Source organism: Gimesia chilikensis (assembly GCF_007744075.1).
GTDB lineage: Bacteria > Planctomycetota > Planctomycetia > Planctomycetales > Planctomycetaceae > Gimesia > Gimesia chilikensis_A.
Window position 1 is genome coordinate 7,154,235 of sequence record NZ_CP036266.1, and the last position, 57,671, is coordinate 7,211,905.

The following is a 57,671-nucleotide window of genomic DNA, read 5'->3' on the forward strand; positions in this document are numbered from 1 at the left end:
GCGTTCAGCTGGAATCCGCCATGACGTCCCATAGCTGACATCAGCTGGTCAAAGATACTATCGACGGCGAAGACTTCTTTTTCGCCGATACAGAGCAGGTTGTTATCGTAAGCCGCCCCGATAATGATCGATTTGGCGGCGTTGTCGAGATCAGCGGTTTCATCGACGACCACGGGAGGATTCCCCGGTCCGGCGACGATGGCCCGTTTCTTAGCGGCCAGAGCGGCACGGGCGACACCCGGTCCCCCGGTCACAACGAGCAGCGGAATGCCGCGGTGATTAAAGATTTCGTCGGCGGTTTCCAAGGTCGGGTTGCCGACGATGGTCACCAGGTTCTGCAGGCCGGTCGCCTGGTAGATGGCCTGGTTGAAGCGACGCACTCCTTCGCAGGCGATTTTTGCACCGCTGGGGTGCGGGTTGACGACCAGCGTGTTGCCGGCAGCGACCATGTTGATGAAGTTACAGGCCAGAGTCGGCAGCGAGTGCGTTACGGGAGTGATGGCACCGATGACGCCGAAGGGGGCGTATTCGGTGAGGCTGATCCCGTTGTCCCCGGAGACGGCTTCGGTCTTGAGGAATTCCATGCCGGGAATGCTTTTGATCAGATGCAGTTTTTCGATTTTGTGATCGAGGCGACCGATTTTGGTCTCTTCGAGTTCCATGCGGCCCAGTTCTTCCGCCTGGGTATCACAGATCTGCCGCACGATTTCGAGTGCCTTGGCCCGGTCTTCCAGAGTGGCCTTGAGCAACTGCTGCTGACCTGCGGTGGCAGCGGCAACCGCCTGGTCGACGCTGTTGAACACGCCCCAGTCGCCATCGCCGCCCGCGGGTGCGGAACCATAGCCGCCCCGGTTATTGAGCTGCGATAACACTTCCTGAACGACACTGCGAATGGCTTCTTCTGTCGCCTGCATAATCTATCTCTCCCCGAGTCGCCGGCTGTGAAAGCGAGTGTTTCCTGTGGCGGACTCAGTCTGTTTTATTTCAGTTTTGGTTTTCCAGGTTATAGTTTTCCATCTGGTTGCGAATCCATGCTTCCAGTTTTGATTTGGTTGGTACTGAAGCAATCATGACCAGCAGCAATATGCCGACAGCCACAAGTGAAAGTACCTGGCTCTCTGTCATATAGGCCACCAGATTGAGCATCGCCGCTCCTTCCAGTAAGCCCAGTCCCACAATCAGACGAGACATGAAAATCTGATCGTAGGTTGCCAGAACCTCGTCTTCGTCCTGAATATTCTCTGTCTTAATTCTCTCCATGGCCTGGTTGAACATGTTGCGTCCTACCAGATCCGGCACAAAGGTGCGTAATACCAGCATGACCGCTGTAGCACCCAGTCCCACATATGTCAGGAGCGGCAGACCGTCGCCGGGTGCTTCGTCCTTTCCCAGGATTCCGACCACGACCACTCCGAAGGTTACCACACCCATGATCAGGGCAAACCAGATGATGAACATCGTCCGGTGTCTCTGCTCTGGCGTTGCCTGTGGTAACTGTCTGGTCATGATTTGATTCCGGTTCAGAACGAACTTCAGTCCTTCGAGTTAAAAATCTCCCGGTTGCCAATGTGAACCTGATCGACGATGCCGATGATGGCTGCATCGATGGGCAGTTTTTTGGTTTCCGGAGTGAAGCGGGCTGATGACCCCTGCACACACAGCACGACCTCACCCTGCCCGGCCCCCACGGTATCGACGACGATAAACGACCGTCCTGTGGGAGTCAGATCACTCTGGTCTTTTTCATTGACGCGCAACGGTTCGACAATCAACAGTTTCTGACCGACCATCGCTTCGACTTTCTGAGACGAAACGACGCTTCCGGTGATACGTCCTACAAACATCGAACCAACTCCTGTTTAATCCCGTGAAAGGATATTTCTATTCTCGGGGCGTTACGCACGCCCTTCGATGGTTTCTACTGTCTGCCGTGCTACGACAATCTCCTCATTGGTAGGCACGACCCAGATCTGCACGTTACTGTCGTCCGCCTGGATCTGTGATTCCTCGGACGCATTCTGATTGCGTTCCGGATCCAGTCGAATTCCCGCCCATTCCAGGTTGCTGCAGACTTTTTCTCGCAGGCTGACACTGTTCTCACCGATTCCACCCGTGAAAACAATCGCATCCACGCCGCCCAGAACCGTCATGTAACCTCCCAGGTAATGCCGGATCGCTGAGTGGAACACGCCCAGGGCCAGTTGAGCCCGCTCGTGTCCGTTGGCGGCCGCTTCTTCCAGATCGCGACAGTCGCCACTCAATCCGCTCATTCCCAAAAGACCACCCTTACTCGACAGGTCTTCCAGAAGTTCTTCCAGAGATTTTCCGGTGGCCTTCTGCAGAACCGGCAGAGCAAACGGATCAAAATCACCCACACGGTTATTGTGGGGCAATCCTGTCTGAGGGCTCATACCCAGACTGTTGGCTTTAGAGACACCTCCGTGCATGGCACAGAGAGAGCTGCTGCCTCCCAGGTGGCAGGAAATCACCTTCAGATCGTCTTTACCGGTGAGTTCGGCCATACGTGAGCCGATATACCGGTGACTGGCACCATGGAACCCCCAGCGTTTGACTTCGTACTCTTCGTCCCATTGAAACGGGATGGCGTAAGTACGATTTTCCGGCGGGATGGTTTCATGGAAGGCGGTTTCGAGTGCGGCAACCAGCGGGATCTCAGGGAATGCCTGACGCAGTTGTCGCATGGCCCGGGCATATGGAGGATTGTGAGCCGGCGCGATGTCGGACAGGGCCTCCATTTTGGTCAGCAGGGTTTCTTCTACCAGACGTACGCCACTCATATTTCCGGCAAAGACCGCTTTGAAACCAATACCGGCAACTTCGTCGGCTGACTCGAGACAACCCCATTCGGAGTTGGTCAACTGAGACAGACACAGGTTGACGGCGGCTGCATGGTCGGGCACATTCTGTTCGTGCTCTTCCCGATGCTCACCAATTTCAACGAAACAGTGCGACTGTTCGCCGCCGATCCGATCGATGCCCCCGCGTGCGAGCTGCACTTCTGCAGGCATATCAAACAGGCGATATTTGAAACTGGTAGAACCTAAATTGGCAACTAGTACTTTCATTGCAGGAATCCATTCTGTGACTTGAGGACTGGTGTTTCGACTTCCCTTTTCCCTCTGTTCAACAGCGAACTTCGGGAAGAACCAACAGTACGTCTCTTACATAAAGTGTGACATCAGGCTTTCGGAGGGGCGTGCGATGACGTGTGCACCAACCAGTTCTCCGATTTGAGAAGCGGCAGCAGCACCAGCGTCAACAGCAGCACGAACCGATCCGATATCACCCTGGATCACGGTGGTAATGTAGGCACCACCAATCTGAATCTGGTCAACCAGAGTCACGTTGGCAGCTTTCAGCATGGCGTCGGAAGCTTCGATTTGAGCGACCAGACCTTTTGTTTCAATCAGACCAATTGCTTCAGAACTCATTATGTTTATCTCTTTCAATGTAATGGGTTGAGCTGAATCCTGTGTTGCTTCATACCAGTTGAACGTCAACTGGTTATGTTCATCCTCAAAGCGTTCAGATTCAGGGACTTCAGCTGTCAAAGTTCAGAACCCGTTATTTATTTCTTAGCAGCGGCAGTCTTGCTGGGCAGTACGCTAGCCAGTTCTTCGTGCGGACGAGGAATGACCTGTACGCTGACAACTTCGCCAACTTTGCTGGCAGCAGCAGCACCGGCGTCGACAGCAGCTTTGACAGCAGCGACATCACCGACAACAAAACCGGTTACCAGACCGCTACCTACTTTTTCCCAGCCAATCATCTGTACGTTGGCTGCTTTGAGCATTGCATCGGCGGCTTCAATCAGGCTGATCAGCCCTTTTGTTTCCACCATTCCCAGGGCTTCCATTGCTTTCGCCATGAGTCAGTTCTCCTTGTTAGAGACAGTAAAAAAACAGTTCGTGATTTCTACGGACCCGGCACCCGGATCCGCAACAGGAATTAAGCGATGCATCCGCGTGACGCACCGGTGGCTGATCTGTTGAGGATCAGCTGTGTTTGCATTTACAGGATTCCGGGACGAAGAGTTTGACCGAAGTCGCATGATCGAGGTCGACGGCGTTGCCTTCGTCGGTATCGATGTGGACTTCCAGTTTGACGTCCGGGTTTTCGCGTACGACCACATCTTCGAGGACCGTGGTGCAACCGGGGGAATCGACCCGCAGGTGCAGGCTGTCGCCGTTGGCACAACCGTAGTAAGCACAGTCAGCGGGTGACATGTGAACGTGACGGGCAGCCCGGATCACGCCGAAATCGAGTTCGACGACTCCCTGGGGTCCCATCAGCACACAACCGGGTGTGCCTTTGATGTCGCCACTGATGCGGACGGGCAGATCCAGTCCGAGAGAGATGGAATCGGTATAGGCCAGTTCGACCTGAGTATCGCCACGGCAGGGTCCCAGAACGCGAACGTTGGGAATCATCCGGCGGCGGGGGCCGACAATCGCCACGGTCTGGGTGGCGGCGAAGTAGCCATCCTGGTAGAGGTCTTTCTGGACTTCGAGTTCAGCGCCTTTGCCGAACAGGACTTCCAGGTGTTCCTGAGAGAGATGCACGTGTCGTGCTGAGATATTCACAACCAGGGGGTTCGGGGCCGTCTGCAGTCCCGGAGCTGATGTGCCCGGGAGTTGTTGAGATAAAGCCTGACGAACCAGTTGTTCTACCTGCGAGCGAGAGATGGAATTTTTCAGTTGTGTCATAATATCTGATCTCAATTTATTGTATGGTCTCGATGATCGATTCAGAATTGTCAGGTTTCGACAATCGTGAGTTTGATGCCGGCATCGCGAAGTACCTGCTGCCACTCTTCTGTGATTCCGTCGTCCACGACGATGTGATCGACGTCCGCCAGCGGGCAGAGGTAGGCCAGAGCCGAATGCCCGAATTTGGTACTGTCAGTCACCACAATCACTTCTTCTGCAGCGGCAAACATCTGCTGCTCCGTTTCCACCAGTAACATGTTGCTGTTGTACAGCCCGTCTTCCGTGATTCCGCCGACACTGATAATGAGGCGACGCACATGGACGCTTTTCAGCGATTCCACAGCAGTCTTCCCCAACGCGACGCCGGTTTTGGGAAACAGGAAGCCTCCGATCAACATCAGATCGACCTTGGGCTGGTTGACCAGCAGATTGGCGATCGGCAGTGAATTGGTGACGACCTGTAGTTCTTTGCCCGCCAGTTGACGAGCGACTTCGAGAGTAGTTGTGCCTCCATCCATCAGCACAGCCTCTCCGGGAGCAATCAGATCAGCCACAGCTTGAGCAACCAGCCTTTTTTGCCTGGACGACATAAAAGACCGATCTTCAAAAGTGGCTAATGACTCTCCCACGTAAGCAGCGCCACCACGAGTGCGACGAATCTGACCGATTCCGTCAAGATACTCCAAATCCCTCCGAACCGTAGATTCCGAGGCACCGACAGAATCCATCAAATCCACAAGGGAGACAAACCCCTTGTTTTCGACAATCTTTAGGATGCTTTCCCGTCTTTCGTCAAGTAACATTGACATGCAAACTCCTCCTGAGACGATCTATTTCCCTAAAGAATATGCCTCTCGTAGCGCTTTCTTTCAATCAATATCTTCAAAATACACTCAATATATTTCACTTTCAATCAAAAACTGTCAGTTGTTTTGATATTTCCCAGAGACTTCATCTTTCCTAAAGCAAATATTCATCTGAGAGCGGAATTCGCTAAAGTCCCGCCTGCTTACCTGGTTTGACGGAAGTCTATGTCCCAAACTTACATCAGAACCGGGACTTGAGTCGCTTTTTGGAGACATTTCAGGGCCTGAATTCTCTGTTTCTTCACCCTGGATACCGGTCACTGCCAGTGGGACGGGTTCTGTCAGTTCTAGCGGTTCCCCGGTTTCAACGATTCTGATCTGCACATTTGCTGTCTGTTTCAGTGATTGGTGATCACTCAGCCCCCTGCTCACGTCGATCACCTCCCATGGAAGTCTGCGCGAGGATCGCGTGGAAACAGGATTCAGGGAGGACCGGAGTGAAAGTCAAATCTTCGATAGCCGTTTCACTGCTCACGTGCACGCTCTGCGGTTGTGCTGCAGGTCCCGCGTCCTACCTGGCCCGGAAGTCAGAAACTCCCGCAGCTGAAAAACAGGAAGTGTCGTACACACTTTCCCTGGAAGAAGAGACCGCGCCTACCCCAGAGACGCAGCAGGCTGCTGAGACAAAACTGGTGGCCCATGAAGAACCGGTGGAACTGCCGCTCTCTGAGATCGCTGCCCCCCTGCCCTCCGAACCCGATCACACGACAGCGTTGCCCGCGAATTCCTGTTCTCTCGCGGAACTCGAAGCACTGGCCCAGGCACACAACCCGACCCTGATTCAAGCCCAGGCTCAGGTGGATGCTGCCCGGGGTGCCGCTTATCAGGCCGGCCTCAAGCCGAATCCGGTGATGGGTTATAAAGCGGACCAGATTGGCATTGAAGGTACGGCGGGTGAACTGCAGGGTGCGTTTGTCTCACAGGAGATCGTCACCGGCGGCAAGCTGAAGCTGAGTCGCGCCAAGTGGACGCAGCAGATGTGTATCGCAGAAACGAACCTGCAGGCACAATGCACGCGGGTGCTTAACGATGTGCAGATTCATTACTATCGGACTCTCGCAGCCCAGCAGTTACTGGCGGTTCAGAAGCAGCTGCTGGCGAATGCGGAAGATAACCTGCAGACCCACAAAGAGATGTTCAACCTGGGACAGACCAATCAGTCGGGACTGTTGCAGGCGGAAGTGGATCTGCAAAAGGTGCGACTCACTCTGCAGACCGCTGAGAACGATCTGGAGCAGGAATGGCGTGAACTGGTAGCAATGGTGGGCGTGCCCGAACTCGCATGCACAACCTTGATAGGTTCGCTGGAACCGCAGAGCGAACTGCTGGACTGGAATACGGTGCTCAATCAACTGCTGGAAAGCAGCCCGGAGATTGTAGCTGCCTGGGAACGGGTGCAGCATGATGAGATCACCGTAGAACGGGAAAAGGTGCAGCCGATTCCGAATGTCCTGTTGAATGTGGACTTTGGTCACAACTATGAAACGGACAACTCGGTGGCGGGCGTGTCGGTCGGGCTGCCGATTCCGATCTTTGACCGGAACCAGGGGACGGTGGACCAGGCGTTGGCCGACCTGAATCAGTCGCGGGCCAATGTGAAACGGTTAGAACTCTCGCTGATGAGCCGACTTTCGCACACTTATCGCGATTACCGGACCTCCCGCCAGCATGTGGAAGCTTACCGGGATCGCATGCTGCCTAAGGCGAAACAGGCTTACGAAATTACGCACGACAGTTATTACAAACGCCGGGCTCCGTGGCTGGATGTGCTGATGGCGCAAAAGATGTATTTGAACCTGCAGCAGGATTACATCCAGAGTCAGCTGCAGAACCAGGAAACCGAAGTGGCGATTCGCGGAATGTTGCTGACGGGCGGACTGAATATTCCGCCGGCCCCCATGGGTGGCGGACACATCGACGCGGTGCCCAAGCCCCGCTAAAGCGAACGGAATCATCAGTTAAAGTGAATCAAAACCAGGCGAGCCGGCCTGATGAAAGAGGAATGATGACAACTCCCCACGATCGCAGAAATTTTCTGGCACAAGGTGCGGCAGCGACCGCAGGTCTGTTCGCAACCCGTTCGGTACTGAGCCAGCAGAACGACTCATTCTCGACGACCGAACAGCAGAATGCAGATCAGAATAACGATGGGTACCCCCGCCTGCATCCGGGGCTGGGTGGTCCGATCGGCAGTGCGACTGACCGAGGCAAGCTGGTGCCGGGACTGGGGAAGACCGGCGCACCTCCCGTGGGAATTACCGCACCGGACCTGAAGACCACCAGCGGTAAAGTCATCGACGGGGTTCGCGAGTTTCATCTGCACGCGATGCCCGTCCGTCGCGAAGTCCTGCCGGGGATCTGGATGGATGCCTACGGTTACAACGGGGAGTTCCCCGGACCCGCTCTGGAAATGTACCAGGGAGAGCGGGTACGGATTGTATTCAAAAACGATCTCCCCGAAGCGACGACGCTGCATTCGCACGGGCTGGAACTGCCAATCTACATGGACGGGATCCCTGCTGTCACACAACCCCTGGTCAAACCCGGGCAGACGTTCGTCTATGAGTACGACGTGCACCAGGAAGGGAGTTATTTTCTGCATCCGCACGTTGCGATGCAGGAGGCGATCGGGATGGTGGTCCCCTTTATCATTCATCCCAAAGTGGCATACGAACCGGTTGTGGATCGGGATTTCGTTTTGATGACACAGCAGTTCTCCATGATGCCGAACGCCAGCATTCCCAACACGACTTCGATGGACTGGAACTTCCTGACCATCAATGGCCGTTGCGGTCCTTATACGACGCCACTGGTCTGTAAACTGGGTGAGCGGATACGAATCCGTTTCCTGAATTTCAGTACGCTGCACCAGCATCCGATGCACCTGCACGGACACACGTTCTGGGTGACGGGAACCGAGGGAGGCCGCATTCCGGAGTCGGCATGGATTCCGGGTAACACCGTGATTGTCGGCGTGGCCCAGGCGCGGGATGTCGAATTCATCGCTAACAACCCTGGGGACTGGGTGCTGCACTGTCACATGTTCCATCACATGATGAACCACATGGTGACCCAGGTCGGACCGATTGTGCGCGAGAAGTGGAACGACGCGGAGGAAATTGTTCCCGGCTTTCCGCAGATGATGTCCAGTGCGAAACTGACGAAGCAAGACATTCACAAACTGACCAGCCGACGTGAGACGCAGGGGATGCGTGAGGGCTGGTACCATGGCGTGCACGGTCTGTTTACCGTTATGCGGGTGCTGCCCCCGGATCTGTATGACAAGGTCATGCACACCAATGAGCCCATTCCACCCTTCTCGAGTACACCCAAAGGTCCGCCGCCGGGGAGTCAGTCGCTTTAATCTGCGATGACGGTACGACGCTCGACGACTTTGATTTTACCGGCAGCGTAGAGGCGGAGCACTTCAGGATAGAGCTCGCATTCGGCTTCAAAGACCCGGGCGGCGACATCATCGGGCGAGTCAGTCCCTTTCACGGGGACTGCGGACTGGGCGATAATGGGACCATGGTCGTATTCGTTGTCGGCAAAATGCACCGTACAACCGCTGACCTTTACGCCGCGTGAAACGACGGCTTCATGTACTTTATGGCCGTAATAGCCGTGCCCGCAGAACGAGGGAATCAGCGCGGGATGGATATTCATCACGCGGTACAGAAAATCCTCGGGGATGTGAATCAGCGAGAGGAAACCGGCGAGCGTCACCAGGTCGACTTCGCAGGCGCGACACTGTTCAAAGATCGCGTGACTGAAGTCTTCGATGTTCTCGAAATCACGGCGGGCGATGACTTCGCAGTTGAGGCCGGCGGCTTCCGCCTTGGCAATCCCGCCACAACCGGGGCGACTGGCAATCACCAGGGGAACCTCAATATCGAGCTGGCCGGCGGCTTTCTGTGCGAGGAAGTTGGTCAGGGTGGTGCCGCCACCGGAAATCAGGACGGCCAGTTTCAGGGGACGGTTCAGAACAGTTGAAGTCATCAATTCCGTTTTCGTGCTGTTGAATTATTGTGGGTGTATGGTTTCAGGACCGTGGTGAATCGGGGGGCGACGAGTCTGATTTTGAATCGCGCGCGGATCCGGTTTCGTTTGCAGGTGGTTTGATCTGGGGTGATGTTTCGGAGGAGAGTTGATCGAAGTTGATTTCCCCCTGGCTGGTTTGCAGTCGTTTCTCGCGGAATTCTTTGTCCCGCTGATTATTCCGCCACATCATAATCCCGACGCCTGCGATCAGCAGGATGAACGTGGTTCCCAGAATCACGACGAAGAGTTGCCCTCCGGTTTCATCGGTTTTGGGGGGCGTCCATTCGAGTCGTTGTGCGAGAATCAGCGGTGCGATGCGCGAGGTATCCTGGGCTGAGTAGAGGTACATTTTGAAAACGTAACCGGTGACGGTGACATGATCGATCACATCGGTCCCTTCCGGGAGTCCGTTTTTCAGCGCCGGGGGGACTTCGGTGCAGATGACCACGACGGGATTCTGCTGCGAATCATCGGTAAACATCCAGGCTTCGTAGAGTGTTTTAATACCGAACTTGTTGTCCTCGGAGGCGGGATAATGGACCAGTTTGCGAACCCGCCCGGTGAGTGTGACCAGCCTCCCTTTCCAGCGGTTCATATTTTTGAAGATATCAGGGAAAAGGGGGAGCTTGAGTTCGGGGTGTTCACGAAAGGTTTTCAGTTCGGAGCGGCGGTTCTGCAGATTAAATTCCGCGGCCTGCTTCTGATCCTGCAGGCTGGTTTCCCGGAGGTGATTGAGGACGTAGTAGTACAGCGTCTGTTCGTCATCCAGAACGCCGCCCAGGGCTTTGTCTTCCACCTCGTTGAACAGGGAAGGCTGCAATTGCTCCGGAAACGGTTTGAAGGGATCTTCGCCGGTTTTTTCATCCGCCAGGAGTGTCAGCGGGGCCAGCAGACTGACCAGTCCGACGAGCATCCGGATTCGGCGAGAAGACAGCATATTTCGCTCCCAGGGTTTCACTTCAATAAGTTCTTTAATATAACAGTATTATGGCAATTGCCTGTGAGCCCTATTTTGTCGACCCACGGACAATTTGTCGAGCTTAAATTATTTCACAGCCGAGTGGTAATGCGTGGCGTAATCCCTTATTTGATAAGAGTTTTTGGCCTTTTACGCCTCAGAGAGAGCATTGACACAAAACAGAGTATCTCTATAATTCCCTAGAATTTGACTGAGCGCAACTGGGGTTTTCTGCTGTGATTCTTGAGGGTCAATCCGATCCTTGAGTGTACCAGTGATGTCATTGCAGGGTAAAGTCTTATCAGACCTGGAGTGACCCGAGATTGCCTGAAACCTTCCACAAGATGGTGGAAGGACACACCTGGCGTCGACACCCTGTTAATTCAGGATCAAGGGACCTAAGGTCATACTGATATTATCTGCTTTTTTTAAAGTACCAACCGAATCCAAATAGTAACGGAGACAACCAGTAATGGCGGAAAACGTATTGGAATTTACTGATGCCAACTTCCAGTCTGAAGTGTTGGAAGCATCTGAACCTGTATTAGTCGACTTCTGGGCGCCCTGGTGTGGTCCCTGCAAAATGATGATGCCAACCATCGAAGAAATTGCCAGCGACTACTCTGGCCGTGTGCGTGTTGGAAAGCTGAATACCGATGAAAACCCCGGTATTGCTTCCGCAAGCAGCATCAGCGCCATCCCGACCGTAAAACTTTATAAAGGTGGTCAAGTGGTTGAAACGTTTGTGGGTGTGACTCCCAAAGAACGTTTCGCAGCATCACTGGACAGCCAGCTGTAACCACAGTGTGTTGAGTGGTTATTGAACTCATGTGGGCAGAGAGGAGGAGCTGATCCTGCCTTTCTGCCCTTTTTGTCGTTGAACCGACGAGCGTTCCTGATCGAACTGAATGCGTAGTGGAAAGGGATTTCACAGCAGCAGTCTCACACGGGAGCAACCGTCAGACGCTTCTCAGGGAAAGGAATCCCGGTATGAGCGAAGAAACCAGCCCGGATCAGAAATCTCAGACTTCCCCGCCCTTTGCGGGTTTCAAGCATCCTGCGCCGGAGCCTGATGAATCCCATCCCCTGCCCGGCCCTGACGGAATCCAGCGTCGCCTGGACGTTCCGCATCGCGATACCGAACTCACCTCGGAAGCTGACTCCAGTTTCAGTGCAGAGAAACAAGCTGCGCTGGAAGCAAGCCTCTCCCATGCTGCGGGTGCGGGCGAGACACAGAGCCAGGGTGCCAGTGAATCGGGAACCTCACTGACCGGCGCAGAGCTGCTGACCCAGGCGGGTGAAATTGCGAACTACCTGAAAACCCAGTTCGCCGAAATCAGTCGACGGGAACAGACGCTGAACAGTCAGCTGGGTGAAATCGATAACGAACGTCGTAAGATTCGCATGTGGGTTTCTCAAATCGAAGAGCAATACGACGAGCGGGAAGCCAGTATTCGGGACAAAGAAACCGAGCTGATCCGGAAAGCGGTCGAGTGCGAGAAGCTGGCGAAAACGGTTCAGCACGAACAGGAAAAAGTCTTCGAAGCCCAGGATCGAATCGAACAGGAGCGCAGCGAAATGCGTGACCTGATCCTGATGGAATTTGCAGAACAGCGTGAATCCCTGGAACGCCAGCGTCTGGATCTGATCAACGAACGGAAACGCATTCGCGAAGAAGTCCTGGAAACCCTGACTGAACAAAGGCGCGAGCTGGAACACGATCAGGACGAATGGCGGGGCGTGCGGCAGACCGAGTTGAATCATCTGAAGCGGGAACGCGAGCTGCACGAGGAAACAATTCGCAAGGTCGAAGCGGAACTCGAATCCCGCCGGGAAAAATTCGAACTGGAACTGAAAACCCGCCAGGCGGACTGGGAATCGAAACGCCACGCCGAGGAAGAGGCGCTGGCCACACGCGAACGGGACTTCGTCATCCGTTCGGAAGAGATCGAACACCAGCTGTCAATTCAGCGCGAGGACCTGGAGCGCGAGTATGGTTCCCGGGAAGATCAGTTTGACCAGAAACGGACGCTGATCGAGAACCGGATCAAGTTCCAGGAGAACCACCTGCTGCGACTGCGGACCCAGGTCGAAAAAGAACAGCATGAATTCCAGCGTCAGCAACAGATCCAGCAGCAGCAACACGAGCAGAACGAACGCATTCACCTGCTGCGGATGAAACAGCTGGACCGCTTCCGCGATTTACTGCAGCAGCGCGAGCAGTCGCTGAGTAAGGAACGGGCGCTGCATACCGAACTACGACGCTCCGTCGAACGGTATGAGACGAACCAGAAACAGCGGATGACTGACGAGTACGAAGCCTGGCACAAGGAACGCGAGTCGCAAAAGGCGGAACTCCGCCGTCAGCACGACATGCTGGCTCTGCATGCAGAGAACCTCGAACGTCGACGCGAGCGGCTGGACACCCTGCGGGCGGAAGTCGAAGAGACACATCGCGGTACGCTCGAAATGCGGCTGGCACTGGAAGAGGGCTGGGCTCAGCTGACCCAGGCGGAAGGTGAGGAAGCAGCTCGCCTGCGACTGGATAAGGCCCGCGATGCACTGGCTTCACATTACCGGCAGTTACGCGAATCGCTGTCGGTGGAGCGGCAGGAACTGGATCATTCTCAGGAACTGTTTCATCGACACCGAGACGAATTCCGCCAGGAACGGCAGGCCTTGTCCGAATGGATTGCAGAGCGGGATGAGCAGTTACGTCTGCGGAGCGAGCAACTGCGGTTTGAAGCAGAACAGCTGGCAACACGCGATGCGGCCTGGGGTCAGAAACGGGAACTATGGTTGCAGGAGAAAGTTCAGGCGGAACAGATTATTCGTGACCTGCTGCAACAGTTGACCGACCTGACCGGCATTGAAGGCACGTTGAAAGCAACGGCCCTGCAGGCAGCAGCGGAAGAAGAAGCGACGCTCGATACAGATGAGGAAACGGAAGCATCTGCGGAAGCGTTTGATGCGGAGACGAAGCTGGATCTGCGCGACGAGGGTTAGCGGTTGTCATTTGAGCACAGTTGTTCGAACCAACTGTGGCACGCGGCGGGTTGGTGTGCTGGTTCCGGATCGAGCGATTACTCTGGGACCTCTTGTTGCCTGTGGCAGTCCCGGATTGCATCCGGGACCACCCGGTCTTATAGAAAATGTAATTTTGCGAGAGCGTTCGGAATCTTGCTCTGTCAGTTTCCTGCTCGCTGCGCTCGGCCCGAATTGTATTCGGGCTTACCCATTATTCTGGGTTGGTCGGGCCAACTGTGGCAGCTGGTATCAGAAAATGACCGGGGATTAACGCAGGTCTTTCCAGGCGTCCCAGCAAAGGAAGAGCACCAGGCCGGCGGAGACCAGGAACATGATGTCCATCATCATGCTGCCGCGAAAGGGAACGCCAATCGCGATATCAGCCAGTGCGAGGGCCGCCACGATTCCTGAAGCGGCCATCGAGCCCATGATCATTTTTTTGGGTGCATCTGACATTAAGATCCTCGTCTCTCTCTACCTCTGTCAAAGCTGTCTGCTTAAAGGATGTCTTGTACTCGTCTTGAAATGACCTTCGATGAGCACTCTCGTTCCAAGTATACCTTATCCTCTGGTGGAATTTCCAGTCGATTCTGAGAACTGATTCCTCGCGTTGTTGATCCCTGCCCCGCTGCGATCTGCGAGACCTGAAAAACCGTTATAACAGTGCCAGCCGACACCTGCCGTGGGCTTCAGGATCCGAGCGAGCAGAGCTCGATGATGTGTCCGTCCGGGTCGTTGACGAAGGTCTGGGTGGCTCCATCGGGACGGGGTTTCGGGGGCGAAACAATGGGAATTCCCTGCTGGAGCGCCTGTGCGTAGGCCTGATTCGCATCCTGCACCTGAAAGGCGAAATGGTGTGTGCGGGTGTTCGGTTCGACATCGGCCTGGCCGGCTGCGCCGGACTGATCGTGTTCCAGGATGAGGTGAATCTGCTGTCCGCCGATCTGGTACCAGTGCCCTTCGAAAGAAAACGCAGGTCGAGGCACCTGATCCATGCCCAGAAAATCGACGTAAAACTTACGCGCGGCTTCCAGATCTTTGACCACAAGAGTGATGTGATCGAAGGCTTGAACCTGCACACATTCTGTGGGGGCAACATCAGACATGAATTCGCCTTTCTTGTTTCAGGTTGCTGATCAGGAAACGGAGGAGGCCAGGATCGGTTCCCCGATGCTCCAGGAAGCGCCGTCGCGGACAATGTGCCGATAGAGGGTATCGCGTTCGACGGGGATGCGGCCTGCTTCCTTGATCAGGCGATGCAGCATTTCGACTGTCAGCCCTTCCGGCGTTTTGGCTCCGGCGTCGTGATAGATCAGTTCGTGAACCACGGTTCCGTCCAGGTCGTCGGCACCAAAGCTGAGGGCGGTCTGCGCGGTCTTTTCGCCGAGCATGATCCAGTAGGCTTTAATGTGATCGAAGTTGTCGAGCATGATCCGCGAGAGTGCGATCATCTTGAGGTCGGTGAGTCCGGAGGCTTTGGGAATTTCTGACATCCCGGTGTTTTCCGGATGGAAGGCCAGCGGGATAAACGTCTGGAATCCGCCGGTCTCATCCTGCAGTTCCCGCAGGCGACAGAGATGGTCGACGCGGTGCTTGGCCTCTTCGTAGTGGCCGTAGAGAATGGTGGCGTTACTCCGCAGTCCCAGGTTGTGAGCTTCTCGGTGGATGTCGAGCCAACTCTGGGCGTCGGCCTTATGTTCGCAGATTTTTTCGCGGACTTCGGGATGGAAGATTTCAGCGCCGCCGCCAGGCATGCTGCCCAGTCCGGCTTCCATCATCTGTTCGAGGACCCAGCGGGTCGGCTTTTTAGTCATGAAGCTGAACCAGTTGATTTCCACCGGCGTCCAGGCTTTGATGTGCAGCTCGGGATACTCGTCGTGAATGGTGCTAACGACGTCGAGGTACCAGTCGAATTTTTTCTGGTGATGCAGACCGCCGACGACGTGGATTTCGGTGGCGCCGCTGGCGCGGGCTTCCTGAACGCGTTCGCGAATCATGTCTTCGGTAAAGGTGTAGCCACGTTCGGATTTGAGATCGGCCCGGAAGGCGCAGAACTTACAGCGATAAACACAGACGTTCGTCGGGTTCAGGTGGATATTCGTGTTGTAAAACGCGAAGTTCCCGTTCTTGCGTTCACGGACCTGATTGGCCAGGCCGCCCAGCGTCAGGATATCGACTTTCTCGTCCAGAAAAACACCTTCGTCGAAGGTGATCCGCTCGCCGGTTTCGACTTTGCGGGTGATGGTTGCGAGCTGTTCCTGTTCGTTTTGATTCAGATTCATCAGACTGTCTGTTGATTCGTTTCGCGTATCAGAAAAATGGTGTTTAATCAGACCTGCCGACCGCGCAGCAGGACTTCTTCATTATGACGTTTCAGGCTGGCTTATGCGAGCCAGACATCGATCAATCCCACAAAGAACAAACCAATACTGATCACGGCGTTCACGTGGAAAAAAGCCAGATTCACGCGTCCCAGGTCATCCGGATTGACCAGCAGGTGTTCATAGATCAGCAGTCCCGCGACCGCGAGGACGGCGATCAGAAAGGGGATGCCCAGGGCAGCGACATACCAGAGGCTGAACAGGCAGACGATGGTCATGAAGTGGCTGAACATCGCGAAACGCAGGGCTTTTTTGATGCCCCAGCGGGAGGGGATACTGGAAAGCCGCTTGTCCTGATCAAAATGGACATCCTGACACGCATAGATAATATCGAAACCGCCGACCCAGAAGAAGACGACCGCTCCCAGCAGAATGGGTTCCAGCGAGAGCGACCCGCGGATGGCGATCCAGGCAGCCAGGGGTGAGAGCATAAGGGCTGTCGAGAGCCAGTAATGGCACCAGATAGTGAAGCGTTTGGCGTAGGAATAGCCGAGTAGAAACAAGAGTACCGGCACCGCGAGGTAGAGGGGCCAGCGATTGGGTAAAAACAGGAGTGTCGAAGCGATAAAGGCCAGTGAAGTCAGCAGGGTGAAGATGGTTACCGCGCGGACACTGATTAGCCCTGCCGGGATGTGTCGCCCTGCGGTTCGCGGATTTTCTGCGTCGATGTCGCGGTCGATGAGTCGATTGAAGGCCATGGCTGCCGATCGGGCAAACAGCATACAGAGCAGAATCCCCACCAGTTCCTGCCAGCGAACGGTCTGACCGCGCCAGGCCAGTACGGCGGAGAGCAGCGCGAACGGGAGGGCAAAGATAGTATGGCTGAAGCGAATCAGTTCGAGTAACAGGCGCAGTCGGGCCAGCATTGAATTCATCTCATCAGAGGAGGATTGAGCGGTCGGGGTTGATCACGGCATACGATCGCTGGCTTCATCTTAGCTGATGTGCTGCGGGCACCCAAGTCAGGGAGACGCGAAACTCAGGCGCAGAGGCAGGAATCGGAGGTTTCCGAGCTTACCGGCTGGGAAAAGTGTTCAGGGAAGCGACATAATTCACGAAGCGATCTTCGACGCCGGGAATGTCGCGAGGCAGCCGGGCACTGAGGACCTCGGGGGATTCGTTGGTCTTCAGCTCCGAGAGATATGCGAGCAGTGCATCCCGGGCTTCGGGCGTGCTGTTCAACATGAAATGTGTCCAGGCCCAGGCTTCCTGGTAATCGACGCGTTGCATCTGCGAGACCTTCTCGAGCTGTTCCAGGCGTTTCATATCCGGCTTCCAGCCGTTATTAAGGGCGGCGGTGAGTCGGGACGCGTGATCGCGATTGATCTGTCCGGGGGTATTGCCGGCGACTTCGAAGTATTCCGCGAGACCTTCGTCGAGCCAGAGCGGAACGGTCTTCAGGCTGGCATGCAGGAGTCCGTGTGTAAATTCGTGGCGGAGATCTTCCTGGATGCGGTCACCCCAGAAGGTGTAGACGGCGAGCTCTTTGGGAGTGCCCACAAAGTAAGCGCGACGCGGAGGCAGCCCCGGGTAGGTCAGATCGAGATAGTTGCGATACTCTTCCTGATTGGAAAAGAGGTAAACGGTGACCTGCTCGCTGTTCAAGGGAATATTCAGGGTGGCGGCGACATCTTCCCGCAGCTGAATCAGATCCTGAAACAGGGGATGTTCCTGCCCCAGTTTGAAATCGCTGAGCACGATCAGCTGTTCGGCACTGACGCTGTGTCGTGCGGGCAGATGGACGGCCTGATTTTTCGCGGCGGTCCGGCAGCCTTGAGCTGAGAACAGACAAAGTGTCAGACAGACATTCAGAGCGAGGGCTTTGAATGCGGGCCATGACTTCCGGTGGGGAGTCTGATCCGGGCTGACGGGTAATTCGGTTTTCACGGTGAGCAGTCGGGTCTCAGTAAGCGGGGATAGTATCTGTCAGTAAGTCGCAGTTATAAACGTTTCTGGGAGGATTCCGGATTGGCGGCAGAGCGCTGCTTATCCGTACCGGGAAACAGACCGTCGAAGAATCCATTCGATGCGGACTGAATAATGAGGTTCCCTTTTCCATTATCAATCAGTGACTGGGCCAGCCGGGGATGGTCTTTCCAGGTGGTCGCCTGCCATTTTCTGATGTCTGCGTAAGTATCGTGAAGACCGGCCTGTGATTTGGGGACCAGGTGCCAGCCTTCCTTTGACTGTACGATGTGATATTCAAATGCGGCATACATGCCACCCGCTCCGATCATCATGAAAATCAAAGCGGCTACGATTCGGCGCATCTCACTCACTTCCTTGTGTGTTAAATCCAGGTTCGCCTGCTGATCAGGGGCGGGATCATCTCAGAAACCGGCAAATGCGGCAAGAGTGAACCTGAGGATTCAGCAGCAATGACGATACATAAGGCCACCTTAAGTGGCGGGAGTACCGAAAATGTCCCCCGGATGGATTTTCCGACCGCAGAGAAATTCCTTAACCTGCATGGCTCGCTTACCTTGCGGCTGAATCTGGTTGAGCTGCAGCAGCCCCGATCCTGTACTGACGACAACGCGTCTGGTATCGGCGAAGACGACCGTTCCGGGAGCGGCCGCCTGTGGATCGACTTGCGGTTCCAAGGCTTCCAACTCTTCGGGAGTGAGTGGGTCGACATCCAGGATCTGCAGACGCAGGGGATCCTGTCCCGGATGCTGCAGAAAGGAGAACGGGCTGGGCCAAGGTTGCATGGCGCGGACGTGCCAGGAAATCTGTTCGGCGGTCTGGTTCCAGTCAATCGCGCCGACCTGCTTGTCCAGTGTGGGCGCGAAGGTGGCTTCCTCATGGTTTTGTGGCGTTTCGACGAGTGTGCCGGCTTCGATGTCGGACAGTAACTGCATGGCCAGCGGTGCGGCGAGGTCGGCAAGTCGATCCTGCAGTTGTCCCGTTGTTTCCTTGGGACCAATTTCGGTTTCGACCATGCCGGCGATCGGGCCGGAGTCGAGGGCGCGTTCGATCCGGAAGACCGAGACGCCGCTTTGGGTCTCGCCATTCTGGATCGCATAAAGAATCGGGGCGGCGCCGCGATATTTTGGCAGCAGGGACGCGTGCAGATTAAAGGCACCGCAGCGGGGCATATCGAGCAGTTTCTGGGAGAGGATCTGTCCGTACGCGGCGACGAGGTACACGTCGGCCTGTAGCTGGTCGAGTTCTTCGAGTGCTTCCGCGGTATTGATTTTCGGCGGCTGAAAGACGGGGATCTCGTGTTCCAGGGCGAGCTCTTTCATCGGGTTTTTGTGGCGGTGATGTCCACGACCGGTCCGATCGGGCTGTGTATACAGGGCCAGAACCTCATGCTCGGAATCAATGAGCGCCTGAAACGCGGGAATCGCGAAGGTGCCGGTCCCCATCATGACTACTTTTAAAGGCACGGGAAATCTCCTACTGATGAGTCAGCCTCAGTCTGTACTCGCCCTGCTGCGCCGACTGGCATCAAAGACAGGGAAAACGCAGTTGCCGAACGAAAACAGTATCTCGCTGCGGATGACGGGCTGTGTTAATCCAGTTCCAGTTCGAGCTGGGCCAGTTGTTTGCGAAGTTCTTCATCCGAAGCAATTTCGCCTCGATCCTGCTGATGACGAAACTGGGCTTCGAAGTCAGCGATCTGGGCTTCCAGTTCTGCTTTTTTGGCTTCGACCATGCGATCCGTAAACATGACACCCTCGATGTGATCGTATTCATGTTGTACGGCGCGGGCGGCCAGATCGTCGAGGGTGATCTCAAACAGCTGTCCGTTGAGATCGTAAGCTTCCACGGTAATTTCTTCGGAACGTTTGACGTCGCCGTAAAGCTGGGGGAGACTCAGGCAGCCTTCTTCCCCTTCGGCCGTCCCTTTGCGTTTGGTAATTTCCGGGTTGATGAAGACAAACTCTTCCTCTTTTTCGCCGGGATCGGAAGTCAGGTTGATCACAAACAGTCGATACGGAAGTGCGACCTGGTTGGCTGCCAGTCCGATGCCCCGTGCCTGATACATGAGCTCGAACATCGTTTTGACGATATCGCGCAGTTCAGGCGTGATGCTTTTAATGGGTTTAGATTTCCAGCGGAGGGCAGGATGGGGATAATTGACGATTTGCAACGCAGCCATAATTAGATGTACCCGGCGGGGTATGATACACAGTTCAGAAATCAGTCGATGACGGTACTCCAGTCTCTGCGAAGAGCGCGCAGGGAGAGACGCCATATACATAACTAACTGTATAGCAAGGCCGTACGGGAGATACAATCCTTATCCCCGTGAACAATGGCATTGTTCGCGTTTTTTCCAGCGTCTGGTCAGCCGCGGCACAGGCCACGAACGTGTTGTCGTGCCTGTCGACCCGTCTCAGGCCGAGACGACCAGACGCCACTGCACAGCCGCTACCACATGCATCTTAATACATGGGCAGCGGGTCAAGTGGAGCAGAAGCGGTAGCTGGTACTGATCCCTGGATGACAGGAGCAGCTGCAGTGGACTGATAAGTATCGTAGGTGTTGTAGGCTCCCTGAGGTGCGTAAGTCGGAGCACCGACACCACAGTTCCCGGTTGAGCATCCACCGCCACCAAAGGGCATGACTGGTGCCATGGAAGGACCATAGTTACAGCTGCCGCAGCTGCCGTAACGTCCACACTGGCAACCTGTTGTCAGAGCGATCAATGCGATACCGAGCATTGTAATTCCGAAACGTTTCATGAGTTCAATCCTTTTCTTCAACAATGGAGCGACTGAAAAATTCAATCGCTGATAATCATTCTTTGATGTGGAATAGTTCTTACGCTTAAGAGGCAGCCGATGCCGCCGATCGATTCCAGCCCAGAGGGAGTATGCTCGACTTCGAGCCGGCCCAATGCGCTGTAAAACCACCGGGATGACGTTCCTGATTCATCGCCAGTGCGAGTAGTTCGTCTCTGATTTCATTTACGCCCCGCGAAAGTGCCACGGTTGCGGAGTGCCGACCTTTCCAGATCTGCAGACCGGGGTGAAAGCCTTCAAACTGACCGGAGATAATGGTTTCCCAGGAGGCGTTCCGGCGGTTGATACTCACGGAGAGTTCGCGACGCAGGTTCCACCAGCGGAAAAACGTAGTCAGTGAAGTCACCCAGACCAGCGGCATCTGTTTGCGGTCCAGATTGATGTTTTCAAATAATGTCTTGAGCTGATTCCGCGATTCGATGGAGGTCAACGAGACCGGCAGTCCCTGACGGTAGCTGCTGACCAGTTCCACGCGAAGTTTACGGGCCGATTCCTCGTTCGCCCGGTTCAACCAGGCTGCTTCTGCATTCAGATGCAGGTGATCGAGAGTCACCGGCAGGGGGCTCATCACATTTGTGTATTCAAGGAAATCCCGTCCCAGATCGGATTCACCGTAGCAGATGACTCCCTGGAAGGGATAAGGATAATCGCTGAGTCGAATCCAGACACCGCCGGTCTGTTGTAGCCGGTCTTTGAGTCGGATGACAAATGCAGCATTGAATTGTTCGATTCCGTGTGACGATTTCTGATGCATTTCGTCCCGGGTGCGTGCCTGCGCCTGTTTACTGGTGAATTCCGCCAGGTCAATCAACGGAATCCGACAGTGAGAGAGCAACTGTCGATCTCGAACGTTGAAAGCTTTATGTGAACCCACCAGCAACAGATTCCAGCTGGATGACTGATAGCCTGAGAGTTGGGCCAGGTCATCATGCAGCTCTGTGACAGGCAGTCCCATTTCGCGCAAACCCTTCACGACAGGAGCAGCTACTCCTGACAGCAATATCGGGTAATCCGGCAGTTGACGCGAAACAGACATGATTAAACAGTCTTTATATGTAAGAACGAATATGGTGTCGCGCTGCGTTTCATTTTGAGAGTGAATGAAACACGACTTTGACAAAAACGAAGTGCAATCTGAAATCGATTGATGGGAATCAGTGTGGGAGGTGTGTGATCAACCTGTGAACCAGGCGCAGTGATCACGAATGTGAGGCGGGAAGATATTGCTTTTTGAAATTGAGGTCAATACGAAAGAAAGCGCTCAATCCAAAAACCTTTAATCTTTTTTCTGATTTTAGATCCTTTTAAAAAAATATTTTCGTTTTCTCATATAAGACCCACTGAATTCAGGTCATTTCAGAAGGGAAACAGACGGCTCTCTATAAGGAAATGATTCAGCAATGATTGATGCAAGTGGCTTTCTGCCCCGGGCTGATCAGGGGGGGAATTCGGTCGCAAAAATTCTCTCTCAAATTGGGGTTGGTGAAAATCGGGAGTGCCCTCTATAATCCGCCTCTCGCGAGTCAAATGGATTGACGGGCGAGACAGACTTTTGAGTTTCACCATCACCTTTATGATGGGTCCCTCTCAATGAGTTGAGAGAGATTTGAAATTGAAAAGCAGATACGATTTAGAGTTTACTGACAGAAATACAACAACGTCTAAGCATGGAGGCGCGGCGTGGAAACAGTTCTGGTTATTGGACTTGATACGGTTGCCGGAGCAAATATAGCAACCTGCTTATCCAGTCGATATCGGGTTGTCGGATTAACTTCAGCTACACCAGTTTCCCTGCAGGGATGCGAAACACACACTTACCAGGAAGATGATGTCGAAACGACACAGCACTGGATGTCCGTGGTTCGTCCCGACTGGGTTGTCTATTGTGGAGTCGCAGCGAATTCTTCCTGGTCGGTTGACCCTGCGAAGTTTTCCACCAAAGACCCCGTGCTGGCAGCACGTAACTGGGTCAGTGCCGCGGAACTGCATTCCGCCCGATTCACACATATCTCGTCAGACGCCGTCTTCACCGGCCCCTGGATGTTCCACGAAGAGGACTGCCAGGGCATGTGCGAAAGCCCCGAAGCCGAACTGGTCCGGGCCATCGAACGTGAAGTCAGTCTCTGCAACAATACATTGATTATCCGCACCAACGTATTCGGCTGGACTCCCGCCGCCTACGGTACGGGACAGGTTGAGCAGCTGGTACAGTCTCTGCAGGACGGAAGTTATTCCGACCTCGACTGCTATCGGCACGGCACTCCGCTGCTGGCCACCGACCTGGCCGCGATTATCGAACACGCTTACCAGGAACGTCTGACTGGTACTTTCCATGTGGCTGGTGGCGAACGCATCAGTCCGCTGGAATTCGTACAGCGTCTGGCCAAGCAATTCGAACTGACTGTTCCACTACTGCCCCGGGCTACCGTGATGAATGAACGGGCCACCGGTTTTGCCAACGGAGAAACTTCTCTACACACCCGCAAAATCCGTCGGGCTCTGAGCATTTCGATGCCGATGCTGGATGACGGCTTGCAGCGTCTGTTCGACCAGCAGACTAACGGTTACCTGAATCGTCTGAACAACGAGCCGGTGCGTTATTATGAGCAGGAAATTGCCGCGTAACGCGAAGCAGTTTAAAACCAAAGACAAAACCCCTGGTGGATCGACACCAGGGGTTTGTTTTTTTTGATACTGCAACAATCTGTTAAGCCAGGATTTTTGTCACGAGCTTCGCCGGGTTCACGCCGATCAGTTTCTGATCGAGTCCCTGGAAGCGGAAGGACAACTGATGCGGATCCAGGCCCAGCAGATGCAGGATCGTGGCGTGCAGATCGTGAACGGGAACTTCGTCTTCGATCACATTGAAGCCGAAATCATCTGAACGACCGATGGTCGTCCCCCCTTTGATTCCGCCGCCGGCGAGCCACATGGTAAAGGCGTTGGGATGATGATCGCGACCATCATTGCCCCCCTGCACCATCGGGGTCCGTCCGAATTCGCCGCCCCAGACAACGAGGGTGTCTTCGAGCAATCCCCGCTGTTTGAGGTCTTTGATGAGTGCTGCGGATGCCTGATCGGTGGCGGCACAGTTACTCTTGAGTCCGCCTACCAGTCCGCCATGCTGATCCCATGATTCGTGGAAGAGCTGCACGCAACGAACGCCCCGTTCCACCAGTCGACGGGCCAGCAGACAGTTATTAGCAAACGAGGTCTGCCCCGGTTCTGCACCATACAGTTCCAGCGTTGATTTGGTTTCCTGCGAAAGATCCATCACATCCGGTGCGCTGGCCTGCATGCGGTACGCCATTTCAAAGGAATTGATGCGGGTGGCAATCTCGGGATCACCCACCTGCTCCAGATGCCGCTGATTTAAGGCTTTGAGTGTATCGAGGGAATCTCGCTGGAGTTCAGTGGAAACCCCGGGAGGATTTTTGAGGTAGAGCACCGGTTCCTGTCCGCCCCGGAACATGACTCCCTGATGCGTAGTCGGCAGGAACCCGCTACCCCAGCAGGAACTGCCTCCACTGGGACCTTTGTTACCAGAACTGAAGACCACGAAGCCCGGCAGATTTTTTGACTCGCTGCCCAGCCCGTAAAGCGTCCAGGCGCCCAGGCTCGGCTTACCGAAGAGCTGGGAACCGGTGAGTGCCTGAATCTGCGCGGGGGCGTGATTGAAGGCATCGGTCTTCATACTTTTCACAATGGCGATGTCATCGACGACGTCTGCCAGATGGGGCAGGATCTCGGAGAGTTCCGCACCGCATTCTCCATGCTTTTTGAATTTGAACTTCGGTCCCAGGAACTTCGAGTTTGGATTGATAAATGCAGCTCGATAACCTTTGAGCAGTTCTTCAGGCGGCAGCTTGCCATCGAATTTACTCAACACCGGTTTATCGTCGAACAGTTCCAGATGACTGGGTCCGCCCCCCATGAACAGAAAGATGATGTTCTTCGCTTTGGGCGAATGGTGAGGCTCACGAGGTGCCAGCGGGTCCTGCGGTGCAGACGTGGAATTTGCCAGCAGGTCGCCGGATTCCTGGAGCAGTTGGGCAGTGGCGATTGCTCCAACTCCGACGCCGCATTGCTGTAAAAACCAGCGTCTGGCGATCGGATGTGCGGGATGTTGTATTTGATTCATGATGATAACCTGTTGGGGTCAGGAAGCGACGGAAACACCGGTCTCTTCCCTCTGTTATTCTTTGGTAATCGTTTCGTCCATGTTGAGCAGGATACGCGAAAGTGCGACCCAGGCGGCCAGTTCAGCGGTGGCAGGTTCCGGGCTGTTATTGGTGGTTGTGATCTGCTTGACCTCGTCCGGATGCGCTGCGAAATAGTCGCGTTGCTTCTGCAGGAAGCGGGTCAGCAGTTGAACTTCTGCCTGTGAAGGATGTCGGGAGACACAGCGGCGGAAAGCGGTTTCGATTCGCTCTGCATCGGAGGCGTCCTTAGCAGCCAGCGTGGTTTCTGCGAGCCCCGTGGCACATTCCATGAACAGTGTTTCATTGAGTGTGGTCAGTGCCTGGAGCGGTGTATTGGAACGGTTGCGTTTGACTGTCGCGATATCACCGTTCGGCGCATCAAAGGCCTGCAGCATGGGATAGGGGACAGAACGGAAACGGAAAGTATAAATGGCCCGACGGTAGCGGTCGTCTTCCTGATCGACGTGCCAGGTCTTGGGACCGTAGCTGGCCGGCTTTTCGAACAGGAAGGCCGGCGCGGGGGGATGGACAGAGGGGCCGCCAATTTCGGAATTGAGCAGACCGCTGGCCTTGAGGGCGATGTCGCGTACGATCTCCGCATCAACGCGATAGCGGGGACCGCGGGCCAGGAGTCGGTTGTAGGGATCCTGCTCCAGCAGTGCGGGAGTGACGCGGGACGACTGTTGATAAGTGTTCGAGGTAACAATCAGTGTATGCAGTTTTTTCAGATCCCAGCCTTCATCCATAAACCAGACGGACAGCCAGTCCAGCAGTTTGCGGTGCGTCGGCGCTGCGCCCTGGGAACCGAGGTCTTCGCTGGTGGTAACAATGCCCTGACCGAAGTACGCCTGCCAGACACGGTTGACGATGGCTCGCGCGGTCGTGGGGGACTGCCGGTCCACGAGCCAGCGGGCGAAGGTCAGTCGGTTGACTTCCGTCCCTTGTGGCAGTGAATTCAGAAAGTCGGGAACACCGGGGTCGACCACCTGTTTCTGTTTGAGGAAGTCGCCGCGTTCGAGCAGATGGGTTTCGCGCGGTGCTGGTCGTTCCTGATAGACGAGTTGAGTCGTCCCTTTAGGGTGCTGTTTCCAGAGGGCGGCGATCTGTTCGTTCTGCGCTTTCCACTCCGGGACGAGCGTCCGCCAGTAGCTGAAGATTTCCGCCTGCTGTTGCGGTGTGCGTTGATCTGCGGAGATCGTCAGCAGTTCACGAACGCGATCGGGAACTTGATCGGCGGTCGCGTTCTCATCTGTCGTATACGAGATGCGAAAGCGTCCCAGGTTCATGGTCTGATTATCATCGCTGTTCCAGCCGCCGTGCATCTGCACCAGGCTGATTTTCAGCTTCGTTCCCTCAGCATAGCCAAATGGTTTCTCAGCGTTAAAGACTGCTTCGTGAGGCAGATTCATCCGCCCCGATCCCCCATCGATGCCCCAGGCGGTTGAGTTGTCACCATCGATGGCATACTCCACCGGGCCGGTAAATCCGCGTTCTCCTTTTTTGTCTGCGTAGGGATTCTGAAGCTGTTGTCGCTCATTCGCGTAGTCCGCCGACGCTTTTACGAATTTGACGTTGGCTTTCTGTTTCGCATCCTGAGGATTTTCGACACTGAGCTTGATGTCGGTGAGAGCACACAAACCTTCGGTCGAGCGGCCGGGTCCGCCTGCGGGCAGGTTGGGATGATTCAAGAGTTCCAGCCGCAGGGCCTTGATCTGGGACGCATCGACGGTCGCTTCAAAATTCGAGGTGAAGCGGGATGGTGCATAGCCCTGTGCCAGCTGTGAATGATCGGGCTGTTCGAAGTAGCGCTGTGAGTTACTGTCGATGTTTGTGAGCTTCATAACGTGCCAACGAGGCTGGTTCTGCTTGACACTTTGTTCCCAGGCAGCCATCTCTGTGGCCCAGTCTGGCTTCTGTGCTTTCAGCTGTTCTTCAATCGCTTTAATCTTGTGAAACAGACTGGTGCGCTGTGTCTGTTCTTCATCCGTATAGCCGCGAATGCTGGCTTCGTAGGAGTTGTTGATGCAGGCAAAGATCTGGTAATAATTCTCCTGCGTCAGTGGATCGTATTTGTGCGTGTGACATTGTCCGCACTGCAGGGTCAGCCCCAGAATACTTTTGCCGATCGTATCCATGCGGTCGAACATGGCCGCCATGCGAAACTCTTCGGGATCGATACCCCCTTCTTCGTTGAGCATGGAGTTCCGCATGAAACCGGTGGCGACCTTTTGATCCTGTGTCGCCTGGGGGAGCAGGTCACCGGCGATCTGTTCGGTAATGAACTGATCGTAGGGTTTGTTTTCGTTGAAGGCATCAATCACCCAGTCGCGATAGAGCCAGACATTGCGCGGCGCATCTTTTTCATAACCGTTCGAGTCGGCATAGCGGGCGGCATCGAGCCAGAGACGCCCCCAGCGTTCGCCATAGTGGGGAGATGCGAGCAAACGGGTCACCTGTTTCTGCCAGGCTAGAGGGCTCGGATCGTTGACGAATTGATCAACCTCTTCAATGGTGGGAGGCAGGCCGATCAGATCGAGACTCAAACGACGCAGACGCGTGATGCGGTCTGCGGGTTCGGAAAACGTGAGGCGTCGCTGTTCAAGTTTTTCCAGGATGAATGCATCAATCGGATTCTGCACCAGCGACTGTTGTTTCACCTGGGGAACGGGCGGTTTTACGGGTGGCTGAAAGGCCCAGTGTGAAGCCCAGGGAGCACCGGCGGCGATCCATTGACGGATTTTTTCGATGTCTGCCTGGGAGAGTTTTTTACCCGAGTCGGCAGGAGGCATCCGCAGACTTTCATCCTCTGCGGTCATACGCTGATAGATCAGACTCTCTTCCGGTTTGCCGGGAACAATCAGCGCCTGCTCTCCCGCTTTGCCAAAGAGTCCTTCTTTGAGATCCATGCGGAAATCGGCTTCACGGTGTTCGTCATCCGGACCGTGACAGGCAAAACAGGCGTCGGATAACAGCGGACGAATATCGGAAGCGAAATCAAAATCCGCAGGCGCTGCCCCTGATTCTGCAAAGGCGGAATTTCCGAGCGAGACTGTCAGCATCAGGCAAGACAGTAGGAACAGTGAGCACGTTTGTTTGACCATAATCCTGCTTTCGGTCGTTCTTTCTGAGTCGAGAACCGATGCTGTGAGCAGTCAACCGGGTGGCGAAGTTTTTTTTAAGCAGGTAAGACCTGGTCACAACCACTGCCAACCGGAAATTTTTTGCTGCACGGGAAGGATTCTCGAGTCTCAACACAGACACGAGTGAATACCGGTCCGCCACTTTACCCAAAGTGGGGTAGCTCACGACTTCATCTAAAGCCATTTGAGCAGGTGACTTAGGCGCCAGGCAAGGTAGGAGTTTTCCCTGGCAGATCTTGTTTTTCATTATACGAAGTCAGCAGGGGAGAATTCAAGTTTTGCCTGAAAGAGCGGGTTAGAAACGGATCACTTTTTATGAAGATCCCCTTCAAAACCTGACCGTATATTTAACAAACCTTAACACTACGCCCATTTTGTCTCATTTTGCCACACATTATTCATCTCTACTTAACATGTCAGGGAGAAAGATCTTCACATTATCTCGATACTGTACTCCCAACTGAGATTTGCAGCCGGCACCGCAAATTTCTGCACACAAGTCCGAGTTGAATTCAACCAGAAGAGAAAAGAGTTCAAGGGGGGCAGATCATATTCGATCATCATCAATTGCCAGAGTGATGGGGGATGACCTGTTTCTTAAAAAAGTAAAAGTCAATCGTATTAGCCTTCATTTGTTCGCGTCACTGTCAAACTTTTTAAACTAACAGGAACTGTAATGAAAAAATCACGTGCTCGTAATCTGAAACGCTCAGGTTTTACCCTGATCGAACTTCTGGTGGTGATCTCGATCATCGCTCTGCTGGCTGCCCTGCTGATCCCAGCTGTTTTCGCAGCCCGCGAATCTGCCCGCTCTTCACAGTGTAAGAGCAACCTGCGTCAGTTTGGTCTTTCCATGCACGCCTTCGCATCAACCGACCCCAGCGGTCGCTACTGCACCGGTGCTTACGACTTCCGTCGTGACGGATGTCCTGACACCTGGGGCTGGGTCGCTGACATGGTCAACAGTGGTGCCGGTCTTCCTCAGAAGATGCTGTGCCCTTCATCGACTCTGCTCGGTTCAGAAAAACTGAACGACATGATCGGTGTGGCCAACACCAGTAACAAAGACTCTGCTCCACTGTCACGTCTGAGTGATGGTGTCTGTGCGACCTGGACTTCCGGTACAGAAGGTACTCCTGCCCGTCTGTTACAGGTTGCTAAACTTCTGGAAGATGGTTACGGAACGAACTACGCATCCAGCTGGTTCCTCGTACGCTCTGGAGCCAAGACTTCTGCAGGTGTAACATCATCCGGTCTGAAAGGTTTCGGCGGAAGTCTGGGTCCCTTGACCATTCGTCGGCTGGATTCTTCTCGCGTCGCTTCTTCAGCTGTCGCTTTCATGGGTTGTGGAGCTCCTGGTGACGTCGGCGAAGCTGTTCTGTCTCACTCCATTCCCGGATTCGTAGACGCTGGTGAGCGTCTGGCTGAATCGTTCAACGACGGTCCCGGCCGCTGGGATGCGACTGCAGGAACTGGTGGAGCCATCACCCTGATGCCCGCTGGTACCAATGTTGTCGGAGCGATTCCTGCTGAACTGCCCGACCCCAACCGTGCTGGTACTCCCGGCCCTGATACTTTCCTCTGGCTGCAGGATTCTCGTGACTGGTACGCATGGCACGGTCGTGGATCTAACAAGATCTGCAACATCCTGATGGCTGACGGTAGTGTGAAAGCAATGGTTGACCTGAACGGTGACGGCTTCCTGAACCCCGGTTTCGCCGGTTCTGCTTCAGGTGGTTCTGGATACACCGACGCGACTGTTGAACTGCGTCCTTCTGAGTGCTTCTCCGGTCCCTGGCTGGATGCTCAGCTGACTAAAGGTAACTTCGAATAAGCTTCGAAGCATCACCTGAATGAGAGATGTTACGAGTGGCCGGTCAATGACCGGTCACTCTTTTTTTATGCACCAGACAAGTGGTATTCGAATTTGCGGGCTGTTTCAGGCGATGATCTCTTTAATCACATGACCATGCACGTCGGTCAGGCGACGATCGATTCCGTTGTGTCGGAACGTGAGCTTTTCGTGATCAATGCCCAACAGGTGCAGGATTGTGGCGTGCACATCGTAGCACATCGTGGGGTTAGCGGGATCGGCAGGCTTGAAGGACCACTGATCGGACTCGCCATAAGTCGTGCCCCCTTTGATGCCACCTCCCGCTAGCCAGTTGGTGAAGACGAACGGATTGTGGTCGCGGCCTTTGCTCCCCTGGCTGCAGGGCATTCTGCCGAACTCGGTGGTCCAGAGAATAATTGTATCGTCGAGCATGCCTCTCTGTTTCAGATCCTGAATCAACGCTGCAGCTCCGATGGACATGCCCCGGCCTAATGGCCAGTGATCGCGTTTGATGTCTTCATGCGAATCCCAGTTGCGCCGGGGAAAGCCGTTGTCCGCCCCCGACCAGATCTGCACGAAGCGAACGCCCTGCTCCAGCAGTCTTCGGGCTACCAGACAGTTGCGACCGAAGTAGGCGATCTCGGCTGATTCGCTAATGCCTTCCTGCACTTCAAAGTCGACCGAGTCGAGACCGTACATGTTGAGTGTGCTCTTTGTCTCGCCGGACAGGTCGAGTACTTCCGGTGCCTGCAGCTGCATTTTCGCGGCCAGTTCGTAAGACTTGATGCGGGCATTCAGCCGCGAATCGCCGGCTCGTTGTTCTTCATGTTTCTGGTTGAGCTGTTTCAGTGCGGCGAGAACATCACGATCGCTCTGGCGGGTGATGAAATCATTATTGGACGGGAAGAGGTTGGCGATGGGCGTTTTGGAATTGGGGCGAATCATGGTTCCCTGGTTACTGGCGGGCAGGAAGCCGGCGGACCAGTTGGCGGCACCATTGGGTGCGAAGCCGCGCGGATCGGGGAGCACAACGAACGTCGGCAGATTGTCGGTCATGCTGCCCAGACCGTAGCTGATCCAGGCCCCCATGCCGGGAAAGCCGGGGAGAATAAATCCGGTAGCCTGCATGAAAGTCGCCGGGCCGTGGACGTTCGACTTGCTGACCATGTTGTGAATGAAGGCCATGTCGTCAACACAGGCGCCTAAGGGGGCGACACAATCGTTGAGCCACTTGCCCGATTCGCCATATTGTTTCCACTTCCAGGGAGCCTGCATCGTCTTGCCCGGCGAGGACTGAAACAGCTGCACCTTTTCTCCCGGGTCCCATTCGTTGCCATTATCCTTGATGAGTTCGGGTTTGTAATCGAACGTATCACACTGACTCGCGGCTCCCGACATGTAGAGCTGGACCACGCGTTTCGCGCGGGGCGGATGATGCAGAACGTGCGTTCCGGCAGGGGCAGCGCTCAGCAGCTGTTCCTGTTTGAGCAGCGACGCCAGGGCGATACTGCCCAGCCCCCCGCCTGCATGCAGCAGAAATTCACGACGATCCATGAGATGACTTTCCTGTGTGTTAATCGATAAAGATAAATTCGTTGCTGTTGAGGATCAGGCGACAGACATTGGCCAGCCCGTGCTGCTCCCCGACTTCGACGAGCAGCTTCACCTCGTCCGGCGTGGGGGCCCTGCCCAGTGCAGTTTCGAATGCGCGGGACACCTGCGTTTTCAGTTCGTGTTTATCGTCTTTGACCTGTTCTGCGAAGAACCCGGACATGCTGACCATGAACTGATCGTTGAGCAGGGCGAGTGCCTGCAGGGCGGTCAGTGTCTGGATGCGTTTGGGAGTGATCTGCGAAGGGTCGGCACAGTCGAGTGATTCCATAAAAGGATCGGGGACCGAACGGACGATGAAGCGGTAAATCGAACGACGGTGTGTCTCCGCTGTTTTGGGATCGTATTTCTGGTAGAGGTAATGCGGCGAGTGCTGTGGTTTTTCGAGGACGAACAGGCGATCCCCGGGGCCATACATATTGAGATCGAGTTTGCCGCTGATCTGCAGGACGGCGTCGCGAATGGCCTCGGCTTCCAGTTTGCGCCGGTTCATCCGCCAGAGCAGACGATTGTCGCCGTCGATCCGGGCGCCCTGCTCGTTGGCTTGTGAAGACTGTTGATAAGCGGTGCTGAGGACGATCCAGCGGTGCAGCTGTTTCAGTGACTGTCCCTCATCGCGGAAGCGACTGGCGAGGTAATCGAGCAGTTCCGGATGCGTAGGTTTCGCGCCCATGCGACCGAAGTCGTTGGGGGTTTCGACGAGACCTTTGCCGAAGTGATACAGCCAGACGCGGTTCACAATCGAACGCCAGGTCAGCGGATTGCGGGGGCTGATAATCCAGCGAGCCAGCGCTGCCCGGCGGGCACCTTCGTCTCCCGGATCGGGCAGATGCAGCTCACCATCGAGGCCGTCAATCAAACCGGGGACGGCGGGTTCCACTTCACGAATCGGCGCCTTTTCGCTGCCTCGACTCAGCAGGAAGACCGGGCGCGGCTCGCCTTCCGTCGGTCGGAAATTTCCGCGACGGGGAAAATCGGTTGCTGCCGCGAAAACCTTTTTCTGCTGGGGGAGTTTACCGAGCTCAGACTGCACGCTTTTGATTTTAGCAGACCAGTCGCGGAGTGATTCTTTCTCTTCCTCGGACGACAGACTGGCCAGCAGGTCATCCCGTTTCTGTTTGAGCTGTGCGAGATCCTGATTGGAATCGAGGCTTTGATAAAACTTACCGTCGATCAGATTCTTGCGAGCCCAGCGGGGAGATGCTTCGATGGAATCCAGCGAGGTGACCTGCGCCTGAGCAGCGAGATTCCGTTCATCCTGTGCGAGGACCTGAATTTCTCCCAGTGCGAAAATGAAATCATTAGAGCGGGGGGCAAGTTGCGTGGCCGTCAGTCTGAGATACTGAATTTTCTGGCCCTTCAGATCGAAGTGCAAAGGTGTTGTGCCGGGATTCGTGTAGTCTTCCCGGGTCTGGTCGGCGATGATGTTGGATGCTTTGAAATCCGGGGTGTCTGAGATTTCAAGTTTGAACCGTCGCGGGAATCCGAAGCCGGCACCGATGTTGTTGTAGTTATCAAAGGCGGGCATCAGCGTGATCTTCTCCGCGGTGACCGGCTGCTTGAAGTTGAGCTGCACCCACTTGGCTGTCTTGTCGGACTTTTCAATTTTACTGTGATAACCAAAGGCGACGCCCTGCCCTGCTTTGGCTTCCTGTGCCTGTTTGAGTTCGGCTTCGATGCGTTTCAGTTCCGCCCCGCCCCGTTTTCGGATCGCGGTGTCGAGGTCCTGGTGGAGTTTCTGAACGCGGGCCTGTTCCGCCTGCAGGATGTTCCGTCTGCGGGCGGTTTCGGGATCCGGATCAAAGGCACGCTCGGCCCGGTCGATGCCGGCGAAGACGGCCTGCAGACCGTAATAGTCTGCCTGGGAGATCGGATCGAATTTGTGATTGTGACAGCGGGCACACTGCACCGTGAGGCTGACCGTGGTGTTCATGACGGTCGCCACCATGTCGTCGCGGTCGAGGTTGCGGGTGATTTTCTTTTCGATCAGGTTTTCGCTGATCTCAATCTGGCCGACCCAGTCGAAAGGGCCTGCGACAATGAAGCCGGTCGCGGGCACGCCGTCTGGTGAATGCGGGTTAATCACGTCGCCGGCAATCTGCTGCTGAATGAATTGCGCGTAGGGCTTGTCTTCATTCAGAGCCCGGATGACATAGTCCCGATACGGCCAGGCATTTTCACGGAGCTTGTCTTTATCGTATCCGTGCGTGTCGGCGTAGTGGACCACGTCCAGCCAGTGCCGCGCCCAGCGTTCTCCGTACCGGGGTGAAGCGAGCAGCCGATCAACCAGTTTTTCATAAGCCCGTGGATCGGGATCGTTAACGAAGGCGTCGATTTCAGCCGGTGTGGGAGGTAGACCGGTCAGATCATAATAAACGCGACGGATCAGGGTGCGACGGTCGGCGAGTGGGGAAAACGTGAGTCCCTCTTTCCGCAGGCGGGCCAGCAGGAAAGCATCGACGGGAGTCCGTACCAGCGCGCGTTCTTTAGCAGTTAACTCTGGTAACGCGGGTTTTTCCAGTGGTTGAAACGACCACCAGTCTTTCGCGGTGAGTTGGGCTTCGTGAATCCGCAATTCCGGCGGCCAGACGGCACCTGCTTTGATCCAGTTACGCAGCGTGGCGATTTCCTGCTCGTTGAGCGGCGTTCCCTTTTTGGGCATCTCCGGCTCGGGGCCGGTGACGTAATCGAGCAGCATGCTTTCCGCGGCGACGCCGGGAACGATCACCCGCACATTCTCGCCCCCCTTGAGCGCACTCTGTTTGGTTTCCAGTGACAGACCGCCATCTTTCGTGCTTTCGTTATGACAGCGGATGCAGTGCTTTTGTAAGAGGGGGAGTACGTCTTTCTCAAAATCGGGTTCGGCGGCGGCTGTCGGGGCCGCGATGATCGGCAGGCAGCAGACCAGGGAGAGTGCGAATTTCAGATTCCGTGAAATGAGAGAGCACATGCAGGCGATTCAATCTATTCTCAGAGGGTGAGTCATTTCTCTGGCGGGACGATACGAGGAAACATGCGGCTCCTGACCGAACGGCCCTCATTTATATATGGCGCGCCGGAGTGCGAATTGGTACCAGAACTTTTCCTCTTTTTAAGAAAATCCCGGGATCGACTGATTTTCGGGTACCAATCGGCGAGTTGAAGCGCCATTTATTACAGAAGGAGAAACTATGCTGCCGTGTCTCCTGTTTCCGCCTGCAGCATGATTCCCCGAAGCGCCTGCCATTGTTAGACTTAACTACGAAATGAACACTCCCGCAGACCATCCCGAATCGAGCGAATCTTTTTTCCGCCAGTTTTCCCAGTCGGACCGTAAGATCTACGGATACATCCTGGCGCTGGTGCTCGATGTAGCAGCTGCGGAAGATATTTTTCAGGAGACGTGCGTGATCCTCTGGAAGGAATATCCCCGCTATGATCCGGAACGGAGTTTTCTGAACTGGGCATACGGCATTGCCTTTAACCAGATCCGCAAGTACCGGCGGACGTTCCAGAACCAGCGACTGATTTTCAGCGATGCGCTGGTGACCGTGCTGGCAGAGGATGTGTCCCAGATGGCAGAAGAACAGAGCGAACGTCAGCTGGCACTCACCCGTTGCCTGGAGAATCTGTCCTCCCCCGAGCGGGATCTGCTCGATTCCTATTACGGCGATCGACAGACCGCGGCCACGCTGGCTGAACGGGGGAACTGTTCGGTGCATGCGATTTACAAAACGATTAAAAAACTGAGGCGGGCGCTGCACGAATGCGTCAGCCGTCGACTTTCGAGTGAGGCTTCATCGTGACCCAACCCGATCCTGACATCCGCGAACAGATTCTGGAACTGGCCGACGCCCAGTGTGCGGGCATCATCACGGAAGACGAACTCGCTGCACTGGAAGGTCTGCTCACCGCGCATCCCGAGTATCGCCGCGAATACCTGAATTACGTTTTCGTGCACATCGGACTGGCGGGAACCGCCCAGGCGCGCGTGTTGCAGGATCCCGAAGCTGAATTACCGCTCAGCGTCAAACCTGCCACGGACAATACAAGCGAGCCCATCGAACGGGGCTACCTGGTGATGCTGATCCCGATTGTCTGTTCGGCGATCTGCCTGGGTGCGGTGGGTATCTTTCTGTTAATGGGTGATTTCCAAGGGCTGTGGGAACCGGAGATGGTTCTGCAGCAGCGTTCCAAATATTACTTCGATGACAGCGCCTCACCGCCGGAAGAAATCGCCAGCGTCAACCAGGTGGCACGGGCCCGCTGGGAACTGCTGGGGAACAGTCCGGCTGTCACCGATCGCTTCCAGCCGGGCACGGTCAAAGTGACGTCGGGTGAAGTCGAGTTTGCCTTTTCGGGCGGTGCAGACATTAACGTGGTCAGCCCTTCCCTGTTTGGCTTTGAACGGAAAGACCAGGGAACCCTGTTTTCCGGCAGCGTTTCGACGCAGCGTTCTGATCGCAAGGCGCTCTTTCGGCTGGAGACGCCGAGCATCGAGTTGATCGACCAGGGGACAGAATACGAAGTCAGTGTGAATGAAGCGGCTGAGACGTTCGTGCATGTGCTGGACGGCCAGCTCGCGGTCAAACCCCGCGGTCGGCTGCCGCGCTTCTACTGGAACTTCGATGAAGCGCCCCAGACCGCGCTGTCCGATATGTTGAACCAGAGTCCGGTTCAGGCCGGAAAGAACGCGCTGCGGGTCCAGGGACTGATCGGACCGGGAGCCATTCAGTTCAACAACCGTCCCGATGCGAGTCTGCGGCTGGGGAACGGCGGCGGACAGGAAGTAGGAACCGGCGATTATGCGGTCTCGACAGGCATCACCATCGAAGCACTGGTCGTTTCGGACTGGAAAGCAGCGGAGTCGCCTCAGACCCGGGCTCCCTTTGATTACGATGAAATCTTCCGCAAGGAGGATGGCAGCTATCGGATATTGCTCAGCTTTCAGAATGATGACAAAGCGGGAATCACACAGATTCCGCAGGTGGGTGATGGTCCCTGTCTCTCGTTTGGACTCTATCTCTCCGGGCTGGGTTACAGTGAACTGGACATGCCTCTGGACGGGAAAGAGGGCCGCCCCACGCTGGCTGAAATGCGTGATGGTCAGCCGCACCATATCGTCGCCACCTATAATGGCTGGACGGGTGAGAAAGCCATTTATATCGACGGCATCATGCGGATGAGCCATCGCTTCCCGGTGGGGACGATGATCATCAGCGGCGGTGCAGCGCCCGCAGTGATCGGAAACCTGATCTCAGCACAATCGGCTACTCTGGTGGGCCGCGAACCGTTCAATGGCGTGATCGACGAAGTCGCTTTCTACGACTATGCCCTCAATGCTGGCACGATCGCGACCCATTTCAGTCTGTTCAAAGCGGGCAAAGACTATTTCGACGGCCAGTTTCTGGACATCCTCCGCCAGGAAAAACAGGAAGATTACCTGTTAATCCACAAGGGACAGAAGATGAAATTCTCCGCGGAGACGGGCAAGCCGGTGCTTTAAGCCGCTGCAACTCTGCCGGGCTCACTCATCCAGTGAGCAACCCTTGGTTTCCTTAATCGTGAGAATGATGCAGAAGGAGATCGCAGCGATGCCGGAGAGGTACCAGGCGATGGCCAGTGGATTGCCGGTTGCTTTGACCAGCCAGGCGGCGACCATCGGGGCGGTCCCCCCGAAGATGGCGAAGGGGATATTATAACTGATGCTGGCGGCACTCACCCGCACACCCCTCCGAAAGAGTTCGGTGATCGTCGCGGGAATGGCGCCGGCAAAGCAGGCGACGAGGACAGCGAAGCCGATCTGGCCGGTGAGGATCATCGCGAAATTGTGATGGTGCATCAGGCGGAGCAGCGCGGGAGAGAGGATCGCGACACCGGCGGAGCCGATGAGCAGCAGTGGTTTGCGTCCAAAGCGGTCGGCGAGTATTGCGGTGATCGGGACCAGCACGGTGAGGGCGGCCATGCTGAGCGTATTAATGTCGAGGGCTTCCGCGCGGGTTTCGCCAACTTCCTCGACCAGCCAGGTCGAGAGGTAGATGAAGACGGTGTAAAAGGTGACTGCGTTCATCATGTTGAGTCCGGCGGACTGCAGCATTTCCGTGCGGTGTTCGGTCCAGGCTTCCTTGAGCGGCGAACTGGGTTCCTGTTCGGCCAGCTCTTCCGCCAGGGGTTGATCGGGAATGCCATGCCGAATGAAATAACCAACAAAGGCGACCAGGACACCAGCGAGGAAAGGAATCCGCCAGCCCCAGCTCTGCAACTGGATGTCGGTCGTGAAACTGTTAATCAGAGCACCAACGGCCGAGCCGAGCAGGATGCCACAAGTCGCGCCGATCATACTCCAGGCACCGAAGAAAGCCCGGCGGTGCGGTGGTGCGTGCTCGACGAGGAACACGAATGAGCTGGTGTATTCGCCGCCGACAGAGACGCCTTGAATCATGCGGAGCAGGATCATCAGGATGGCGGCAGAGATTCCGATTTCGGCATGGGTGGGCAGGAGTCCGACGAGCATCGTGGGGACCGCCATCATCATTACGGACAGGGTGAGCGCTTTCTTGCGGCCGATGCGGTCGCCGATATGTCCGAAGAGGACGGCACCCACCGGTCGCATCAGGAAGCCGGCGGCGAAGGCACCGAAGGCGGCGATCAGCGAGGTGCGGGCGTCTGCGGCGGGAAAGAAGAGTTTGCCGATGGTGGGTGCGAAGAAGCCGTATACGGCAAAGTCGTACCATTCGAGAATGTTCCCGATGAAACCGGCAGCGAGCACGCGCGTTTTGTTGCCTGCGGTTGCCTCTGCATCGATTTCCTGTGCCACGGTCGACATGAACGATTCACCTTCTGTATTGGGGTTGCAGCAATAGCGTTCTCTATCCAGGAATTTCAAACCTTATGAATTTCAGCTGGGGTACGGTTACTCAACAGGCGCTCCAATATTTAAATAGAGATCAGGGTATATATAAAAGTAGCACAGCACAGAAACCTCATCTGGATCGCCGATTGTTGAATAAATCTGACGGACTGCGAGGTGAAACGTGTTACTGGATTCTGCCAGTTCAAATACTGGAAAATAGAGATCATGAATGAGCCACATGCGATCAAATGCCAGGCCTGACTGCTCGCCCTTAAATGCGAAAGGAACCACGATAAAGAACGATGACACATAGACACAGCACCCTGTCAGGATTCCAAGAATTAATTTGCGAATCATAAGGATTGTACCGTGCCAATGAGACCGTGGGCAGTATTTTGAAGCGTCGGTAGTTTATGTGATTCGAATTGGTGGGGGAATATTGATTTCAGGGTCTAGACGCAATGCCTGTTCGAAATTGGTGAGTTGGAATGGTACGTTACCGTTGTGATTTTCTACCACGAAAAGCACGAAAGACACGAAAATTCTGATAGGGACGATCAGGTGTGTTCGGTTGTCGGTGACTGGTAAGTTCGGTTGAATTACCGTCGACCAACGTTTTGGGGCTCAGGGTTGGGGATCTGTTTATCGTTTCGACCTTTTCTCTGTCAGTTTCCTGCTCGCTGCGCTCGGCCCGATTTTAATCGGGCTTACCCGTGATTCTTGAAAGGAAATAGCATTGTGTGAGCAGCGTTGGTCGAACCAACTGTGTAAGTCGGCGGGTTGGTGTGCTGGTTCCGAGTCGCTCGATTGCCCTGGGACCTCTTGTTGCCTGCGGTAATCTCGGATTGTATCCGCGACCGCCCCGCCCCTGGATTTTTTCTTTTTTTGATTGACACATTTGTAGCACTGGCTACAATATCGGAGTATATGTAGCCCTGGCTACATTTTGCCGCTCACTGATTTGTAGCCTTGGCTACTTTTCAAACACGCCTATTCTCCTGCCCTGTAAAGGTTTACCGTAATGAGCTACCCGCCTGCCCGACTGTCCCGCCGGGGTTTTACGTTGATTGAACTGCTGGTGGTGATCGCGATTATTGCCACGTTGATTGCCCTGCTGTTGCCTGCAGTTCAGCAGGCGCGGGAGGCGGCGCGGCGGAGTCAGTGCAAAAATAACCTGAAGCAGCTGGGGCTGGCGTTACACAACTATCACGACACGCATTCCTGTTTTCCCGCGGGTTATTATTCGTATGGAACCAGCGATGGTTCGGGGCCGGGCTGGGCGGAGATTGATGCGAATACCTGGGATGCGGCACCGGGCTGGTCCTGGAGCATGATGCTGCTGCCTTACCTGGACCAGGCGAATGTCTATAACGCTCTAGACGTGAACCAGCCCTGCTGGAACCTGGCGAATGCGGGGGCTGTGCAGACAAAGCTGCCGGTCTTTCTGTGTCCGACCGCTTCGGGCGGTGATGAGCCGTTCCTGGTGCGGGACGGAGCCGGCAGTCCGCTGTTGAAAGGGGGCGCGCAGCTACTGTTCGGTCGGTCGCATTATGTCGCCAGCCACGGTCAGGAATCGTGCTGGGGGGAATGCGGGGCGAGTACGACGGGCGTGATCTTCACGGATATTTACACCAAGACAACCAAAACGGTGACGATTAACGGCGATGCTTCGAAGGTGGCAGATGGACCGTTCTTCCGTAATTCACGCACACGGATGCGGGACGCCACCGATGGTCTCTCGAATACGATTTTCCTGGGCGAACACTCTTCGCGACTGAGTGATAAAACCTGGGTGGGTGTGGTGCCGGGGGCGTTTACGCATCCCCAGTTTTCGACACCCGAAAACGGACCGGACGCCGCGGCGACACTGTCGCTGGTGCATGCGGGACCTTCGGGAGGCGAGCTGGACATCACCGGGTTCCCGATTATCCATCCGGTGAACTTTCCGACATACCATGTGGGGCAGATGTATTCCGAACATGTGGGGGGCGGGCATATCTGTCTGGGCGATGGTTCGGTGCGGTTTGTTTCTGAAAACATTGATCTGCTCCTCTGGGCGTCGCTCTCGAGTCTGAACGAGGGTGAATTGATTGGGGAGTTTTAACATGCCACGTCGAATGTTTTTCTCACTGGTGGTGTTGCTCTGTGGAAGCCTGCTGCTGTCCGGCTGCGGGTATCCGGAGGTTTCGCCGAAGACGTATGAACTTTCCAAGGCCCTGTATTCGGTCTGTAACCAGAAGAGCACCGAGCGGCTGGTCAAAGTGCAAGCGCTGATTCAGAGTTCGCTGGAGCAGGAAGAGATCACCTCGCGGGAGGCGGACTGGTTGAACGAGATAATTAAACAGGCGCAGGAAGGCGAATGGGACGAGGCATTGCGGGAGTCCCGACAGATCATGGAAGATCAGGCGGGGCGGTGAGCTGGTACCGCTCGGGGGGTGAGAGCGGTTCGTGACTGGAATTGTTTACTACCACGAAAAACACGAAAGACACGAAATTTTCTGGTGGGTGTGATTTACCTGTGATGGGTTGAATTACGGGCGGCTTGTGTTTTGTCGCCCAGGGTTGGGACCTGTTGATTCATTCAACCTTACACTGTCAGTTTCCTGCTCGCTGCGCTCGGCTCGAATTGCATTCGGGCTTACCTGGTTATGTGATCGGAATGGTGCTCGCCACCGGTGAGTGGGATCAGCGCTGGAGATTAAACCGGTGGCCAGGTAGCGTTTCTTAATTCGGATGCTATATACCAAAGACGTTTCAACCGGGGCTAACGCCCTGCGGCTAATTTTCTTTTCTGCTGCAGAAGTCCTGAAACAAGAGCAACAGCATACCCTCGGCCACGGTGGATACTTACATAGCTAACGCTGTCGACCTTATGATCACGTAGAAAACTATTAAATAAACGCTACCTAGCGCCGTGCCGCTCAGGGTTGGTTGGTCAACTTTGTTCCTGCGAGGGATTGACCGATCTGGATTCTCGCCAGGCGGGCGGACACGTGGGTCCGCACCTTACGAAGAGGGTTGGTGGGCTGGATCTCAATTGAATCATTGTGCTGTGACCTCCTGTTGTCTGCGGCAATCTCGGATTGCATCTGAGACCACCCGGCGCGCTTTTCATTGATCGCTGCTGGCGATTCTCTCTTTTCACCGGTGTTGAATAATCACTGGTTTTATTTTCTCTGTCCTCGCTGGTGCCGATGCGTAGGATTTCTGTTTGTGCTGTTTTGGGATCGCGTTGCCGGTGCCGGGTCGTGTTTCTGAATTCAGATGGCAGATACCAAAGTCGTTTCAACCGGGGCTAACAGATTGCTCTGGTTGGGAGCGTTTCTGAACTTAGCTTCGATGCGAGGGGAGCATTCTCATGGAAAGAACCTGTTTTGTTTTCTGGATGATGCAATTGCTGTCGGGCATGGTTTTGTTGTCTTGTCATGCTGCTGATTCTGTTGAAGGGCACGGGGGAGTCAAGACAGAATTTTGTCCCAATGTGGCCGGATTTTGTCCTGGTGTGTCCGGGATTTTGTCTCAGTCTGGCCGGGGTTTGTCCGCAAGTGCCCTGCCCTGCGGGCGATTATTTCGCAGGGGTGCGCAGTGTTCCGGTGAAAAGCAGGTGAAGAGTGCGGGGGTTGGTGGTGCAGATGTGAGAGTTGTGCGGGAGATGCAGTGCTCAGAAGACGCGCCTCGCGCGCGAGCCAGATGGGAACCAGGATACGATTTGGAAGGCGTGGTTCAAGGTCAGTCTGTTCAGGCGGTGGTGGATTTTCAGTGGGAGAGGATGCTGGATCGCAGGTGGAGTTCTTTTCTACCACGAAAGGCACGAAAATTCCTGGTAGAGACAATCACCTGTGTTCGATTGTGGGAACTGGTGAAGTTGGTTGAGTTACCGGCGGCTAGCGCCATGCCGCTCAGGGTTGGGGGCCTGCTTCACCATTCGACTTTTGCACTGTCAGTTTCCTGCTCGCTGTGCTCGGCCCGAATTTTTCAGGTTTCACTCCGGCCCCATTCGAATGCGACTCTTGATTGTTCTCTGCCAGGCGGGCGGACACATAGGTCCGCACCCTACAATGAGGGTTGGTGGGCTGGTTCAGGATCCCGAGTTTGTGCTGCGACCTCTTGTTGCCTGCGGCAATCCCGGATTGTATCCGGGCCCCCCCAAGGTACGTAATACAGAAGTTGATCAGCGAGTTTCGGGGCGGAACTGTTTTTGCCAGGCTTTGGGTTTGACGCTGATGTCGGTGTTGTCTTTGTAGGATTTGCGGAGGTCGGTGAGTTGGGTTTTGAGCTTGTTAATCGTGTCCTGGTAAGCGGGATTGCCGTACTGGTTGGTCATCTCCTGGGGGTCGTTCTGCAGATCGTAGAATTCCCATTCGTCGAATTCGTAGAAGCGGATCAGTTTATAGCGGGGAGTGCGGATGCCGAAATGTTTGGCGACTTTGTGGACGCTGGGGAAATCGAAATAGTGGTAGTAGAGGGAATCGCGCCACTCGGGGTTTTCCCCTTTAAGAAGCGGTACGAGCGAACGGCCCTGCATGTCGTCGGGGATGTCGGCACCGGCGATGTCGAGGAAGGTTTCCGCGTAGTCGAGGTTCTGGACCAGGTTGGTGTTGACGGTGCCGGGCTGGGTGACGCCGGGCCATTTGACGATCAGCGGCATGCGGAAGGATTCTTCGTACATCCAGCGTTTGTCGTACCAGCCATGATCGCCGAGGTAGAAGCCCTGGTCGGAGGAGTAGACGATGATGGTGTTTTTATCGAGTCCGGTTTCCTTGAGCCAGGCGAGCATGCGGCCGATGTTTTCGTCGACACCTTTGATGCAGCGGAGGTAGTTCTTAATGTAGCGCTGGTATTTCCAGCGGACGAGATCTTTGCCGGTGAGATTCGCTTTGCGCAGGGCTTCGTTTTTGGGATCGAAGGCAGCGTTCCAGGCTGTGAGCTGTGCGGGTGTCATGAACTGCAGATTGCGGAAGCCGGATTTGTCGAGCGACTTGCCGGCGTTGGGATCCCAGCCTTCCAGCCTGGGACCGAAGTTGTCGTAGACCAGGTTCATGTAGTTTTCGATGGACATCTCGGCGTGCCGGGCCGGGCTGGCGTTGTCTTTCCAGTCATCGAAGAGGGTGCTCGGCTCGGGGATGGTGATGTCGTCGTAGAGATGCAGATGGCGGAGCGCGGGCATCCAGGTGCGGTGGGGCGCCTTGTGCTGGCACATGAGCATGAAGGGTTTGCCGGAGTTGGCGTTCTGCTTGAGCCAGTCGAGTGCCATGTCGGTGACGATGTCGGTGCAGTAGCCTTCGATGCGTTCGCGTCCCTGGGCGGATTTGAATTCGGGATTGTAGTAGTAGCCCTGCCCCGGGAGGATCTTCCAGAAGTCGAAGCCCTGGGGATCGGAGGTGAGGTGCCACTTACCGATCATGGCCGTTTTGTAGCCGGCTTTCTGCAGGAGTTTGGGAAAGGTCTGCTGATCGCCGTTGAAGCGGTTGCCGTTCCGCATGAAGCCATTGATGTGGCTGTGTTTGCCGGTGAGGATGACGGCGCGACTGGGTCCACAGATGGAATTCGTGCAGAAGCTGTTCTGGAAGAGCATGCCTTCGGAGGCGATTTTGTCGATGTTGGGCGTCGGGTTGATCTTTGCCAGCATTCCCTGGTAGGCACCGATGGCGTGAGGCGCATGATCGTCGGTAAAGAGAAACAGGATGTTAGGTCGATCAGCAGCATGAGCCAGCGAAGAGAGAGCAAGACTGCAGAGCAACACGAGCGCGCGAATCATGAAAGCACCTATGGGTTAGATCGGTATCAAAATTATGGAGGCGGGTGTTTTCAGGATAGCGGCTGGCGGGGGCAGATGCCAGTCGATATGCGGCGGGAAGCCGGGAGGGAATTTGTTTGGGAGATTAAGGAAATACGTCAGTCGGCGGGGTCGTCATCCCCCTTGAGGACGATGGCCAGGAACATGGGAATCAGGATGATCAGGCAGAGGCCAAAGAAAATGGCGTAAGCGGGAATGTCGGGAGTAGCGAAGATGAAAATCGTCATTCCGAGCTGGAAGAAGAGGTAGAGGAGGAACGCCAGACTGGCGAGACCAATGCTGATGAAGAGCGTGAGATGCAGAATTCGTTTGCGGCGTTGCATGATGATAGCATTTGAATTGACTCAGGAAGTGACGGTCTCCACAGTTTCCGGTTCGGGCTGGGGAGCGGAGGTTTCTTTGAGCAGTTTGAGGGCTTTGATCAGACGATCCTCGCTGTTGGCATCAGCGGTAAAGAGCACAAGCATCGCCAGAGAAACAGGATCTAATTCCCTGTTGAAAATAAACTGGCCAAGTAAAACCAGGGCGAACAGCCCCATGATGAAGTATTTTCGAATCAGATCTTTCTTCAATGTCTTGAGAAATAGATCAAAAGGCTGTTCCTGAAGCATGATTTGTTTCTCCCGTTTGTAAAATCGGTCTTCGTGCCAAACTATGACGATGAATCGTGCTATTTCTAATTCTATCCATTGAAGCTTCCGATTTACAGGAGAAGTCAAATGTGAGGCGGAGTTTAAGAAATGTCTCCTATTTGGGCTCATCGAGAATACGAACTTTGAGCATCACGTATTGAAAGAGTTTCTGCTGAAATGCAGGAGGGATACAAATGAGTAAGGTCTGTTCGTCTTTCAGACTGGATGTAACAGTAATACTCCTGCGAATGACCCGGGGGATTTGAATGGTCCTTTCTTTTCCAGCGATCTGGGTCGTGTATAAGTTGACATCCACAATCTGGCTCAGCTCGATCAGCCCTCTGAGATTGACTTCGGAACCTTCGTCCGAGATGACGGTCCGGAATGTGAGGTTTCTGCCATCGTCAATGACTTTTATTTTGGGTTTGAGTTCCGCATTTTCATTTTTCTGGAGTCCAATGACAAACGGACGCTGGACGATGTCGGAGACAGAGGCACGTTGCCCGTTAAACACAGTTACCTTGGGTGCATACAGCAGATTGCTGCGCTCATCACTCTGTGCCATGCGAATAAAGTGGGTTTCCTGGGCTTTCGTCAATACAGCGACGCGCACCGGGATAAATTCTTCGACAATCGCACTGGCCTGGACAAGCGGTTCGTTTGAATCTGTCAGACTTTCAAATTGCGTGCGAGATTCGGGCGCAACATCCGCTTCCAGTGCACTCCATGTGAAATTCGACCGGGCAACAATATCAGCAGACAATTCTGCGAAACGGGTTTCCAGCGAGATCTGTCCCAGGCCGCTCTGTTTCCAGGCACGGAGTTGCTGCCCCAGTTCTTCGTGGAGAAAACTGGATGCGTAAACGACGAGCCGATTTTGCTTATCGTACTTTGCATAAGCCTGCTCGGCTGACTTTCCAACGGGCCAATACTTATTGTTTTTTATTTTCAGAAGGAAATCGATGTGTCCCAAGAGGTACTGGCGGGACTGTTCTTTAGAAATCGAGCGTTCCTCAGATATTTTCTCGATCACTTGATCGACTTTAATTTTTTGCGTGTAAAGCGGCTCAAAAGTTGTATTGGATACAGGCTCGGGCAAAGGGAGTTCCGCAGACCAGTTCGGTTGGCGTTCATATCCCCCCTGCTGCTGTTGCTGGACGGTGGAATCATTTACATCCGCCAGCCCGGTCGCAGCGCAGAGGGTGATGACGATGATGACGGCTGTTGTGTGCAGCGGGTGGACTTTTACTGTTGCGCTACGGAGTGCCTTTAGCCGGTTGGCCAGGGACCGTTTGCGGAAGGGGGACTTCAGAAATCCGAGGAGCGAGACGGGGAGGGAGATGCGCCAGCGGGAGCCGGGATCGCGTTGTGCGAGTGTGAGCAGGAGCTCGCTGAACTCGCGGGAAGGATCAGAGTTTGTATCGTGGTCCTGCTGTTCTCGCCAGCGGAGGACCATGGCATCGCGGGACTGTTCGCGGAGGCTGCTGTAACGGGTGGCTGCCAGCCAGTAGAGGGGATTCCACCAGTGGAACAATTTCAAGCCGAACAAAAACCAGTTGACCCATAGGTCCCGCCGCTTAAGATGCGCCAACTCGTGAAACATGATGAGCTCAAGTTGACTGTCGCTCAGCTCTGCGAGATCGGTGGGGAGCAGCAGTTTTGGATGCAGGGCTCCCATGACGGAGGGCTGGGATATGTCGTCTGTAACAATCACCGGAACAGAGCGGCGAAAATAGACCTGCTGACAACAAGTATTCCAGAGTCGCAAAAGTCGTAGATCTGTGGAAATGGGAAGACGATTTATTTTTCGAGTAAACTGCCAATGTGTGACCAGCATCCGCGTGAGAATGAAGAGGGCTCCGATGAACCAGAATGGCGGGAGGATCCGCAGGAACCATTCGAGAAAGGAAATAAGATAATCCAGAAGTGTTTCGGTGAAACTGACTTCAGGGGGTTTGGGTTCCGGGAACTGGATTTGATGCATGGGGGGGACATCTGCCATGGTCGTCGCGTTGGTATCAATCATCGGCCAGGGTTCGGGAGCATAAGCATCACGGGGCGGTTCAGCGGGGGTCGATTCTTCCATGAATTCCACGAACAGATTCGTCAGGCTGTAGGAACTCTCGGGAGCATAACCATAGGGCAGGGCAAGTCGGATGAGGACCAGGGCCCAGAGCAGTCCCATCTGGCCGGCGGTCAGCCATTTTCGTGCGAAGAGGTTGATTAACAAAACGAGACCCGCCAGCAGACCGGCGATCATGGTGGGGATGATTAACAGTTCCAGGATTTGATCGGTAATTTCAACATAGAGATCTGAAGCCAACAGGAATCCATTCATGTTCAACGTTCCTTCTCATCGAGTATGCGGCGGAGTTCTGCGATGTCCTGTGCAGAGAGTTTTGTATGTTGCATGAAGTGAGCGAGGAGCGGGCCGGGTTCACTTTCGAAGACCCGGTCGAGAAAGGCACGGCTGGCCTGTTTGACGCAGGCCGAGCGTTTCGCTCGAGAGCGGTAGACATAGCGGTTGCCCTGCTGTTCGAAGGTGAGTACCTCTTTTTTGACGAGGCGATGCAGCATGGTTTTGATGGTGGCCGGGGCCCAGTCAGTCTGGGCGGACAAGCTGGCGACAATCTCCTGGGCGGTCAGCGGCTGGCCGTCCCAGATGACATTCATCACCTGCCATTCGGCATCGGAAATGGAAACCTGACTCATATTATGTAACTCCTCGAATATCGTTTACACTTGTAATTAACTACATTTGTAAACGGCGTCAAGAGGAAGCCCATTGAAACCAGGCGGGAATGCAGCCCGTGGAATGTCATGCTAATTCGAAAGAGTGAGCCAGTATCAGCTTATGAATTTCGACGTAAAACTGAATTTTTGGAGAAGAAAGGAATCGATGTTTCAGAAACTTTACAGGTGGTGTGCTTGCGAGCAAGGAGTGTCAGGGCAAGCGTTTTTGAGTCGTCTAAAGTGATGAACAATGCGTGAATGTAGGACAAAATGGGAAGTAATGTCGGAGCTCGGGTTGTGGTCAGGGGGGGAATTCACTACAAAAGAGACGTGGAATTAGTCGCTTTCGCGGGAAATTGTAGTCCCGGGAAGCCGTTAGTTGATTGCTTCAACTCGTCCACCCCGTTTCACACAATGTGCTCCCTGAATCAATTCAGCGCAGCTTTGAAAGGTTCTGTTTGAAGTAAACAGATAACAGATTGTGTCATGAAACTCTGTCTTTCCGGGATCTTTTGAGGTCAGGACGGGAAGGCGGGCCCGCTTTAGCACTCGAGCGAACTGTTTCCTGTGCGCCCCTGTTCCATGTCGGCATGGATCGTCTGCAGACGAATACGTTCATCGTCCAGACTGACCGTGCGGATTCCACTTTGAAAGAGATGTCTGGAGTATTGATGTTAGAGTTTTTCACGAAGCATAAAGCTTCAGTCAAGGATGATGTCTTGTCAGGCCTGACGGTGGCACTGGCACTGGTACCGGAAGCCGTGGCGTTTGCATTTGTGGCGGGTGTTCCCCCGACGGTGGGTCTGTACTCGGCATTCTGGATTGGACTGATCAGTGCGCTGGCAGGTGGCCGACCGGGGATGATCTCAGGGGCGACCGGAGCGATGGCCGTGGTTGTCGTGTCGCTGGTCGCGCTGCACGGAATTGAATATCTGTTTCCCGCGGTGATTCTCTGCGGGTTGCTGCAGATCACGGTGGGCCTGTTGCGGATGGGGAAACTGATCCGGCTGGTGCCTCATTCGGTGATGCTGGGATTTGTGAACGGACTGGCGATCGTAATTGGTCTGGCCCAGATCGGCAGTTTCAAAACACTGGGATCTGATGGAACGATGACGTTTCTGCAGGGCCCTTCAATGATACTGATGCTGGCCCTCGTCGGATTGACGATGGCGGTAATTGTACTGTTACCACGATTTACGAAAGCGATCCCCAGTTCGCTGGCGGCGATTATTCTGGTCTCGGTGATTTCGATCGGCTTTAACCAGTTCGCTCCCGCGGCGTGGAAACCAGCCGGACAGGAAAATGTTGTACAGACGGTCGATGACCTGATGATGAATAACCTGCGGGCGAATGCGGTTCAGGAAGCTGCAGACCAGCAGACCGGAGCGGAGCTGAGTGGTGAGCAGGTTGCGGCTGCTGTTGCTTCTGTCCAGCCGGCTGCGGAACCATTGCCGATGCTGTTCTTCCTGGATTCGCGGTACGTGCTCGCTCCATTTAACTGGGAAACGCTGTGGATCATCTTCCCCTTCTCGTTGATTCTGGCGGGCGTGGGTCTGATTGAATCGCTGATGACGCTGACTCTGATTGACGAAATTACCGAGACCCGCGGAAGCGGTAACCGGGAATGTATTGGCCAGGGGGCTGCAAATGTAGTCTGCGGTCTGTTCGGGGGAATGGGCGGCTGTGCGATGATTGGACAGTCGCTGATTAACGTCAATTCGGGCGGTCGGGGACGGTTATCCGGTGTTGTCGGAGCCGTAGGTCTGATGCTGCTGGTCGTGCTGCTCAAGCCGGTGATCTCACTGGTGCCGATGGCGGCGCTGGTGGGTGTGATGTTTATGGTGGTAATCGGAACCTTCGAATGGAGCACGCTGCACACCTGGAATAAAGTTCCCAAGAGCGATGTACTGGTGATGGTACTGGTCGCTGGTTATACGGTTCTGTTCCATAACCTGGCCGTTGCGGTTCTGCTGGGGATTGTGGTGCAGGCGTTGATCTTCGCCTGGCATCATGCCACTCATATGATGGCGGATATTCACTTCGAAGGGGAAGACAAGAAAGTCTATCAGTTGCACGGTCCGTTGTTCTTCGCTTCGGTAAGCAGTTTTCGCGAGTTGCTGGATCCGGTGAATGATCCGCCGATCGTGGCGATCGACTTCTATTTTTCACGTGTGTATGACCAGAGTGCGATTGAAGCGATCAACAAGATCGCCGAACGCTATCGCCAGGAAGGCAAGTGCCTGCAGCTGCGAAATCTGAATGCAGACTGTCGTCAGTTGCTGGAACGGGCTGGGGATCTGGCCGAGGTGGATATTGCCGACGATCGGCATTATCACATCACAGAGATGATCTAAGAGCATGATTCTGGAATGAAGCGGGTCTCTCGATCCGTTTTATTTCGAACTGGAATTTCGGGCTTTCGTCAGCCAGCGATCGAGCTGGTTGGCGAATTCCTGTCGGTCTTTGGCATTGAAGCCTGCGGGACCGCCGGTGATCTGTCCTTCCCCGCGGAGGTCGTCCATCAGGTCGCGCAGGGCGAGACGCTCGCCGATGTTGGCTTCGGTGTAAAGGGCACCACGGGGGTTAAGAGCCTGAGCGCCTTTGTCCACAACCTGTGCGGCAAGAGGTATGTCAGCGGTAATGACCAGGTCGCCTGGTTGTGCGAGTTCGACAATCCGTCGATCGGCTACATTCAATCCGGGCGGGACGAGGAGTGAGTCGATAAAGTTGGAGCGTGGGACGGACAGAGGCTGATTGGCTACGAGCGTCACCTTGATTTCGGTGCGTTTGGCAGCTTTGAACAGCAGCGATTTCACTTCCGCCGGACAGGCGTCCGCATCAACCCAGATTTGCATTCCGCCTCCTGATGGTGGGGCTATTTTAGTGATAAGGTACAGATGATTCGCCTGTTCGCTTCGATTTCACAGACCATGATTAATCTGATATAACCGGTGTTGAGCAGTTTGACAGTGTCAAACCGGAACGATTAGAATTCGTTTCATCAATTCTTCATTATAGCAACACTTCATTCTCAAGTTGCTGTCAACACTTTTAGCGCCAGGAGTAATCATGAAATACTGGAAGTTGTTCTGCCTGTCTACACTCAGCCTGTGTTTAACTGTCGGATGTGGTGACAGTGCCGGCAGTGATCAGCCCGACCTGGGAACCGTCAGTGGTGTCGTCACCATGGATGGAAAACCGCTGCCCGCCGTGACCGTGACCTTCACCCCGACCGAAGGACGTCCCTCAAACGGCGTTACCGACGAGGAAGGACACTACGAGCTGGGGTATTTACGCGACACACAAGGTGCTGTCATTGGGACACACAAGGTCAGTATTTCCACACCGCAGGACGCACCGACTCCGCCGGGACAGACTTATAAAGATCCCATCCCAGCCAAGTACAACGCCAAGACCACGTTGACCGAAGAAGTGAAAGCCGGCGACAATACGATCGATTTCAAACTGGAATCCAACTGAGCCACTCCTGTAGATCTCCACGATCTGCAAATCACATAAACTGAAGAGCCCGATCGACTTACATTCAGTCGACCGGGCTCTTTTTTTATGGATGGAACTGCGGGCTGGTCGACTTTTCGCTGTCAGGTTTTGGAGTCTCAAACGTCTTACCTCTGGGTAAGTTTTCAGGCCCCAGTCGGCTCCGATTTTATAACCATCGTTAATAAACTCATGGTATCCACTTTTACAATCTGTTAAAATTAGATAAAAGACCATATATATGAACTACAAGCTACGATAAAAGGTTAAATACAAAAGGCTTTGGTCCCGCCGATGTGATTCATCCGAATCACGTACCAACCACCGAAATCATCATTGTTTCCCACAGAGCTCAATCTCATGTCGCGAGGCATGCAGATCTGTTTTGATTTATTATAATTCAGGAGAGATGAAGAACATGAAACGTTTACCTTTGGGGATCCGGTTCAGGTGGAAGCTGGGATTCACCCTGATTGAATTGCTGGTCGTGATCGCGATTATCGCGATTCTGATCGCGTTGCTCTTACCGGCAGTTCAGCAGGCACGCGAAGCAGCACGCCGCAGCACCTGCAAAAACAGTCTTAAACAGATTGGACTGGCACTGCACAACTATCATGAAACCCATGGTGTTTTCCCGCCCGCCTATATCGACAGCGATCCGGGTTTGAACACACCAGCGGCTGCCACTTCCAACCTGAACGGTCTGGGCTGGGCAACCATGATTCTGCCATTCATGGATCAGGCGCCACTTTATAATCAGATTGGAACGCAGACAGCCGGGTTCAAATATAACTGGCTGGATTCTACTCACACCGGTTCTCTGACCAGCGCGATTCCCGCAGCCAAAGTAGTACTGCCGATCTATAATTGCCCCTCCGATCCCATGGGAGGTATCAACACTGATTGCAGCAGTTACGGGAAATCAAACTACCTGGCTTGTGCGGCTACGGGTGCTAACAGCCGAAACGGTGCTTTCTATGTGAACTCGAAAACACAGATGAAATCCATCACCGATGGCAGCAGTAATACCCTGTTCGTAGGAGAACGGACCACGGCGAACGATCCCAGCAGTTCAACTGCCTGTGGTGGTTCCCCCTGTAACTGGGCCGGAGGATTGTGGATTGGTCCCCGGAACTATCCTTCTCCCGACACCTGGCACACCAGTCTGCGTGGACTGGATGTGGCTGTGAACGGTGGTTCGAGTACCATTTACATGATCAATGGATCCAGCATCAACTGGGGTCCTGCCTGGAATGCAGGAAGTACACACGTCGGTGGTGCTCACTTCCTGCTGGGCGACGGTCAGGTTCGGTTCCTTTCCGAGAACATTGACCTGGCAACCTATCGAGGACTCTACACCCGCAGTGGTGGTGAAGTGCTCGGCGAATTTTAATTCTGATCCAACGCAGGATTGGTGTTGAACGATAAAAAACTCGGCCGCTTCTCTCAGGGAAGTGGCCGTTTTTTTACTCACACGCATCCTTACTTATCTTTAATAATTATCGTACAGAACTGTGCAGATCCAACAGTTAGCCAGCTCTTAAATCACATGTCCACACCCCCGTTATTCATGCGATCACACCCTTGCTGATACTTCTATTGTATCGTCTTATATTCTCTATAGTTGAGACTATTCTACACTGGCAGAAGCATCCGATTCCGTATAATAATAGAGCATTGTCATCCTGACTGTGATACTGGGATTTTCCCAGTCATAACGTTGTTTGAGTTACGAGTATTCTCTCTGACGACAACAGTTCTGCACACGGCTGAGCTTATCAATTCGGGCCTCCAGGATGATCTGAATCCATTCATTTTTTTTCGTTACTAGTAAGGATGTAAAGTATGAGACGACCTACGTTCCCGCTCCGATTCCGGTGGCGGCTCGGCTTCACACTGATCGAACTTCTGGTGGTAATCGCAATCATTGCTATTTTGATCGCGCTCTTGTTACCCGCTGTGCAACAGGCACGTGAAGCAGCCCGTCGCAGTACCTGTAAGAACAATCTGAAGCAGATCGGACTGGCCTTACATAATTATCATGAGACACATGGCGTCTTTCCTCCCGGTTACATGGACAACGATTTAAACTTTACCGCGTCCAAAGGCTCCGGTACCGCTGCCAACAACAACGGCATCGGCTGGGGAGCCATGATTCTACCATTCATGGATCAGGGACCTCTGTATAACCAGTTGTCATCCCAGACGAATCAGTTTGGTGAACACTGGAGTGTCAGCGCGGGTACGCTGGCGAAAACCGTTCTGCCTGCTTATGTCTGTCCGTCTGACCCTATGGGTGGAATCAACACCGATAAGAGCAGCTTCGGTAAGTCCAACTACCTGGGCAGCCACGGAACTTCAGCAGCGAATGCGACCAACGGGATTCTGTTCGGTAACTCAAAGACCCGCATCCGCGACATCACCGATGGAACCAGTAATACCATTCTGGTTTCCGAACGTACCACCAAAAGTGAAGGTTCCGGCACAACCGGTTGTGGTGGTTCGGCCTGTAACTGGGCCGGTGGTCTGTGGGTTGGCCCACGTTACACTTCGAGCATGTCAACCTGGCATCCCGGGATGTACCACTTTGATGTTTCCAACTTTGGTGGAGCCAACGCAACTTATCTGATTAACAGTTCAGCTGCAACCTGGGGTGATGACTGGACCTCATCCAGTGCTCACGTCGGTGGCGTGCACATGCTGTTGTGTGACGGTCAGGTTCGCTTCATCAGCGAAAACATCAGTAGTGGCAGCTCTACTTCAACTTACTATCAACTCGTCACCCGCAGCGGTGGTGAAGTCGTTGGCGAATTCTAAACGCCTCTGTTTTATTTGAGATCAAGCGACTCACGATCCTCGATTGTGAGTCGCTTTTTTATGCGCGGTCTCCTGGTGCATGTTGACCACTTGAGAGCATCGTTACGCCCCTCAAACTATTGAGTCAGCAACTTGAGCTCGTCAATGGCCCGACCATGATTCGGATTCAGCTTCAGGCATTTCTCGTATGCCTCCCGGGCGGCCTGCCTGTCTTTCTGGATGCGTTTGATTTCGGCAAAGTAAAACCAGGCCTGAGCGTCATTGGGATTCTTATCGACGGACTGCTGAATCGCTTCTTCGGCTACCACGAGGTTGTCATTGCGAAAACTCATCATAGCTGCCAGTAATGCCATCTTGCCCTGATGATAATCACGTTTTTCAGTGTCGTTCTGCTCGTTGTAAATATTGGCAAGCGTCTCATGGATCTCAATTGTGGGGGACATTTCTGCAACCCGCAGTAAATATTCTTCTGCGGTTTTCAGATCCCCTTTCAGGAGATAAACGCCCCCTTTGAACTGAATCGAATCGGGTTCTTCGATGCCAAATTCATTCAATTTATTTAACAGCAGCAGCATCCGCTCGGGATTCTTACGTTGGAACTCCACTTCGATCATACGCATTATGGTCGCTTTGACCTGCGGAGTTCTGCGATCCCCCATCAGCTCAAAAACTTCGTCGAGTTTTTTCGCCAGGTGATCCATGTCATCCCGATCCAGCATCTGGTTATAGTCTTCAATGGCCTTGGAGACGCCCAGTCGCTTGCTGTAGGGCATAATAAATTCCGTATTGAAATTGAGGGGAACGACATACATCGCCCGCTCCACCTGGTCAGCAGCCTGTTTTGCCTCAAAGTCACGTCCGAGTTCTTCCAGCGCCAGGTATTTCAGAAAACCGAAGTAGAGGGAGTTAGGGGATTCCTTCAGATTACGTTCAACGATCAACAACGCTTCTTCAGTCCGACCGGAACGTAACAGCAGTTTGGCCCGCTGGAAGTCGGCAGGTTGAAAATCGGTATTCTGCAGAAAAGCCTGCTCGGCTTCATCTGGTTTTTCCTGCCGCAGATAATTTCTGCCGATGGCATACAGATAATGTTTGGGGCTGGTAAATGGAACAGATGTGTCCGCCTGCATGTCTTTTAGCTTTTCATATTCCCGGGTGCTTTCTGCCATACGCCCAGTGCGTTCCAGACAGAATGCATAGCTGGATTGAGCGACTGCACTCTCAGGATCCTGTCGGGCCGCTTCGGCAAAACAGTTCTCGGCATAGGCATACATCCCCTGCCCCAGAAAGGCCTGCCCTAACCTGATCCATTCCGGTGCATATCCGGTCTCTGCTTCCCGGGCCAGCTCGCGATATTCTTCCATAATCAGAGAATCAGTACTCTCCGCATTTGGCAGAACGGCAAGCGGACGGGACATCCGCTTGGCAACAAGATATCCACAATAGCCTGTCTCCACGACAAGCAGAATCACGAGCATACGAATGATCTGGATCATGGTTTCACCTCCTGTCCCTGATTCAGCCAGGCAGAAACCCGGCCAATCCGCTGATAAGGCTTTCTCATATTCAGAGCCCCCGCCACCAGGTCTGTTTTCCCATCCCCGTCCAGATCTCCCGTGGCAACGGTAACCAGGTGAATGGGCTCACTGGCGATCTGCCAGGTTTTGAAATTCTGCTTACCATCATTTTCCAGCCAGACGACGCTGGCCGTTGTGGGATCGTACCAGTCATTTGTCATGCTCACCAGAACGACATCCAGGTCGCCGTCAGCATCCATGTCGGTAACGTCGGCCGCATAGGTACCTGCCAGATCCGAAATTCGCTTCAACTCGAATTCCCAGTTGCCCTTGTTCTCGAACCAGTAACAACCATGATAGGGTTGCGGGTAAGCATCCAGGTCTTCCAGGTTATCACCGGCTGGGAGAATCAGATCCTCATCCCCATCCTGATCCAGGTCTGCTTTGACAAGTCCGGCGCCCCCCAGGTCGAGGTTGATCGTGTACCACAAGCGCCGCTTTTTGAATTTCCCCTCGCCCAGATTTTCAAAAGCCCAGAGTTCTTCTTCGTCCTGAGTGACGATCGCAGCGATATCCAGGTCGCCATCCCCGTCATAGTCGGCCACTGGAACGTGAATGGTACCCGGAGCATTTAAGAGTTCGTGATCGCGAAATTTGAAATCGCCCCGGTTCTCCAGCCAGAGAACCCGACCACGATTGTATCCGAATACCGCGACAGCCAGATCGAGGTCGCCGTCACCATCAAAATCGCCCGGCTGCACATCAGCCACACGACGGACATCGTTCAGGATCACGTGTTTGATGTATTTGTCGCCTTGTCGCTCATAAAGTTCAACGCGGCCAATCACCCGATCGTCGGGTGTCAGATTCCCCAGAATGGAAATGACGATATCCTGGTCGCCATCCTGATCGATGTCGACGACGGTCGCATGGCCGGGGGCGGCCAGATCTTTTAACAGGATCTCCTCATCCCAGCCCCCCTGTGAATTCGATCGGAAAACGGAGAGCACACTCTGGGCTGAGTCACAGGCCAGCACTTCATTCTTACCATCCCCGTCGATATCAACAATCTGCACGTTGGTGATCAGGGGCAGCCCGGGTGGGTCTGCCGCCAGCTTCAACGGTTTCCAGGCAACCGGGGACGCGGGATAGGATTTTCCTCCCGAAAAGACTTCCGGTGCCTGCCCCAGTGAGGGGAGGGTAGGTAAAAAGAACCAGGTTAATACCGGGATCAGCACCACCAGTATTAACAGCAGACAAACAGTGACTTTCTGGGACATATAGTTTCGTCAATTCCGTGGATGAAAAATGGAGGGTGGCAGGCCAGAGCGCCTGCAGGATTATTCTAGAACGGGAGGGTGCACTCCGCCATTAAGTCCTTACGACAAAACGGAATGAGACACGAGAAAAAACTGAAAGTTTGCTGAGTTTTGACTAAAACCTGTCTATTTAACCCCTTACCTCCGGTTTCGTTTTGCAAAAGCGGGGAGCAGATCGCAAAAATCAGCTCAGGGAAACAGGCCGTGATTTTGAGATCAATCCAGCCTGTGCTCCTTCGCGGATTGGTCGGGAAAGAGATTCCCTCTGTTCCCCAACTATAGCCCAAGCCCCCAGTTCTGAACATCATTGCCATCCAATCATCTAATTATTTAGAAGAATAGATTGACAACCGGCACTCATCGATTAGGATCATCTAATTATTTAGATGTTATTCCGGTATCACCGTGCATCAGTCCCTTCAACCAGACGTCAAACACAGGACCAATCACCATGGCACGCCCTGGTTCAGAACACCCAACTCAACTGGAACTGGAAATCCTAAAAGTGCTCTGGGACGAATCGCCGCTCCGCGTGCGCGAAGTACGGGCTCGCCTGGAAACTCAGGCCCAGCGTCCACTGGCACACAGTTCGGTGATTACGATGCTGAATATCATGTTTGATAAAGGATTTCTCGACCGGGAAAAAGTAGGCAAATCATTTCACTTTTCCCCCAGGGTCCGGAAAGAGGAAGTCGCCGGTGGCATCATGAATGATCTGCTGTCACGTCTGTTTGATGGCTCTCCCTCGGCGATGATGTTGAATTTGCTGGAAACCAGCAATGTCGATGCCACCGAGATGACCGAGTTACGCAAACTCATCACACGCAAAGCGCGGGAGCAGGAAAAATGAACAACATTTTCTTTCTTCATCCGGACTTCAGTCTCTGGCTCTGTCTGACACTGTTGCATTCGCTGTGGATCTGGACCGTGATCGCACTGTTCGTATTCACTGCTGATTGGTTCATGAAACGAGTTCGCGTCG

At 54.4% G+C, this 57,671-nt stretch carries 50 protein-coding genes (2 of these 50 cut by a window edge); 16 read left to right on the plus strand and 34 right to left on the minus strand.

Annotated elements, in window-relative coordinates; translation table 11 throughout:
* From HG66A1_RS26935 to HG66A1_RS26970, 8 genes are all read right to left on the minus strand, one after another.
* Positions 1–914: the 5' portion of an aldehyde dehydrogenase EutE gene (locus HG66A1_RS26935; RefSeq protein WP_145191588.1), read on the minus strand. 511 nt of this gene lie to the left of the window's left edge; only the first 914 of its 1,425 coding nucleotides appear in the window; the start codon lies at positions 912–914; the stop codon falls past the left edge of the window.
* A gap of 70 nt (positions 915–984) precedes the next feature.
* Positions 985–1,506 (minus strand): hypothetical protein, encoded by a 522-nt coding sequence (locus tag HG66A1_RS26940; protein ID WP_145191591.1) that lies wholly within the window; start codon positions 1,504–1,506, stop codon positions 985–987.
* Positions 1,507–1,532: 26 nt separating this feature from the next.
* On the minus strand, positions 1,533–1,844 hold the full coding sequence (locus HG66A1_RS26945; protein WP_145191594.1) for a EutN/CcmL family microcompartment protein: 312 nt from the start codon (positions 1,842–1,844) through the stop codon (positions 1,533–1,535).
* A 51-nt stretch (positions 1,845–1,895) separates the two neighbouring features.
* Positions 1,896–3,086, minus strand: coding sequence for an acetate/propionate family kinase (locus tag HG66A1_RS26950; protein ID WP_145191597.1), 1,191 nt, complete (start codon positions 3,084–3,086; stop codon positions 1,896–1,898).
* A gap of 96 nt (positions 3,087–3,182) precedes the next feature.
* A complete protein-coding gene (locus HG66A1_RS26955; RefSeq protein ID WP_044238516.1) occupies positions 3,183–3,452 on the minus strand; it encodes a BMC domain-containing protein in 270 nt (89 codons plus the stop codon).
* Between the two features lie 137 nt (positions 3,453–3,589).
* On the minus strand, positions 3,590–3,889 hold the full coding sequence (locus tag HG66A1_RS26960) for a BMC domain-containing protein (protein WP_145191600.1): 300 nt from the start codon (positions 3,887–3,889) through the stop codon (positions 3,590–3,592).
* Between the two features lie 127 nt (positions 3,890–4,016).
* Positions 4,017–4,727, minus strand: a complete 711-nt coding sequence (gene pduL, locus HG66A1_RS26965; RefSeq protein WP_145191603.1) for a phosphate propanoyltransferase — start codon at positions 4,725–4,727, stop codon at positions 4,017–4,019.
* A gap of 50 nt (positions 4,728–4,777) precedes the next feature.
* Positions 4,778–5,539 carry a DeoR/GlpR family DNA-binding transcription regulator gene (locus HG66A1_RS26970; protein WP_232106683.1) on the minus strand — a complete coding sequence of 254 codons (762 nt, stop codon included), beginning with the start codon at positions 5,537–5,539 and terminating at the stop codon, positions 4,778–4,780.
* Positions 5,540–6,033: 494 nt separating this feature from the next.
* On the opposite strand from HG66A1_RS26970, the gene HG66A1_RS26975 reads away from it, so the two are divergent.
* Together HG66A1_RS26975 and HG66A1_RS26980 are read left to right on the plus strand one after the other, a co-directional pair.
* Positions 6,034–7,536, plus strand: coding sequence for a TolC family protein (locus HG66A1_RS26975; protein ID WP_197996836.1), 1,503 nt, complete (start codon positions 6,034–6,036; stop codon positions 7,534–7,536).
* Between the two features lie 62 nt (positions 7,537–7,598).
* On the plus strand, positions 7,599–8,960 hold the full coding sequence (locus HG66A1_RS26980; RefSeq protein WP_232106684.1) for a multicopper oxidase family protein: 1,362 nt from the start codon (positions 7,599–7,601) through the stop codon (positions 8,958–8,960).
* Here HG66A1_RS26980 and purN read toward each other — a convergent pair.
* Positions 8,957–9,595, minus strand: coding sequence for a phosphoribosylglycinamide formyltransferase (gene purN / locus HG66A1_RS26985; RefSeq protein WP_145191609.1), 639 nt, complete (start codon positions 9,593–9,595; stop codon positions 8,957–8,959). The genes HG66A1_RS26980 and purN overlap by 4 nt on opposite strands.
* Positions 9,596–9,638: 43 nt before the next feature.
* Positions 9,639–10,574, minus strand: coding sequence for a hypothetical protein (locus HG66A1_RS26990; RefSeq protein ID WP_145191612.1), 936 nt, complete (start codon positions 10,572–10,574; stop codon positions 9,639–9,641).
* A 493-nt stretch (positions 10,575–11,067) separates the two neighbouring features.
* Between HG66A1_RS26990 and trxA the strand changes: the two genes are divergently transcribed.
* Together trxA and HG66A1_RS27000 are read left to right on the plus strand one after the other, a co-directional pair.
* Positions 11,068–11,394: a thioredoxin gene (trxA, locus tag HG66A1_RS26995; protein WP_145044304.1), complete on the plus strand. Its 327-nt coding sequence runs from the start codon at positions 11,068–11,070 to the stop codon at positions 11,392–11,394.
* 191 nt (positions 11,395–11,585) lie between these two features.
* Entirely contained in the window at positions 11,586–13,601 is a 2,016-nt protein-coding gene (locus tag HG66A1_RS27000; RefSeq protein ID WP_145191615.1) for a hypothetical protein, read from the plus strand.
* 288 nt (positions 13,602–13,889) lie between these two features.
* Here HG66A1_RS27000 and HG66A1_RS27005 read toward each other — a convergent pair whose 3' ends face one another.
* The 10 genes from HG66A1_RS27005 to HG66A1_RS27050 form a co-directional block, all read right to left on the minus strand.
* On the minus strand, positions 13,890–14,078 hold the full coding sequence (locus tag HG66A1_RS27005; protein ID WP_145044306.1) for a hypothetical protein: 189 nt from the start codon (positions 14,076–14,078) through the stop codon (positions 13,890–13,892).
* 233 nt (positions 14,079–14,311) lie between these two features.
* A complete protein-coding gene (locus tag HG66A1_RS27010; protein ID WP_145191617.1) occupies positions 14,312–14,728 on the minus strand; it encodes a VOC family protein in 417 nt (138 codons plus the stop codon).
* Positions 14,729–14,758: 30 nt separating this feature from the next.
* On the minus strand, positions 14,759–15,904 hold the full coding sequence (gene mqnE, locus HG66A1_RS27015; RefSeq protein ID WP_145191620.1) for an aminofutalosine synthase MqnE: 1,146 nt from the start codon (positions 15,902–15,904) through the stop codon (positions 14,759–14,761).
* Between the two features lie 101 nt (positions 15,905–16,005).
* Positions 16,006–16,869, minus strand: a complete 864-nt coding sequence (locus HG66A1_RS27020; protein WP_145191624.1) for a UbiA-like polyprenyltransferase — start codon at positions 16,867–16,869, stop codon at positions 16,006–16,008.
* A gap of 148 nt (positions 16,870–17,017) precedes the next feature.
* Entirely contained in the window at positions 17,018–17,890 is an 873-nt protein-coding gene (locus HG66A1_RS27025) for a DUF1570 domain-containing protein (protein ID WP_145044310.1), read from the minus strand.
* A 53-nt stretch (positions 17,891–17,943) separates the two neighbouring features.
* Positions 17,944–18,273, minus strand: coding sequence for a hypothetical protein (locus HG66A1_RS27030; RefSeq protein WP_145044311.1), 330 nt, complete (start codon positions 18,271–18,273; stop codon positions 17,944–17,946).
* 129 nt (positions 18,274–18,402) lie between these two features.
* Positions 18,403–19,395, minus strand: coding sequence for a methionyl-tRNA formyltransferase (gene fmt / locus HG66A1_RS27035; protein ID WP_145191627.1), 993 nt, complete (start codon positions 19,393–19,395; stop codon positions 18,403–18,405).
* 125 nt (positions 19,396–19,520) lie between these two features.
* Positions 19,521–20,111, minus strand: a complete 591-nt coding sequence (gene def / locus HG66A1_RS27040) for a peptide deformylase (protein WP_145044313.1) — start codon at positions 20,109–20,111, stop codon at positions 19,521–19,523.
* Between the two features lie 286 nt (positions 20,112–20,397).
* The gene (locus HG66A1_RS27045) at positions 20,398–20,697 is read right to left on the minus strand and encodes a hypothetical protein (protein ID WP_145044314.1); all 300 of its coding nucleotides are present in this window, start codon (positions 20,695–20,697) and stop codon (positions 20,398–20,400) included.
* An 85-nt stretch (positions 20,698–20,782) separates the two neighbouring features.
* Entirely contained in the window at positions 20,783–21,793 is a 1,011-nt protein-coding gene (locus tag HG66A1_RS27050) for a hypothetical protein (RefSeq protein ID WP_145191630.1), read from the minus strand.
* Between the two features lie 644 nt (positions 21,794–22,437).
* Between HG66A1_RS27050 and HG66A1_RS27055 the strand changes: the two genes are divergently transcribed.
* Positions 22,438–23,382 (plus strand): sugar nucleotide-binding protein, encoded by a 945-nt coding sequence (locus HG66A1_RS27055; RefSeq protein WP_145191633.1) that lies wholly within the window; start codon positions 22,438–22,440, stop codon positions 23,380–23,382.
* An 82-nt stretch (positions 23,383–23,464) separates the two neighbouring features.
* Here HG66A1_RS27055 and HG66A1_RS27060 read toward each other — a convergent pair whose 3' ends face one another.
* Positions 23,465–24,898 (minus strand): DUF1501 domain-containing protein, encoded by a 1,434-nt coding sequence (locus HG66A1_RS27060; RefSeq protein ID WP_145191636.1) that lies wholly within the window; start codon positions 24,896–24,898, stop codon positions 23,465–23,467.
* A 54-nt stretch (positions 24,899–24,952) separates the two neighbouring features.
* Positions 24,953–28,060, minus strand: coding sequence for a PSD1 and planctomycete cytochrome C domain-containing protein (locus tag HG66A1_RS27065; protein ID WP_145191640.1), 3,108 nt, complete (start codon positions 28,058–28,060; stop codon positions 24,953–24,955).
* Between the two features lie 715 nt (positions 28,061–28,775).
* Here HG66A1_RS27065 and HG66A1_RS27070 point away from each other — a divergent pair.
* Positions 28,776–29,933, plus strand: coding sequence for a DUF1559 domain-containing protein (locus HG66A1_RS27070; protein WP_145191643.1), 1,158 nt, complete (start codon positions 28,776–28,778; stop codon positions 29,931–29,933).
* Positions 29,934–30,038: 105 nt separating this feature from the next.
* On the opposite strand, the gene HG66A1_RS27075 is transcribed toward HG66A1_RS27070, so the two are convergent.
* Both HG66A1_RS27075 and HG66A1_RS27080 read right to left on the minus strand, forming a co-directional pair.
* The gene (locus HG66A1_RS27075) at positions 30,039–31,487 is read right to left on the minus strand and encodes a DUF1501 domain-containing protein (protein WP_145191646.1); all 1,449 of its coding nucleotides are present in this window, start codon (positions 31,485–31,487) and stop codon (positions 30,039–30,041) included.
* Positions 31,488–31,506: 19 nt separating this feature from the next.
* On the minus strand, positions 31,507–34,494 hold the full coding sequence (locus HG66A1_RS27080) for a PSD1 and planctomycete cytochrome C domain-containing protein (protein ID WP_145191649.1): 2,988 nt from the start codon (positions 34,492–34,494) through the stop codon (positions 31,507–31,509).
* Between the two features lie 295 nt (positions 34,495–34,789).
* Here HG66A1_RS27080 and HG66A1_RS27085 point away from each other — a divergent pair, with 295 nt between their 5' ends.
* Both HG66A1_RS27085 and HG66A1_RS27090 read left to right on the plus strand, forming a co-directional pair.
* A complete protein-coding gene (locus HG66A1_RS27085) occupies positions 34,790–35,329 on the plus strand; it encodes a sigma-70 family RNA polymerase sigma factor (RefSeq protein WP_145044321.1) in 540 nt (179 codons plus the stop codon).
* The gene (locus tag HG66A1_RS27090) at positions 35,326–37,029 is read left to right on the plus strand and encodes a LamG domain-containing protein (RefSeq protein WP_145191651.1); all 1,704 of its coding nucleotides are present in this window, start codon (positions 35,326–35,328) and stop codon (positions 37,027–37,029) included. Before HG66A1_RS27085 ends, HG66A1_RS27090 begins: the two co-directional genes overlap by 4 nt.
* Positions 37,030–37,050: 21 nt before the next feature.
* On the opposite strand, the gene HG66A1_RS27095 is transcribed toward HG66A1_RS27090, so the two are convergent.
* Complete coding sequence (locus HG66A1_RS27095; RefSeq protein ID WP_145191654.1) at positions 37,051–38,349, minus strand: MFS transporter; 1,299 nt, start codon at positions 38,347–38,349, stop codon at positions 37,051–37,053.
* 87 nt (positions 38,350–38,436) lie between these two features.
* Positions 38,437–38,733, minus strand: a complete 297-nt coding sequence (locus HG66A1_RS27100) for a hypothetical protein (RefSeq protein WP_145191658.1) — start codon at positions 38,731–38,733, stop codon at positions 38,437–38,439.
* 664 nt (positions 38,734–39,397) lie between these two features.
* On the opposite strand from HG66A1_RS27100, the gene HG66A1_RS27105 reads away from it, so the two are divergent.
* Together HG66A1_RS27105 and HG66A1_RS27110 are read left to right on the plus strand one after the other, a co-directional pair.
* Positions 39,398–40,480 (plus strand): DUF1559 domain-containing protein, encoded by a 1,083-nt coding sequence (locus HG66A1_RS27105; RefSeq protein ID WP_145191662.1) that lies wholly within the window; start codon positions 39,398–39,400, stop codon positions 40,478–40,480.
* Between the two features lies 1 nt (position 40,481).
* Positions 40,482–40,793: a hypothetical protein gene (locus HG66A1_RS27110; protein ID WP_145191665.1), complete on the plus strand. Its 312-nt coding sequence runs from the start codon at positions 40,482–40,484 to the stop codon at positions 40,791–40,793.
* Between the two features lie 1,754 nt (positions 40,794–42,547).
* Here the strand turns inward: HG66A1_RS27110 and HG66A1_RS27115 are convergent.
* From HG66A1_RS27115 to HG66A1_RS27135, 5 genes are all read right to left on the minus strand, one after another.
* Positions 42,548–44,134, minus strand: a complete 1,587-nt coding sequence (locus tag HG66A1_RS27115; RefSeq protein WP_145191668.1) for a sulfatase — start codon at positions 44,132–44,134, stop codon at positions 42,548–42,550.
* Between the two features lie 137 nt (positions 44,135–44,271).
* Positions 44,272–44,496 carry a hypothetical protein gene (locus HG66A1_RS27120; RefSeq protein WP_145191671.1) on the minus strand — a complete coding sequence of 75 codons (225 nt, stop codon included), beginning with the start codon at positions 44,494–44,496 and terminating at the stop codon, positions 44,272–44,274.
* A gap of 21 nt (positions 44,497–44,517) precedes the next feature.
* Positions 44,518–44,784 (minus strand): hypothetical protein, encoded by a 267-nt coding sequence (locus tag HG66A1_RS27125; protein WP_145191674.1) that lies wholly within the window; start codon positions 44,782–44,784, stop codon positions 44,518–44,520.
* Between the two features lie 136 nt (positions 44,785–44,920).
* Positions 44,921–47,143, minus strand: coding sequence for a M56 family metallopeptidase (locus HG66A1_RS27130; RefSeq protein WP_145191677.1), 2,223 nt, complete (start codon positions 47,141–47,143; stop codon positions 44,921–44,923).
* A 2-nt stretch (positions 47,144–47,145) separates the two neighbouring features.
* Positions 47,146–47,517 carry a BlaI/MecI/CopY family transcriptional regulator gene (locus tag HG66A1_RS27135; protein WP_145191680.1) on the minus strand — a complete coding sequence of 124 codons (372 nt, stop codon included), beginning with the start codon at positions 47,515–47,517 and terminating at the stop codon, positions 47,146–47,148.
* A gap of 692 nt (positions 47,518–48,209) precedes the next feature.
* On the opposite strand from HG66A1_RS27135, the gene HG66A1_RS27140 reads away from it, so the two are divergent.
* Complete coding sequence (locus tag HG66A1_RS27140; RefSeq protein ID WP_145191683.1) at positions 48,210–49,892, plus strand: SulP family inorganic anion transporter; 1,683 nt, start codon at positions 48,210–48,212, stop codon at positions 49,890–49,892.
* Positions 49,893–49,931: 39 nt separating this feature from the next.
* On the opposite strand, the gene HG66A1_RS27145 is transcribed toward HG66A1_RS27140, so the two are convergent.
* On the minus strand, positions 49,932–50,393 hold the full coding sequence (locus HG66A1_RS27145; protein ID WP_145191686.1) for a YaiI/YqxD family protein: 462 nt from the start codon (positions 50,391–50,393) through the stop codon (positions 49,932–49,934).
* A 214-nt stretch (positions 50,394–50,607) separates the two neighbouring features.
* Between HG66A1_RS27145 and HG66A1_RS27150 the strand changes: the two genes are divergently transcribed.
* The 3 genes from HG66A1_RS27150 to HG66A1_RS27160 all read left to right on the plus strand — a co-directional run bounded on the left by HG66A1_RS27150 (position 50,608) and on the right by HG66A1_RS27160 (position 53,853).
* Positions 50,608–51,018 (plus strand): carboxypeptidase-like regulatory domain-containing protein, encoded by a 411-nt coding sequence (locus tag HG66A1_RS27150; protein ID WP_145191690.1) that lies wholly within the window; start codon positions 50,608–50,610, stop codon positions 51,016–51,018.
* A 436-nt stretch (positions 51,019–51,454) separates the two neighbouring features.
* A complete protein-coding gene (locus HG66A1_RS27155) occupies positions 51,455–52,429 on the plus strand; it encodes a DUF1559 domain-containing protein (protein WP_145191693.1) in 975 nt (324 codons plus the stop codon).
* A gap of 452 nt (positions 52,430–52,881) precedes the next feature.
* Positions 52,882–53,853, plus strand: coding sequence for a DUF1559 domain-containing protein (locus tag HG66A1_RS27160; protein WP_145191696.1), 972 nt, complete (start codon positions 52,882–52,884; stop codon positions 53,851–53,853).
* A gap of 116 nt (positions 53,854–53,969) precedes the next feature.
* Here the strand turns inward: HG66A1_RS27160 and HG66A1_RS27165 are convergent, their stop codons facing one another.
* A complete protein-coding gene (locus HG66A1_RS27165) occupies positions 53,970–55,349 on the minus strand; it encodes a tetratricopeptide repeat protein (RefSeq protein WP_145191699.1) in 1,380 nt (459 codons plus the stop codon).
* On the minus strand, positions 55,346–56,650 hold the full coding sequence (locus HG66A1_RS27170; protein ID WP_145191702.1) for an FG-GAP repeat domain-containing protein: 1,305 nt from the start codon (positions 56,648–56,650) through the stop codon (positions 55,346–55,348). The genes HG66A1_RS27165 and HG66A1_RS27170 overlap by 4 nt, the downstream gene beginning before the upstream one ends.
* A 490-nt stretch (positions 56,651–57,140) precedes the next feature.
* Between HG66A1_RS27170 and HG66A1_RS27175 the strand changes: the two genes are divergently transcribed.
* Together HG66A1_RS27175 and HG66A1_RS27180 are read left to right on the plus strand one after the other, a co-directional pair.
* Entirely contained in the window at positions 57,141–57,539 is a 399-nt protein-coding gene (locus HG66A1_RS27175; protein WP_145191705.1) for a BlaI/MecI/CopY family transcriptional regulator, read from the plus strand.
* Positions 57,536–57,671, plus strand: the 5' end (the start) of a protein-coding gene (locus tag HG66A1_RS27180; protein WP_145191709.1) for a M56 family metallopeptidase. The gene runs 4,001 nt beyond the window's last position; 136 of the gene's 4,137 nt are visible here — the first part of the coding sequence; it begins with the start codon at positions 57,536–57,538; its stop codon lies off the right edge, out of view. Before HG66A1_RS27175 ends, HG66A1_RS27180 begins: the two co-directional genes overlap by 4 nt.

Bases quoted from the DNA above. Each gene is read 5' to 3' on its own strand.
- HG66A1_RS26940 (WP_145191591.1), bottom strand. From the start codon at position 1,506: ATGACCAGACAGTTACCACAGGCAACGCCAGAGCAGAGACACCGGACG.
- HG66A1_RS26945 (WP_145191594.1), bottom strand. From the start codon at position 1,844: ATGTTTGTAGGACGTATCACCGGAAGCGTCGTTTCGTCTCAGAAAGTC.
- HG66A1_RS26950 (WP_145191597.1), bottom strand. From the start codon at position 3,086: ATGAAAGTACTAGTTGCCAATTTAGGTTCTACCAGTTTCAAATATCGC.
- HG66A1_RS26955 (WP_044238516.1), bottom strand. From the start codon at position 3,452: ATGAGTTCTGAAGCAATTGGTCTGATTGAAACAAAAGGTCTGGTCGCT.
- HG66A1_RS26960 (WP_145191600.1), bottom strand. From the start codon at position 3,889: ATGGCGAAAGCAATGGAAGCCCTGGGAATGGTGGAAACAAAAGGGCTG.
- pduL (WP_145191603.1), bottom strand. From the start codon at position 4,727: ATGACACAACTGAAAAATTCCATCTCTCGCTCGCAGGTAGAACAACTG.
- HG66A1_RS26970 (WP_232106683.1), bottom strand. From the start codon at position 5,539: ATGTCAATGTTACTTGACGAAAGACGGGAAAGCATCCTAAAGATTGTC.
- HG66A1_RS26980 (WP_232106684.1), top strand. From the start codon at position 7,599: ATGATGACAACTCCCCACGATCGCAGAAATTTTCTGGCACAAGGTGCG.
- purN (WP_145191609.1), bottom strand. From the start codon at position 9,595: ATGACTTCAACTGTTCTGAACCGTCCCCTGAAACTGGCCGTCCTGATT.
- HG66A1_RS26990 (WP_145191612.1), bottom strand. From the start codon at position 10,574: ATGCTGTCTTCTCGCCGAATCCGGATGCTCGTCGGACTGGTCAGTCTG.
- trxA (WP_145044304.1), top strand. From the start codon at position 11,068: ATGGCGGAAAACGTATTGGAATTTACTGATGCCAACTTCCAGTCTGAA.
- HG66A1_RS27000 (WP_145191615.1), top strand. From the start codon at position 11,586: ATGAGCGAAGAAACCAGCCCGGATCAGAAATCTCAGACTTCCCCGCCC.
- HG66A1_RS27005 (WP_145044306.1), bottom strand. From the start codon at position 14,078: ATGTCAGATGCACCCAAAAAAATGATCATGGGCTCGATGGCCGCTTCA.
- HG66A1_RS27010 (WP_145191617.1), bottom strand. From the start codon at position 14,728: ATGTCTGATGTTGCCCCCACAGAATGTGTGCAGGTTCAAGCCTTCGAT.
- mqnE (WP_145191620.1), bottom strand. From the start codon at position 15,904: ATGAATCTGAATCAAAACGAACAGGAACAGCTCGCAACCATCACCCGC.
- HG66A1_RS27020 (WP_145191624.1), bottom strand. From the start codon at position 16,869: ATGCTGGCCCGACTGCGCCTGTTACTCGAACTGATTCGCTTCAGCCAT.
- HG66A1_RS27030 (WP_145044311.1), bottom strand. From the start codon at position 18,273: ATGCGCCGAATCGTAGCCGCTTTGATTTTCATGATGATCGGAGCGGGT.
- def (WP_145044313.1), bottom strand. From the start codon at position 20,111: ATGGCTGCGTTGCAAATCGTCAATTATCCCCATCCTGCCCTCCGCTGG.
- HG66A1_RS27045 (WP_145044314.1), bottom strand. From the start codon at position 20,697: ATGAAACGTTTCGGAATTACAATGCTCGGTATCGCATTGATCGCTCTG.
- HG66A1_RS27050 (WP_145191630.1), bottom strand. From the start codon at position 21,793: ATGTCTGTTTCGCGTCAACTGCCGGATTACCCGATATTGCTGTCAGGA.
- HG66A1_RS27060 (WP_145191636.1), bottom strand. From the start codon at position 24,898: ATGAATCAAATACAACATCCCGCACATCCGATCGCCAGACGCTGGTTT.
- HG66A1_RS27065 (WP_145191640.1), bottom strand. From the start codon at position 28,060: ATGGTCAAACAAACGTGCTCACTGTTCCTACTGTCTTGCCTGATGCTG.
- HG66A1_RS27070 (WP_145191643.1), top strand. From the start codon at position 28,776: ATGAAAAAATCACGTGCTCGTAATCTGAAACGCTCAGGTTTTACCCTG.
- HG66A1_RS27075 (WP_145191646.1), bottom strand. From the start codon at position 31,487: ATGGATCGTCGTGAATTTCTGCTGCATGCAGGCGGGGGGCTGGGCAGT.
- HG66A1_RS27080 (WP_145191649.1), bottom strand. From the start codon at position 34,494: ATGTGCTCTCTCATTTCACGGAATCTGAAATTCGCACTCTCCCTGGTC.
- HG66A1_RS27085 (WP_145044321.1), top strand. From the start codon at position 34,790: ATGAACACTCCCGCAGACCATCCCGAATCGAGCGAATCTTTTTTCCGC.
- HG66A1_RS27095 (WP_145191654.1), bottom strand. From the start codon at position 38,349: ATGTCGACCGTGGCACAGGAAATCGATGCAGAGGCAACCGCAGGCAAC.
- HG66A1_RS27100 (WP_145191658.1), bottom strand. From the start codon at position 38,733: ATGATTCGCAAATTAATTCTTGGAATCCTGACAGGGTGCTGTGTCTAT.
- HG66A1_RS27105 (WP_145191662.1), top strand. From the start codon at position 39,398: ATGAGCTACCCGCCTGCCCGACTGTCCCGCCGGGGTTTTACGTTGATT.
- HG66A1_RS27110 (WP_145191665.1), top strand. From the start codon at position 40,482: ATGCCACGTCGAATGTTTTTCTCACTGGTGGTGTTGCTCTGTGGAAGC.
- HG66A1_RS27115 (WP_145191668.1), bottom strand. From the start codon at position 44,134: ATGATTCGCGCGCTCGTGTTGCTCTGCAGTCTTGCTCTCTCTTCGCTG.
- HG66A1_RS27120 (WP_145191671.1), bottom strand. From the start codon at position 44,496: ATGCAACGCCGCAAACGAATTCTGCATCTCACGCTCTTCATCAGCATT.
- HG66A1_RS27125 (WP_145191674.1), bottom strand. From the start codon at position 44,784: ATGCTTCAGGAACAGCCTTTTGATCTATTTCTCAAGACATTGAAGAAA.
- HG66A1_RS27130 (WP_145191677.1), bottom strand. From the start codon at position 47,143: ATGAATGGATTCCTGTTGGCTTCAGATCTCTATGTTGAAATTACCGAT.
- HG66A1_RS27135 (WP_145191680.1), bottom strand. From the start codon at position 47,517: ATGAGTCAGGTTTCCATTTCCGATGCCGAATGGCAGGTGATGAATGTC.
- HG66A1_RS27140 (WP_145191683.1), top strand. From the start codon at position 48,210: ATGTTAGAGTTTTTCACGAAGCATAAAGCTTCAGTCAAGGATGATGTC.
- HG66A1_RS27145 (WP_145191686.1), bottom strand. From the start codon at position 50,393: ATGCAAATCTGGGTTGATGCGGACGCCTGTCCGGCGGAAGTGAAATCG.
- HG66A1_RS27150 (WP_145191690.1), top strand. From the start codon at position 50,608: ATGAAATACTGGAAGTTGTTCTGCCTGTCTACACTCAGCCTGTGTTTA.
- HG66A1_RS27155 (WP_145191693.1), top strand. From the start codon at position 51,455: ATGAAACGTTTACCTTTGGGGATCCGGTTCAGGTGGAAGCTGGGATTC.
- HG66A1_RS27160 (WP_145191696.1), top strand. From the start codon at position 52,882: ATGAGACGACCTACGTTCCCGCTCCGATTCCGGTGGCGGCTCGGCTTC.
- HG66A1_RS27165 (WP_145191699.1), bottom strand. From the start codon at position 55,349: ATGATCCAGATCATTCGTATGCTCGTGATTCTGCTTGTCGTGGAGACA.
- HG66A1_RS27170 (WP_145191702.1), bottom strand. From the start codon at position 56,650: ATGTCCCAGAAAGTCACTGTTTGTCTGCTGTTAATACTGGTGGTGCTG.
- HG66A1_RS27175 (WP_145191705.1), top strand. From the start codon at position 57,141: ATGGCACGCCCTGGTTCAGAACACCCAACTCAACTGGAACTGGAAATC.